Genomic DNA, 57671 nt, shown 5'->3' with positions numbered 1-57671 from the left:
ACTTATGACTGTGATTCTTTACCCATCTTGGTCTCATAAAGGATGGTGGGATGATATTTTATCATTGATGCCAAACCTACTTGGATTTTCGTTAGGTGGTTTTGCTATGTGGATAGCAATTGGTGATGAGGCATTTAAAAAAATAATAACTGGTGATGAGATAAATGAGAAAGGAGAAGTGGAAAGCTCTCCGTATATGTCAGTAAATGCAACTTTTGTACATTTTATATTATTACAGTTGTTAACCATAATTACTGCGCTTATTACAAAAGCATATAGTTCAATTCTTATTGATAATGCATTTATGTATTATTATATTGGGATTAGTTATAAGTACATCTTGTTGGGTTTTAGCTTTTTTGCCTACTTTATATTTATATACTCTGTTTTCTCTGCATTAGCTGCTGTCTTGGCTATTTTCAGAGTTTCAAGCTGGTATGATAAATTTATGACACTACGAAATATACAGGAGGAATCTAAGAAAAAAAACGGCGATACTATCACAGAGAAATCTAGCTAAATAGAAAGATAAGGAAACCAAATATAAATCCAATTAAAAATTAAAGGCAATTGGGGGGAATACCCCCCAGAATTACTTTACTATAGCGCACCATCTAATTAAAATAAATTATTCCCTTACTCCAAATTGCTGCAGAAATGCTGTTTTTGATAGTTTCTTTCCAGTTTCCACTGCATCTGAAATCACACCTAAAAAGGCATGTTCATCAGCCGGAGTATTAGCATCTAATAGACCATTAGCTAAAGTTAGAATGGTTTCTTTATTTTCCTGAGAAGTTCCTCCATAGTTTGCGTATTTATATGCAAATCTTAATAAACCACATTTTTCTATTGTTTTTCTACCTTTATCTGTTCGTGGTATATAATAACCCGCAACCTCAATTACTTTAATATGCTCATCATAATCGTCAAAATGAGGATGGACAATAATGTAATCCCCACTTCTAATAGGAAGTGTTCTCCTGTTGTTATTCTCTAATACAGTCTTATCCCTTTTTTCATTATTACAATCCTTGCATGAAACACATAAATTTAAAGGCTCAAAAACAAAGCCTGGGTGACTACTTTTAGGTATTATATGTTCGGCATCCCAAGCTCCATTATGATCAACCTCAATCCTTTGTTTACAATAAGGACATGTGTAATCCTGAGCAATAATATAATAGTCTTTAATTGATTTTTTTATTCTACAAATGTTACGCTCTTCCGAATCCCATATTCTTCCATCTTTATTATCGTTAGGCAGCGCATTATAATCTCTATATGTTTCAAGATCCTCACCTTCATACACAATGCAATTCAGAGGCATTACGATATCTCCGCAATTACTTTACGAGCCAATTCAATCAACTTAAATACAGGATCATCTTTATCAATATTATCCCTCAAAGAGATAATTTTTATTATTTCTGCACAGCCTTTATCTTCATAGTATTCTTGCGGAGACGTGAGAAATGTTATTAGCTCCCTTGTTAAATATTCATTTTTATAACCAGGAGCTAGAAATAGGTTGGCTAATTGGAAGTCTGAAGATCTTTTCACATACTCAGAAGCACTTACTAGTTCATCATTTTTAATGGTGTAAATATATGATCTATAGGCATCAAGCTTAGATACTATTTGCGGAGAATGAGTAGCAATGATAAAAAGACATGAATTATATCTCTCAAAAATCCTCATCAGAAGTGATATATATCTCTCTTGCCACTCAGGATGGAGACTGATCTCAGGCTCATCTATAAGAATTAAAGAGTTATCAGTGATATTTGTAGCAATGCCTAGCATCGATAATAGAATACATTGTTCCCCTGAACTTGCAAGCCTCAACGACATCCAACCAAACTCTTTTTTTTCTATTCTAAAGTCAATTAACTTTATGAGATCATGATCAAGTAATGTTAAAAGCTTGCTATTAAGATTATCAATGAAAACATCTTTAGTTTTTATGTAACCTTCACTACCAATCTTCAATCTAACTTTGAAGTTTTTATTGCTATCAACTAAGTACGTTAATAAGTCTATAGCTTTATTAATGTTATAAAGTTCATTGTCAGAAAAATGCAAGTCTTTTCCAAAAAATCCATTATGATGATAATGATGGATATCTGGACCATTTTTATCATCTGAGTAATTTTGCTTTTGAAATATTTTCTGATTAACTTTAAAAACATATTCAACTTCAGAAGAAGCACCTAAAAAAGACAGAATTCGTTCTACATAAATACCATTAAATTTATTTTGATTCAATAACCCCAATGATGCCGAACCGATCAAAGACAATATAGAGTTACCTGTCGCACCTCCTTTCACACCGACATAGCTGTAATCTATACCACTAAACTTTTTCCTTATCGGAAATTTATCAAAGGGGCTCGTAGATACAGCTATGACATTGGTATAGTTGTTATCTTTGGCATACCCTATTATATCAACGAGCAACCTACTTTTCCCTTCTCCATTTTGACCAAGAATTACAACTGAAGTGTTATAATGAGCTTGTTTAACCCTTCCTAGAAAATACCTAGCATTAATTTCTTTTTCAAAAATCATCAAATATCCCCATCTGTCACATAGTCACTATAACATTGCATCATATGGCGTCTTTTCTCTAAATATTGAGCATGATTGTAAGTCCCACGTATACTATTTTTATCAACATGAGCTAATTGAATTTCTATACATGGTGAATCAAAACCTTCTTCATGTAAAATCGTTGATAGCATATGTCTAAACCCATGTCCCGTAACTTTTCCCCCAAACCCAATTCGCTTGATAACCTGATTTATACTCGCCTCACTCATAGGCTTATTCGGATCGTTCCGCCCCGGAAAAACATAACGATAGTTCCCTGTCATTATCTTGAGTTCATTGAGTAAATCTAACGCTTGAGTCGACAAAGGTACAAGGTGTGACCTGCGCATTTTCATCCTTTCAGCAGGAATTTCCCAAATAGCGTTATCTAGATCAAATTCCGACCACAGTGCAGCACGTAATTCGATGGTTCTTACGCCTGTAATCATCAGTAATTTAGTAGCAATCTGGACAAGCCTGCTCCCTGTATAACTGTCTAAAGCACGCAGAAAATCAGGTATCTCATCAGCTTTTAGGAACGGGAAATGACTGGATTGATGTACTTCGAGGGCGCTAGAGAGATCCGCAGCAGGATTATACTCAGCTCTTCCGGTAGCTATGGCATAGCGAAAAACTTCTGAACAACGTTGCCGCACTTTACGCATTTTCTCTAACGCGCCACGTTTCTCAATTTTGCGCAGCACATTCAGCAGTTCTAGCGGTTTTATTTCGCCAATTGGTCTTGCCCCGACATAAGGGAAAATGTCGTTCTTAAACGCTTCCATGATGTCTGAAGCATATCCCGCTGACCATTTAGCAGATTTAAGTTGATGCCACTCTTTGGCTATCTTTTCGAAGGCGTTCTCTGACTCTGTTTGCAGAGCCAGCTTTTGCTCTTTTCGAACCTCACTAGGGTTCTTTCCTTCTGCAACAAGTTTTCGAGCTTCATCACGACGGGAACGAGCATCGGCAAGGGTGATCGTTGGGTAAACGCCAAGCGAGATCATCTTGGGTTTACCGGCAAAACGATAGCGGAACCGCCAGCTCTTGCTTCCATTAGGTTCTATAAGCAATGACAAGCCTTGCCCATCCCCAAGCGTATAGGGTTTATCTTCAGGCTTAGCGCGGCGAATCTGCATATCGTTTAAAGGCATGTGTATAGGAATCCATGACCGAACAGGAACATATACACAATCCTATACACATTCTGTATCGGATTCTACTGGATGGTTACGGACAATGATGGACTAAAAAGCAGTAAAATCGTTATAAATCAGGGTGTTTATGGATGAATACGGACGTTTGAGGAAGTTGAGATGGTGCCGATAATAGGAGTCGAACCTACGACCTTCGCATTACGAATGCGCTGCTCTACCAACTGAGCTATATCGGCCCTGAAAGGACACGTCCACGAGCGTGAACACGGGGTAGAAGGTTAAAACTAACCGAGTGGTGCGTCAATAGCCTTGCGAATCAAATGGCTGATTTTGCACCACTCGATTTCAATTAAGCACGAATGGTATCGTCACCAAAGCCGATCCACTTGTAGGTAGTTAGTGCTTCCAGCCCCATCGGGCCGCGCGCGTGCAGTTTTTGCGTGCTGACGGCGACTTCCGCTCCCAGACCAAACTGTCCACCGTCGGTAAAACGGGTGGAAGCATTCACGTACACGGCAGAAGAATCAACTTCATTCACGAAACGGTTGGCGTTGCTGAGCGTGCGCGTCAGGATAGCGTCAGAATGCTGGGTGCCGTGTTCGCGAATGTGCGCGATAGCGCCATCCATATTTTCGACCACCACAACGTTCAGATCCAGAGACAGAAACTCGTTATCCAGCTCTTCCGGTTTCAGCGGTACCAGTTTGACAGGTCCATGCAGTACCTGCATCACGGTTTCGTCACCGTGCAGCGTAACACCGCTTTCCGCCATCTTTTGGCTTAATGCAGGCAGGAAACGCTCAGCAATATCCTGATGCACCAGCAGCGTCTCCACCGTGTTACAGGTGCTCGGACGCTGTGTTTTTGCATTGACGATAATGTTTAATGCCGGCGCGATCTCAGCACTGTCGTCAACATAGATATGGCAAACGCCAATCCCGCCGGTGATCACCGGAATCGTCGACTGCTCACGGCACAGTTTATGTAAACCAGCGCCGCCGCGCGGGATGAGCATGTCGATATATTTATCCATGCGCAGCATCTCGCTCACCAGCGCACGATCGGGACTGTCGATCGCCTGAACGGCGGCTTCCGGTAAACCGCTGGCTTTCAGCGCCTGTTGAATAACGCGCACCGTTGCTGCGTTAGTGCGGTACGTCTCTTTACCGCCACGCAGAATCGCTGCATTGCCTGTTTTCAGGCACAGGGAGGCAACGTCTACGGTCACATTTGGACGCGCTTCATAAATCACGCCAATGACCCCAAGCGGTACGCGACGACGCTCCAGACGCAGCCCGCTGTCCAGCAGACCGCCATCAATCACCTGCCCTACCGGGTCAGCCAGATTACAGACCTGACGCACGTCGTCAGCCATTGCTTTCAAACGCGCAGGGGTTAACGCCAGGCGATCCAACAGTGCGTCACTTAAGCCGTTTTTACGCGCTTCTTCGACGTCAAGCGCATTCGCACTCAGGATAGCATCGGTTTGCGCTTCCAGTTCGTCAGCAATTTTTTCCAGCACGCGGTTCTTTTCGCGGCTGGAAAGCAGCGCCAATTTGTAAGACGCGGCTTTGGCAGCAATGCCCATTTGTTCCAGCATCTCTCTGCTCCTTAACGAATAATCATGTCATCGCGATGAACGGCAACCGGACCATATTCGTAGCCCAGAATCGCGTCAATCTGCTGTGAGTGGTGCCCGGCAATACGGCGCAGGGCGTCGCTGTTATAGCGCGTCACGCCGTGAGCAATATCGCGCCCCTCAAGGTTACAGATGCGGATCACTTCACCACGTGAGAAATTGCCTGTCACGGTTTTTATCCCTTTTGGCAATAAAGAGCTACCACGTTCAAGAATGGCCGCCGTGGCACCTTCGTCGACGGTGATTTCACCCGCAGGAGGCGCACCGAAGATCCAGCGTTTGCGATTCTCAAGCGGTGACGCCTGAGCGTGGAAGCGAGTCCCCACGGAGAGGCCCTCCATCACGTCGCCAATGACGCCCGGTTTGCTGCCTGCTGCAATAATGGTGTCGATTCCGGCGCGGCAGGCTACGTCAGCCGCCTGCAATTTGGTACCCATTCCCCCCGTCCCCAGGCCAGAGACGCTGTCACCTGCAATAGCGCGTAGTGCGTCGTCTATCCCATGAACGTCTTTAATCAGCTCGGCCTGTGGATTAGTGCGAGGATCGGCAGTGAATAGCCCCTGCTGATCGGTCAACAGCAGCAGCTTATCAGCCCCCGCCAGGATCGCCGCCAGCGCGGAGAGATTGTCGTTATCGCCCACTTTAATCTCAGCGGTGGCGACCGCGTCGTTCTCGTTGATAACCGGTACGATGTTGTTGTCCAGCAGCGCGCGCAGCGTGTCACGCGCGTTGAGGAAACGCTCTCTGTCTTCCATATCTGCACGTGTCAGCAGCATCTGCCCGACGTGAATACCGTAGATTGAAAACAGCTGTTCCCACAGTTGAATCAGTCGACTCTGCCCTACCGCCGCCAGCAGCTGTTTGCTCGCAATGGTCGCCGGAAGCTCCGGGTAACCTAAATGCTCGCGCCCGGCCGCAATCGCGCCAGACGTTACAATAACAATACGATGCCCTGCGGCATGAAGCTGTGCGCACTGACGAACGAGTTCTACGATGTGGGCACGGTTCAGGCGGCGCGATCCGCCCGTTAGCACACTGGTGCCAAGTTTTACCACCAGCGTCTGGCTGTCACTCATGATTCTCTGCCGTTCAATATAGAAAAAATATTATCAAACGAACGTTTTAGCAGGACTGGTCCCGGTTGCCAATAAGCAGCGCACAAAGCGTGGGATTTTGTTGCGCAGGATCAGACAGCGTAGCGTCAATTTTTGACGTTTTTATTACCACCATACAAAAACCAGGATTTTTAAAATAATTCTTACTTTGTCATATAACGTTCACAACAGAACGTTAAAAACCTTCCTGTCTTTAAACGGGGATCATACCCAGTAATTTTAGCGCGTACTTTAAATCAGGAATGAAAATGAAAAAGAGCACTCTGGCATTAGTGGTGATGGGGATTGTTGCATCGGCATCCGTGCAGGCAGCTGAAGTGTTTAACAAAGACGGCAACAAGCTGGATTTGTACGGTAAAGTCAAAGCGATGCACTATTTCAGCGATGATGAGGGCAAAGACGGCGACCAGACGTATGTCCGTCTGGGCTTTAAAGGTGAAACCCAGATTAACGATCGGTTGACAGGCTATGGCCGCTGGGAAGAGGAATTCGCAGGCAACAAACCGGAAAGCGACAGCAGCCAGAAAACACGACTGGCATTCGCAGGGCTTAAATTCGGTGAGTTTGGCTCGTTTGATTACGGTCGTAACCTCGGGGCGCTGTACGATGTAGCCGCCTGGACCGATATGTTCCCGGAGTTCGGCGGTGATGGTCTGGCGCAAACGGATAACTTCATGACCAAACGCGCCAGCGGTCTGGCGACATACCGCAACACCGACTTCTTCGGCGTGATCGATGGTCTGAACCTGACGTTGCAGTATCAGGGCAAAAACGAAAACCGTGACGTGAAAAAACAAAACGGCGACGGCTTTGGGACTTCACTGAGCTACGATTTTGGCGGTAGCGATTTCTCCATTATTGGTGCATACGCGAACTCCGATCGTACCGACGAGCAGAATCTGCAGGCGCGTGGTCATGGTGATAATGCCGAAGGATGGGCATCAGGTCTGAAATACGATGGCAATAATATCTATCTGGCGACCATTTATTCTGAAACCCGCAATATGGCACCGATTTCCGGTGGTTTTGCCAATAAAGCGCAGAACTTTGAAGCCGTGGCGCAATATCAGTTTGACTTCGGCCTGCGCCCGTCAGTGGGTTATGTTCAGTCCAAAGGCAAAGATATTGAAGGGGTGGGTGATGAAGATATCGTGAAATATATCGATGTCGGTGCGACTTACTACTTCAATAAAAATATGTCAGCGTTTGTGGATTATAAAATCAACCAGATTGATGACGACAATCAGCTGGGCGTCAGCAGCGACGACATCGTTGCGCTGGGTATGACCTATCAGTTCTGATTAAGTAAGCATGCCGGGTGGCGCTGCGCTTACCCGGCAAACTTAACTTATGCGCTTAACTTCACCGGTTCATCAGTAAAATCGTCAGCGGGCTCCAGCGACAGCTGCAATGAACTCAAGAGCACACGCAATTTCTCATGAAACTCGCGCAGGGTGTATTCCAGACGATCGATCACTTCCTGATCTTTGATATTTGTCGTCTGCCAGTTTCCGTCTTTATTAAACAGACCGAACTTGTAGCTGTAGGTAAAGCGTTTTTCTTCTGCTTCAAGTTCCATCCACCAGCCCCAGAATTCACGCAACTCAGGCGCGGGCTTCACGTTGACGCAAACTGCCAGGCAATCGAAAAAGAATCGTGTATCTTCACACTTGCCTTCCCGAATATATGGGCCAAGTGCGGTGAATTTCTTGATCAATCTGCTCTTCGGGTGTCCACTCGGTAACGTCATTGCGATCTCCTGTTGTGAAGCAACTGTTTTACCAAAAAAGTAGAATTTAGCAAATTTTTAACACAATCTCTTTTCTATCCATTGGGTGATTTCCTGTAACGCCTTGTCAAAATTGCGGTACACCGGGTTAAACGGAATCTCCATTAATTTACCGTCGGAAGATGAAGAAGTGATTAAACGAGACTCCTCTTCCGGACTGAACGGATCGTTCTTCCAGAAGCCCGAGAGCATTGGCGTCGGGCAGCGTCTGCCCAGCAGTCCCTGCACCTTCAGCGAGTAGCGATTAAGCTCCACGCGCAGCGCTTCGTCAGAGGCGTCATGCATCCCTAAACGACTCGCAAGAACGTCAAGATACATTTCCGGTACCCCCGCCTGACGTTGCGGATCGCTCAGCAACGCATGGACAACCGGGCCAAGACAAGCCACCGCTTTCAGGCGTGGCGATTCGAGATAAGCAAGACGTACCGCAACGTTCGCACCAAAGCGAAAACCAAACGCCGCCACGCGAGTGTGGTCCACCCAAGGCACATTGGGCAGCGACTTCAGCACGTGCTGGTGCAGCAGGCTGGAATCCTGAGAGAGCTTCCATTTTGAGGAGAAGCCTACCGAAGGCATATCCAGCGTCAGCATGGCGATCCCCCGGGGTGCAAAATAGCGCTCATACAAGGAATAGTAATCGGTTTGCATCGAATCCAGACCGCCACACATCAGCACCGTCGGAAACGGGCCGTCGCCTTTTGGCATATGTAAAAAGCCGGTCACGGGCGCGCCGCCTGGCACGGTGAATTCCATTTCGCTCAAGGTGCCGGGCAGTCGCTGCGCGGCCTCTTCATAAGCGCGATTCGATAATGCCTGCGCCTGCTCCGCCAGTTCGTCGCCTTTCAGATGCGGATAGGCGGCAATATTGTACAAACTGGACGCATGAAGCCAGTAACGACCGCTGCGCTCGGGGTCCGTTTCCTGACACGCTTTCTGCTGCCACTCCATCGCTTGCTTCGCCCATTCGTAGATCCAGTTTCCGCCACGGTAACCCACCACCGTGTCGTAGAGATCATCGTCCGTACGTTCAGCATTGCTCATGACAATTCGCGCCTGCACATCGAGGATTTCACGCGGATCGACGCCGCGCCAGATCCACATCAGGCGGTTAATCATGCGATACCAGTGAGGAATATTTTTACCGTCCAGGGCCGATTGCACAGGACGTTGCGTTCCGGCGTTGAAGCGACGGACCAGCGTGGACGTCTCGGGATGTTTAAAGCGGGGTTTGAACAGGATTTCGCTGAGGTTCGCCTGTGACATTCGTGCAGCCTCCAAAAATACTTACTGAGGCACATTGTAACCTGTCATGGGCGAAATAAAACAACGCCCGGCAGTGCCAGGCGTCGAAAGTGCAGGGATTAGCGGCCGGAAATCGGCGGAACAAAGGTCACGCCCATGTCCCAGGGTTGCTCAATCCAGGTGTCCTGCGGAATATCAATGACATAGTCATCAACCAGCGGGCGACCCGCCGGTTTGGCGAAAATGGTAACAAAGTGCGCTTTCGGATACATTTCGCGGATAGCCACTGCGGTACCGCCGGTATCAACCAGGTCATCAATAACGATGAAGCCTTCACCGTCGCCTTCTGCGCGCTTCAGTACTTTCAGTTCGCGCTGGTTGTCGTGATCGTAGCTGGAAATGCAAACGGTATCGACATGACGAATACCCAGTTCACGCGCCAGCAGCGCACCCGGTACCAGACCGCCACGGCTAACGGCGATAATGCCTTTCCACTGTTCTGAAGGCATCAGGCGACTTGCCAGCTTGCGTGCGTGAATCTGCAACATGTCCCAGGTGACGACGTATTTTTCGCTCATGTGAAGTGTCCCAGCCTGTTTATCTACGGCTTAAAAAGTGTTCGAGGGGGAAATAGGTTGCGCGAGATTATAGAGATCTGACGCGGCAAAAACCAGTGTTTCACCGAATCCGTCCCTCTTTTTACGTGCTTTATACTAGCAGTCGGCCTGGAAAGTGATATTCTCAACCTCATCTCGCAAGCCTGACTTGTGATAATTATTAACCTGCTAACCCTGTGACCTGCAAGATTGTTTGCTGAGTACTGACCAGGAGAATTAACGTGTCTGAACTATCTCAATTATCACCACAGCCGCTGTGGGATATTTTTGCCAAAATCTGTTCTATTCCTCATCCGTCCTACCATGAAGAACAACTCGCTGAGCATATTATCGGCTGGGCGACTGAGAAAGGTTTCCACGTTGAGCGCGACCAGGTGGGTAATATCCTGATTCGCAAACCGGCAACCGCCGGAATGGAAAACCGCAAGCCGGTCGTACTCCAGGCGCACCTTGATATGGTACCGCAGAAAAACAACGACACGGTTCACGACTTCACTAAAGATCCCATCCAGCCTTTCATTGACGGTGAATGGGTGAAAGCGCGCGGTACAACGCTGGGTGCGGATAACGGCATCGGTATGGCCTCCGCGCTGGCGGTTCTGGTAGATGACAGCGTTGCTCACGGGCCGCTGGAAGTCCTGCTGACCATGACAGAAGAAGCCGGTATGGATGGCGCGTTCGGCCTGCAGCCGAACTGGTTACAGGCAGATATTTTAATCAACACCGACTCCGAAGAAGAAGGTGAGATTTATATGGGCTGTGCGGGAGGGATCGACTTCACCTCTAACCTGCCGCTGACCCGTGAAGCCATTCCTGCGGGCTTCCAGAGCTTTAAGTTGACCCTGAAAGGTCTGAAAGGCGGCCATTCCGGCGGTGAAATTCACGTCGGCCTGGGTAATGCCAACAAACTGCTGGTGCGTTTCCTGGCAGGACATGCCGAAGAACTGGATCTGCGTCTGGTCGATTTCAACGGCGGTACGCTGCGTAACGCCATCCCGCGTGAAGCGTTTGCTACCGTTGCAGTCGCCGCTGATAAAGCCGATGCGCTGAAAGCGCTGGTGAATACTTATCAGGACATCCTGAAAAACGAACTGGCCGAGAAAGAGAAGAATCTGCTCGTATCGCTGGAAAGCACCACTAACGATAAAGCCGCGCTGACTGCACAGTCTCGTGACAGCTTTATCCGCCTGCTGAACGCAACGCCTAACGGCGTGATCCGCAATTCCGACGTTGCTAAAGGCGTGGTGGAAACTTCTCTGAACGTGGGCGTGGTGACCATGACTGACGACAACGTCGAAATCCACTGCCTGATCCGTTCTCTGATCGACAGCGGTAAAGACTATGTGGTCAGCATGCTGGATTCACTGGGTAAACTGGCTGGTGCAAAAACTGAAGCCAAAGGCGGATATCCTGGATGGCAGCCGGATGCGAACTCGCCGGTTATGCACCTGGTGCGTGAAACCTATCAGCGCCTGTTCAACAAGACGCCGAACATTCAGATTATCCACGCGGGTCTGGAATGCGGTCTGTTCAAAAAACCGTATCCGGATATGGATATGGTTTCCATTGGGCCAACCATTACCGGTCCGCACTCGCCGGATGAGCAGGTTCACATTGAAAGCGTAGGTCATTACTGGACGCTGCTGACGGAACTGCTGAAAGCCATTCCGGCGAAGTAAAATAAATTGCCGGATGGCGCTACGCTTATCCGGCCTACGGTTCTTCGTGTAGGCCGGAAAGACGTAAAGCCGTTATCCGGCACTTTTCCTCGTATTACCGTTCTGTAAACGCCATCTCGTTAAACGTCCACACCGGGTTTCGACGAATATTTACAACCCCAACAATAATTGCCGTTCGAGTTGAGGGTCAAGAAGCGTAACGTGTAAGCCCACCAGCCTGACCCCTCGCCCGCCGCGACGTTCGTCCCAGGTTTTACGCGCAGTAGAAATTAAATCTTCTTTATTCAGACGCGGCCAGACGTGTTCCTGAGTGGTCTGCTGAAAATCGTTAAACTTTAATTTCACTCCCTGACGGGCAATTAATAAATCCGGTTTCACTTTCGCCAGGCGGCGTTCCAGTTCTGGATAGAGCCGTTCGATAATTGCTTCGCATTCGGACCAGTGGTGAATATCTTCTGCCATTGTACGTTCAACGCCAACCGATTTACGCAGCCGCTCGTTATTAACATCACGTTCATCGATACCCTGACTGCGCTCCCATAATACCCGACCAAATTTACCGAAGCGCTTGAGCAGCATCGCGAGATCGAACTGCTGTACATCGCCGCAGGTCCGCAGCCCCATACTTTCGAGTTTTGCAGCTGAAACCTTGCCGACGCCGGGAATTTTGCCCAGCGGCAGCGTTTTTAAAAACGCCGGTACATCGGCTGGGGTAATGACATACTGCCCGTTGGGCTTATTGAGGTCGGAAGCGATCTTTGCGAGAAACTTAACCGGCGCGACCCCGGCCGAAGCGGTTAACTGCAGCTCATTAAAAATGGTCTGGCGGATCTCCTGAGCGATCAGTGTCGCAGAACCGTGGCAGTGCACGCTGTCGGTGACGTCCAGATAGGCCTCATCGAGGGATAAAGGCTCAATTAACGAGGTATAGCGGGAAAATATCGCCTGGATCTGATGGGAGGCTTCTTTATAAGCTTCATAGCGACCGGGTAGCAAAGTAAGATGCGGGCACAGCTTCAGCGCCATTCCGGTTGGCATCGCGCTACGGACGCCAAATTTACGCGCGGGATAGTTGGCGGTGCTGATTACCCCACGACGCTCACGACTTCCACCAATAGCAATCGGGATATCGCGCAGAGCCGGGTTGTCACGCATCTCAACCGCTGCAAAAAAACAGTCCATATCAACATGTATGATTTTGCGCATTAGCCACCTCCCGAACACTGTTTAAGTATACAGTATACTTAGCCAAAGAGAAGCCAGTAATATGCGACTTAAATCAAACGACACCAGGCGCAATAAAAGAAATGTCTGAATTCGGTTTAGTATAAATTGTAAACACCACACGAGGGGCTTGCGAAAAACTCCCGGGGTGATAATGTGAGCGCACTAAATCCGGATTTATCTGATTTGGGATCTTATTTTGCCTTTCTGGCGTGGGTAATCGTTTTATCAAGGAACAAGTAGTATGCGTAAAATCGCATTATTTATTGCGATGCTTTTGATCCCGTGCGTCTCATTCGCCGGTTTGCTGAGTAGCAACAGCTCCGCCACGCCGATCGGTAAAGAGTATAAGCAGCAGTTAATGGGGTCTCCTGTCTATATTCAGATCTTTAAAGAAGAGCGCACGCTTGATCTTTACGTCAAGATGGGCGAGCAGTACCAATTGCTCGACAGCTATAAGATTTGTAATTATTCCGGTGGGTTAGGCCCTAAACAACGCCAGGGCGATTTCAAAAGCCCGGAGGGCTTTTACAGCGTTCAGCGCAATCAGCTAAAACCCGATAGCCGCTTTTATAAAGCCATCAATATTGGCTTCCCGAATGCCTATGACCGTGCTCATGGCTATGATGGCAAATATTTAATGATCCACGGTGCCTGTGTGTCCGTTGGCTGCTATGCCATGACTGACAACGGTATCGATGAAATCTTCCAGTTTGTAACCGGCGCGCTGGTCTTTGGTCAGTCGAGCGTTCAGGTTAGCATCTACCCGTTTCGTATGACCGATGCCAACATGCAACGCCATAAATATTCGTATTACAAAGATTTCTGGGCGCAGTTAAAACCCGGATACGACTATTTTGAACAGACCCGTAAGCCACCCGCAATTTCTGTTGTTGATGGCCGATACGTGGTCAGCAAACCGTTGAGCCATGAAGTGGTTCAACCCCAACTGGCGTCAAACTATTCGCTCACCGAGACAAAATAAGCGCCATTCGCCTGGCATAATCTTTTGCCAGGTTTCATTCCCCGTCAGCGGTTGCGTGGCAATGACTGTAACCACATCGTCCGGTGTGGTTTCTGAACTGAAATCAATTTCAACGTCCTGATCTAACAACGTCGCCACGCCAAATGGCGCACGGCGGGTGATCCAGAACAGATTGGTAGAGCAGAATGCCATAACGTAGCGCCCATCCGACAACAGCATATTGAATACCCCTTTCTGCCGTAATTCGGCAGCCAGAGTCGCGATATACTTAAAGACCGCGGTCATATTGCCTGGCGTTCGCGGGTAGCGCTGAGTCAGTTTATAGAGCAGCCAGCAAAAGGCTTTTTCGCTGTCGGTTTCACCGACTGGCCGAAAATTGCCGGTTTCCAGCGTTTTATATCCGGTGAGCTGTCCATTGTGGGCGTATGTCCAGTTGCGCCCCCAAAGCTCGCGGGTGAACGGATGAGTATTCTCCAGCGCCACTTCCCCACGATTCGCCTGGCGAATATGCGCCACGACAGAGCAGGACTTGATCGGATAGTCCTGAACCAGTTTCGCGATGGGAGAATTAAAGCTCGGCTGTGGATCCTTAAATGTGCGACAGCCTTTGCCTTCATAGAAAGTGATACCCCAGCCGTCTTTATGCGGCCCGGTACCTCCCCCGCGCTGCACCAGCCCGGTGAAACTAAAGCAAATATCGGTCGGCACATTGGCGCTCATCCCGAGCAGTTCGCACATACATCACCTACCTTGAACGATTATCTGCCTGATGGCGCTACGCTTATCAGGCCTACGAAAAACTATAGTAGGCCGGATAAGACGCCCGGCGTCGCCATCCGGCAAAGCACAGGAAAGAATCGACTTACTTAACCATCTCTTTTTCGATTAATTGAATCAAGATATGAATAACTTTGATGTGAATTTCCTGAATACGGTCAGCATAGCCGAAATGCGGAACGCGAATTTCGATATCCGCAGTCCCTGCCATTTTGCCACCGTCTTTCCCGGTCAGGGTAATGACCTTCATCCCCTTCTCACGCGCAGCAGCAATGGCTTTGATCACGTTGCCAGAGTTACCGGACGTAGAGATCCCCAGCAGGACATCACCTTCACGGCCAACCGCTTCAACGTAACGAGAAAAAACATAGTCGTAGCCAAAATCGTTACTGACGCAGGAGATATGGCTGACGTCAGAAATCGCAATCGCCGGATAGCCCGGACGGTTTTCGCGGTAGCGCCCCGTCAACTCTTCGGCAAAGTGCATGGCGTCGCAGTGAGAGCCGCCGTTACCGCAGGAAAGTACCTTACCGCCCGCTTTAAAACTGTCTGCCAGCAGGACCGCCGCGCGCTGAATAGCGTGGATGTTGGCATCATCTTTTAAAAAATTAGCCAGCGTTTCCGCCGCTTCGTTCAGTTCGTTACGAATAAGATCCTGGTACATGAGGATATCCTTCAGCATGAATGTAAATGACAGGATGCAGTGTACCGGATAGCGCTGGCAGCGAGAAGCACCAGCCATAGCAAAGACCGCCGCTTTTTGTTTTTTTGTATCGCTTAAAGCGGCAACAATGTGAGCTTTGTTGTAATTATTTTGTAAACACATTGATAAAAGAATTCACATCCACTACAACCATATCATCACAAGTGGTCAGACCTCCTACAAGCAAGGGAGCTTTTCGTTATGATGATTTTGAGTATTCTCGCTACCGTTGTTCTGCTCGGCGCGCTGTTTTATCACCGCGTGAGCTTATTACTCAGCAGTCTGGTTCTGCTCGTATGGACGGCTGCGCTTGGCGCTGCTGGATTATGGTCAACCTGGATTCTGGTGCCTCTGGCCATTATTCTCGTGCCATTTAACATTACGCCAATGCGTAAATCGTTGATTTCTGCTCCGGTGTTCCGTGGCTTCCGTAAAGTGATGCCTCCCATGTCACGCACCGAGAAAGAAGCCATTGATGCAGGCACCACCTGGTGGGAAGGCGATCTTTTCCAGGGCAAACCTGACTGGAAAAAATTGCACAACTATCCGCAGCCACGTTTGACTGCCGAAGAACAAGCCTTTATCGATGGTCCGGTCGAAGAAGCCTGCCGCATGGCTAACGACTTCCAGATCACCCATGAGCTGGCCGATCTTCCGCCTGAGCTGTGGGCATTCCTGAAAGAGCATCGCTTCTTTGCCATGATCATCAAAAAAGAGTATGGCGGGCTGGAATTCTCGGCTTATGCACAGTCCCGCGTGCTGCAAAAACTCTCCGGTGTCTCCGGGATCCTGGCGATTACCGTTGGCGTACCAAACTCTTTAGGCCCGGGTGAATTGCTGCAGCACTACGGAACGGAAGAGCAAAAAGATCACTATCTGCCACGTCTGGCTCGCGGTCAGGAGATCCCATGCTTCGCTCTGACCAGCCCGGAAGCCGGTTCCGATGCCGGCGCGATTCCGGATACCGGTATCGTCTGTATGGGCGAATGGCAAGGCGAGCAGGTGTTGGGTATGCGCCTCACCTGGAACAAACGCTATATCACCCTGGCCCCTATCGCGACTGTACTGGGTCTGGCGTTTAAACTTTCTGATCCTGAGAAGCTGCTCGGTGGAGATGAAGAGTTAGGTATCACCTGTGCATTGATTCCGACCTCCACCCCTGGCGTAGAAATTGGCCGTCGCCACTTCCCGCTTAACGTGCCGTTCCAGAACGGTCCGACTCGCGGTAAAGATGTGTTCGTGCCGATCGACTACATCATCGGGGGGCCGAAAATGGCCGGTCAGGGCTGGCGTATGCTGGTGGAATGTCTGTCGGTGGGACGTGGCATTACTCTGCCGTCTAACTCAACCGGCGGCGTGAAATCCGTCGCGATGGCGACCGGTGCCTATGCCCATATTCGCCGCCAGTTCAAAATCTCCATCGGTAAAATGGAAGGGATTGAAGAGCCGTTAGCACGCATCGCAGGCAACGCCTATGTCATGGATGCGGCAGCTTCTCTGATTACCTACGGCATCATGCTCGGTGAAAAACCAGCAGTACTGTCGGCTATCGTTAAATACCACTGTACCCATCGCGGTCAACAGTCGATTATCGATGCAATGGATATTACCGGCGGTAAAGGTATTATGCTGGGCGAAAGTAACTTCCTGGCGCGTGCTTACCAGGGTGCCCCCATCGCTATCACGGTTGAAGGCGCAAACATTCTGACCCGTAGCATGATGATCTTCGGTCAGGGGGCAATTCGTTGCCATCCGTATGTCCTTGAAGAGATGGCTGCGGCGCAGAACAACGATGTGGACGTGTTCGATAAACTGCTGTTCCGCCATATCGGCCATGTGGGTTCAAATAAAGTGCGCAGCTTCTGGCTGGGTCTGACTCGCGGCCTGACCAGCGCGTCGCCGACTCGCGACGCGACGAAACGCTACTATCAGCACCTTAACCGCGTGAGTGCAAACCTGGCGTTGCTGTCTGATGTCTCGATGGCGGTTCTGGGCGGTAGCCTGAAACGTCGCGAACGCATCTCCGCGCGTTTGGGCGACGTGTTGAGCCAGCTGTATCTGGCCTCTGCGGTGCTGAAGCGCTATGACGATGAAGGGCGCAACGAAGCCGATCTGCCGCTGGTTCACTGGGGCGTACAGGATGCGCTGTATCAGGCGGAGCAAGCAATGGCGGACCTGTTACAGAACTTCCCGAACCGTCTGGTTGCTGGTCTCCTGAGTGTGGTGATTTTCCCGACTGGTCGTCATTATCAGGCGCCTTCAGACAAGCTGGATCATAAAGTCGCGAAGATTTTGCAGGTTCCGAGTGCAACCCGTTCCCGTATCGGTCGCGGACAGTATTTAACACCGAGCGAGTTCAACCCGGTTGGTTTGTTGGAAGAAGCGCTGCTGGACGTTATGGCGGCTGACCCAATCCACCAGCGGATTTGCAAAGAAATCGGCAAAAACCTGTCCTTTACCCGTCTGGATGAACTGGCACATAACGCACTGGCAAAAGGCTTAATTGATAAAGATGAAGCCGCCATCCTGATCAAAGCAGAAGAGAGCCGTCTGCGCAGTATCAATGTCGATGATTTTGAAGCAGAAGCGCTGGCGACTCAGCCGGTAAAGCTGCCAGAGAAACAACGTAAAGTCGAAGCCGCATAACCTTCAGACTTCACTTTTAACCCCGCTTCGGCGGGGTTCTTTATTCCCCGCGCTTCACGAAAGCTCGTGCTACAGTGTGAAAATGCTGTCCAACGAGGAGTTCCGATCGTGTCTGGTTTGAAAATTACCTTGCTGCAACAACCGCTGGTATGGATGGATAGCCCAGCCAATTTACGTCATTTTGACCATCAACTGGAACGCATTACCGGACGCGATCTTATTGTCTTACCGGAGATGTTCACGACCGGTTTCTCAATGGAGGCGGCAAACCAATCGCTTTCTCAGGAGGAGATTATCGCCTGGATGCGTAGCAAAGCGCAGCAAACCCAGGCGCTGATCGCCGGCAGTGCTGCCCTGCTCTGTGAGCGCGGCCCGGTAAATCGTTTTTTACTTGTCGAGCCGGAAGGTACGGTTCACTTTTATGACAAGCGCCATCTGTTCCGCATGGCCGACGAACATCACCACTTCGTAGCTGGAAATACTCGCGTCGTGGTTGAATGGCGTGGCTGGCGCATCCTTCCGCTGATTTGTTATGACCTGCGTTTTCCGGTGTGGTCGCGCAACAGGAATGATTATGACCTGGCACTGTATGTCGCCAACTGGCCAGCGCCACGGTCGCTACACTGGCAGACATTGCTTGCAGCGCGAGCCATTGAAAACCAGGCCTACGTTGCCGGATGCAATCGGGTAGGTACCGATGGCAACGGGCACCATTATCGCGGAGATAGCCGGGTCATTAATCCACAGGGAGAAGTGATCGCCACCGCAGAGGCGCATCAGGCCACTCACATTGACGCAGAAATATCCTTAAGTGTGTTAAAGGAGTGTCGCGAGAAATTTCCTTCATGGCAGGACGCCGATTCATTTTTGCTTCGTTAAGGATCTTCTGTGGCCTTAAAACGACGAAAGCCTGAATCATTTCTGATTCAGGCTTTCTGAATAGTGGCGGAACGGACGGGACTCGAACCCGCGACCCCCTGCGTGACAGGCAGGTATTCTAACCAACTGAACTACCGCTCCGCGTTGTGTTCCTTTTGGGAACGAAGCGAATATTACGGATTGCCTCGCACCTCGTCAACGCTTTTTCTCACGTTTTTAATCGTTTGCTGTAAAAATCGCCCGAGCGGCTATTTATACATCATTACCCGCACTGTCAGGCACGCCAGAGGCAACTTCCGCCTTTTTTTTCCACCAGGTCGAGGCGCGACTCATGGGCAGCAACTTCTTCATCAGTAGCGAAAACGACGCGTAGCTTACTTGCCTGGCGCACAAGTCGCTGGATCCCGGTATTATTCTGCTGCTGTGTTTCCCCTTCCATCGAAAATGCCATCGTCGTTTGACCACCGGTCATCATCAGATAAACATCAGCCAGGATCTGGGCATCGAGCAATGCGCCGTGTAGCGTTCGTTTGCTGTTGTCTATCTCATAGCGAGAACACAAGGCATCCAGGCTGTTACGCTTGCCCGGGAACATTTTCCTCGCCAGCGCCAGGCTATCGGTGACTTTACAGAACGTGTTGGTTTTCGGAATGTCGCGATTGAGCTTACCGAACTCATAGTCCATAAAGCCGATATCAAACGATGCGTTGTGAATGACCAGTTCAGCGCCCCGGATGTAGTCGAGAAACTCATCCGCCACCTCTGCAAAGGTGGGTTTATCCAACAGGAATTCATCAGCAATACCGTGAACGCCGAAGGCTTCCGGATCCACCAGCCGATCGGGCTTCAGGTACACATGGAAGTTATTGCCCGTTAAACGGCGATTCACCACTTCCACGGCACCGATCTCAATGATCTTATGCCCTTCATAGTGTGCGCCGATCTGGTTCATACCGGTGGTTTCGGTATCAAGAACGATCTGTCGTGTAATTGCTGTGCTCATAGCGGTCATTTATGTCAGACTTGTCGTTTACGGTTCGATTCAATTACAGGAAGTCTACCAGAGATGCTTAAACAGGTAGAAATTTTCACCGACGGTTCGTGCCTGGGAAATCCAGGTCCGGGTGGTTACGGTGCGATTTTACGCTATCGCGGACGCGAAAAAACCTTTAGTGAAGGCTATAACCTCACCACCAATAACCGCATGGAACTGATGGCGGCCATCGTTGCCCTGGAAGCCTTAAAAGAACACTGTGAAGTTATTCTAAGCACCGATAGTCAGTATGTCCGCCAGGGGATCACCCAGTGGATCCACAACTGGAAAAAGCGTGGCTGGAAAACCGCTGAGAAAAAACCGGTAAAAAACGTCGATCTCTGGCAACGTCTTGATGCGGCACTCGGTCAACATCAGATCAAATGGGAGTGGGTAAAAGGCCATGCCGGCCATCCGGAAAACGAGCGCTGCGATGAGCTTGCCCGCGCGGCTGCAATGAACCCCACCCAGGAAGATATTGGCTATCAGCCCGAAGCCTAAACGTCTGGCTTGCGATACTGCCGGGTAGCTCCGACCGCCTGAGGGATCCGCGCCTGCTTCTTGTTTTGTTTCATGGGATTGAGCGTAAGCGGGATCGTTCGCTTACGCGCCACAATAAGTTGCAGGCAACCCAGTGCGGGAAGATGTGCGCTTAGCATTGTCCCACCCAGCTTTTTCCATGGCAACACGTGGAAGCGGCTGTGGTGTACCACTTCAAAATTGAGTAATGACAGCCAGTCCAGTTGGCGCATTAGGGTGAACATCCGGCTGTTATAGGGTGACGATTTCCGCAGAACGGGCACCAGCTTTCGCAGCCCCATCAGGCTTATCGGATTAAAGCCACTTAAGACCAGCCAGCCATCATCGATAAGCACACGATCGGCTTCCCGAAGTAAACGGTGTGGATCAGCGCACCAGGGTAATGTATGCGCCAGCAAACAGACATCGACTGATTTATCCGCAAAAGGAAGATGTAACGGATCGGCCTGCACCTGGACGGGTGAACCTTTGACTGAAACATTGACCTGATGAGAAACCGCGCACGCTTCGGAGTTGATTTCTGCGCTTAAATTACCCACCTTGAGCAGGTGAAAACCGTACATTTTGGCAAACCACGGGTTAAGCTGTTGTTCCAGCGCCTCTCGATAGTATTCGCCCCAGGGCAGATCGCCCCAGCGTTCGGGTGCTACTACGATTTGAGGGTTCCTTGCCGGCTTCATCACAACCATCCGTCACACATTGAGAGGTAATCTATGAATCTTAACAGTATTCCTGCATTTCAGGACAATTACATCTGGGTTCTGAGTAATAATGAAGGGCGATGCCTGATAGTGGATCCCGGTGAAGCTGCTCCGGTGTTAAAAGCCATTGCCGAGCATCACTGGCACCCAGAGGCGATTTTACTCACACACCATCATCAGGATCACGTCGGCGGCGTGAAAGAATTGCTTCGGAATTTTCCGGATTTAGTGGTTTACGGACCGGCAGAAACACAAGATAAGGGAACGACCCATATAGTCGAAGATGGCGATTCTGCCCTCATTTTAGGGCATGAATTTAGCGTAATTGCCACTCCCGGTCACACTTTAGGACATCTCTGTTACTTTAGCCACCCTTACCTTTTTTGCGGTGATACACTTTTCTCTGGCGGCTGTGGCCGTTTATTTGAAGGTTCACCATCTCAAATGTATCAATCACTTAAGAGATTATCTTCTCTTCCTGACGATACGCTTGTCTGCTGTGCCCATGAGTATACTTTAGCAAACATTAAGTTTGCATTGAGTATTCTTCCGCACGATTCGTTCATAAATGATTATTACCGTAAAGTTAATGAGTTACGGCTAAAAAAACAAATAACACTACCCGTAATTCTGAAAAATGAGCGACTAAATAATATTTTTTTAAGAACGGAAGATATTGATTTAATTAATGTAATTAATAAAGAAACAATATTGCAACACCCTGAAGAACGTTTTGCATGGTTAAGGTCAAAGAAAGACACGTTCTGAGAATTGCAGGTTGCCTTTTGAAAACTTCGCCGTTATGATCGGTCGTCTTTTAAGCAACTATTGACACACACATGAAGGCAAAAGCGATCTTACTCGCCTCTGTCCTGCTCGTGGGGTGCCAGGCGTCTCAAAACGCAGGCAACGTCCAACAGCACGCACAGAGCCTTTCTGCAGCTGGTCAAGGGGAAGCAGGAAAGTTTTCAAGTCAGGCACGCTGGATGGACGATGGGACATCTTTCGCGTCGGATCAAGACTTGTGGGCTTTCATTGGCGACGAGCTAAAGATGGGAATTCCGGAAAATGACCGGATTCGCGAACAAAAACAGAAGTATTTACGCAATAAGAGCTATCTCCACGATGTAACTTTACGGGCAGAGCCGTATATGTACTGGATAGCAGGGCAAGTTAAAAAACGTAACATGCCCATGGAACTGGTACTACTACCCATAGTGGAGAGCGCTTTTGATCCTCACGCGACGTCTGGCGCCAATGCCGCAGGCATTTGGCAGATCATTCCGAGCACGGGGCGCAATTATGGTTTAAAACAGACCCGCAATTATGACGCGCGTCGCGATGTTGTGGCCTCCACAACGGCAGCGCTGGACATGATGCAACGTCTGAACAAAATGTTTGATGGCGACTGGCTGTTGACCGTTGCGGCTTATAATAGCGGCGAAGGTCGGGTCATGAAGGCAATAAAAACGAACAAAGCGCGTGGTAAATCCACCGATTTCTGGTCGTTGCCATTGCCTCAGGAAACGAAGTTGTACGTGCCTAAGATGCTGGCATTGAGTGATATTCTCAAAAACAGCAAGCGTTATGGTGTACGTTTGCCAACGCCGGACGAAAGTCGCGCACTGGCACGAGTTCGTTTAAGCAGCCCAGTAGAAATGGCGCAGGTTGCCGATATGGCGGGAATTTCCGTCAGCAAGCTGAAAACATATAATGCTGGTGTTAAAGGCTCCACGTTGGGCGCAAGCGGTCCGCAATACGTGTTGATACCAAAGAAGCATGCAGAACAACTGCGTGAATCTCTGGCCTCAGGCGAAATTGCTGCCGTACAACCAACCCTGGTAGCTGATAACACGCCGCTGAACAGTCGTAGTTATACCGTTCGCTCTGGCGATACGCTTTCCGGAATTGCATCACGTCTTGGCGTGAGCACGAAAGATTTGCAGCAGTGGAATAAACTGCGCGGATCGACGGTGAAAGTGGGACAAAGTCTGACGGTGGGTGCGGGTAACAGCGCACAGCGACTGGCGAATAACAGCGACAGTATTACTTATCGCGTCCGTAAAGGTGATTCGCTTTCGAGCATTGCCAAACGGCATGGCGTTAACATCAAAGATGTGATGCGCTGGAATAGCGATACAGCAAATCTGCAGCCAGGCGATCAGCTAACGTTGTTTGTGAAAAACAACAGTACGCCAGACTCCTGACAACGCTTAAGAAAATAAAGGCACTGGTTTCCCCCCAGTGCCTTTTTTATTTATCCCATCTTATGGGCTTCTACCAGGATGGTATCGCTGGTAAATGAGCCATCGTCCTGCAACGCAAAATACGCTTTCACTTCCGCAGAGGCGCTTTCCTGATAGAGCCGAATGGCATTTATCAGCGCTTCCGGCGTGCGCATTCTCGTCACCCATGAGCTGAATTCCAGCGGCAGGCGGTCGGTTAACAACGAATCGGCAATTAAGTTCGCGTCATTGATCAAGGCCAGCCACTCTCCACTGGAATAGTTGCGAACGTGCGAAGTATCACGCAATGCTTCTACGGTCTGTAACCAGACATCCCGCACGACGTGTCCTGGCGACATAACGTCCATGATAATCATCACACCGCCTGGCTTTAATACCCGACTCACTTCGCGCAACGCTCGTCCCACGTCATGCCAGTGGTGCGCAGAATAGCGACTAATGACGACATCAAAAGTCTCGTCTTCAAACGGCAGACTTTCGGCATATCCCTGACGGGTAGTGATGTTGTCCAGACCTTTCTCTTGTGCGGCCTGCGCCACTACCTCGAGCATTTGCGAAGACAAATCGTAAGCCACCACCTGTTTTACGTTCTGCGCGGCGATAAAGCTGGCATGTCCGGCACCACAGCCCATATCCAGAACCCGAGCCTGTGGGAGAGATGACAGACGCTCTGCCAGGCGCTGTAAGTCTCGCCCGGATGCATGTACGGCACTGGTTAAGTAGGCATTCGCTTGTGATCCAAACTGCTTTTCGACGTTATCGTGGTGGGAATGTGTTGTCATTGTGCTTTCCTTTGTTGTTTGTAAGATAAAGGGCAGCACCACTACAGGCCTGCCCCAACGGCAGACCTGACACACCTTATTGCTCAGGTTTGCCGGGACTGAATTCAACGAGTAGTGGATTGTGATCGGATGCGCGCGTGACCAGTACAGAAGCCTCGCTGACGTTCAAACCGCGATAGAAGACAAAATCCAGAGGGCGACCAAACGCACGGCGACGCTGATCGTCTGTAAAACGGACCTGGCGCAGCGACATTTCACGCGCAAAGCGATACAGCGCGTTCATACGACGTCGGCTCCAGGCGTTAAAATCACCGGCCATAATTACCGGCCCGCTGTGATGGGCTATCTGGTCGCCGATTGGAAGTAACTGCTTACTATACACATCGACCCCCAGACTAAAGTTAACCGCATGAATGTTCACGACCATCAGTAATCGCGTATCGGGTAACGGATATACAGTTACCAGCGCAGATTTAGCCAGTCGCAGAATTGGCTCACGTTCACGAAGCGGACAGCAGTAAACGGGATGCGCCGCTGAAAGTGTCATAACGCCAGAGGGATGCTGCGGCAGAACAAACGCAGGCACCTGATCGGCTGCCAGATAGTTGGCCGTTGCAAACCGTACCAGTTCCGGCGTCGTTTGTGCCTCCTGCAATAATACCAGGTGCGCATCCTTCCCATAATTTTTCAGCACCGATAACCATTCGGCTCGTTGCTGCTTAAAAATATTCCACACCAGAATACGAATACGATCTTCACTGCTTAACGGTGCCCCGGCGGGTAAAGCCTGCCCAATGCTCGAAAACGACCCGGGCGGTAAAATCCGCTCTGCGGGTTGTCCGGCAACATAGCGCATCGCATAGGTGTTTTTTCTCACTTTTAACTTTCAAACCTCTGTAACGTCAACCAGTCCGCTACCGGACTGTCCTTCAGTTATAGGGATTTTAGCAGGTACTTTCAACGACCAATTCCAGATTGTTTTGTAAGCAAGCGCTTACATCGGGTTCTTTTCCTGGTACGGCAACGAAAGCGGTCTGGTTCACCGCTATTCATCATTATCAGATGACATCCAGGAGGCGTGATGGTTTAATCACAAATATATTCAAAATCTCAGTATAATTTTGCTTCAGGTGCAAATATGAAAGCTACTTCAGAAGAACTCGCCATATTTGTTTCAGTGGTTGAAAGCGGCAGCTTTAGTCGCGCAGCAGAGCAACTTGGTCAGGCCAACTCAGCGGTGAGTCGGGCAGTGAAAAAGCTGGAAATGAAGCTCGGCGTAAGTTTACTCAACCGTACAACGCGGCAACTTAGTCTGACGGAAGAAGGCGAGCGTTATTTTCGCCGCGTGCAGTTGCTCTTGCAGGAAATGGCAGCGGCTGAAACCGAAATTATGGAGACGCGTAATATGCCTCGCGGCATGTTGCGTATTGATGCCGCCACTCCGGTGGTTTTGCATTTTCTGATGCCATTGATTAAACCCTTCCGTGAACGCTATCCCGAAATTTCACTTTCTCTTGTCTCATCTGAAACCTTTATTAATTTGATCGAGCGAAAAGTGGATGTGGCAATACGCGCTGGCACATTGACTGACTCAAGTCTTCGTGCCAGACCGCTTTTTAATAGTTATCGGAAGATAATTGCCTCACCGGACTACATCGCGCGGTTTGGTAAGCCGGAAACAGTCGAAGATCTCAAGAAGCATTTGTGTCTGGGCTTCACCGAACCTGTCTCTTTGAATACCTGGCCCATTGCCTGTAGTGATGGTCAACTTCACGAAATTACATGCGGAATTTCATCGAATAGCGGCGAAACGCTTAAACAACTTTGCCTTAGCGGAAACGGTATTGCCTGTCTGTCTGATTATATGATTGACCGGGAAATCGCACGGGGGGAATTGGTTGAACTGATGGCGGATAAACGTCTGCCTGTTGAGATGCCATTCAGCGCGGTGTATTACAGCGATCGTGCCGTCAGCACGCGCATCAGAGCATTTATTGATTTTTTAAGCGAGCATATAAAAGCCGCCCCTAAAGGAGCGGCTGGTGAGGGTTAAGCAATTAATCCCACTGAGGAGCCAGACCTTCCGGGCTAACAAGGCGATCGTCGCAATCCAGAGCGGCGATCGCTTTTTTGTCTTCGGCATCCAGCTTCAGATCCAACGCCAGCAGGTTACTTGCCAGGTTTTCACGCTTGGTGGAGGACGGAATAACAGAGTAGCCTTCACCCATCGCCCACGCCAGAATCACCTGAGCAGGCGTTGCATTATGCTTAGCCGCGATGCGGGCAATCACTTGATCTTTCAGTGCCTTACCATAAGCCAGTGTCATGTAAGACGTCACATGGATGCCGTGCTGTTTAGCCCAGTCAACCACTTTGCGACTCTGCAGATACGGAGATAATTCAATCTGGTTCGTGGCGATATTTTCCGCACCCACCGCAGCAATGGCTTTTTCCATCAGCGGGATAGTAAAGTTAGAGATACCAATTTCGCGCGTCAGTCCCTGCTCTTTGGCTTCCAGCAGCGCCTGCATAAACTCTTCAACCGATACAGCATCATTCGGGGATGGCCAGTGGATCAGCGTCAGATCAACATAGTCTGTACGCAGTTTCTTCAGGCTTTCTTTCAGGCTTGGGATGAGTTTATCTTTGCTCAGATTCTCAATCCAGATCTTGGTAGTAATGTACAACTCGCTGCGTGGAACACCGCTTTCGGCGATGGCCTGGCCTACTGCAGCTTCATTATCATATATTTGCGCAGTATCGACAGCACGGTAACCCAGTTCAAGCGCTGTTTTTACAGATGCAATAACAACGTCATCTTTCAGACGAAAAGTACCTAAACCGAATGCAGGGATAGTCATAATATGCCTCTTTTTTATGCAAAGTTTCGTTAACTGAGAGGGATTATGGCCTTATATGCTGTACAGAAAAAGGGCGTAAAAAGCAGAGGATTTTTGCGATTAGAGCAATAATGGTTTTTCAGATGAAAAAAAACCCTGAGCTAATGCTCAGGGCTCTTAATAAGTGGCGGAACGGACGGGACTCGAACCCGCGACCCCCTGCGTGACAGGCAGGTATTCTAACCAACTGAACTACCGCTCCACCGAATTTTTCTACAACCACTGATTTTTACATCAGTTTACTGCTTAATTTGATGCCTGGCAGTTCCCTACTCTCACATGGGGAGACCCCACACTACCATCGGCGCTACGGCGTTTCACTTCTGAGTTCGGCATGGGGTCAGGTGGGACCACCGCGCTAAAGCCGCCAGGCAAATTCTGTTGCTCTGTCCTGTGTCTTTTGCGCTCATACTGCGTTGGCTGCTCTTGCGAACGTCAGTCACATACCTGTGTATGCTCCTTCCGTCGCCGCGTTTGCCGCCTTGTCTCAGCGCAAAATCCTTCGGACTCTGAATCTAAGCTGAAAATCTTCTCTCAATCCGCCAAAACATCTTCGGCGTTGTAAGGTTAAGCCTCACGGTTCATTAGTACCGGTTAGCTCAACGCATCGCTGCGCTTACACACCCGGCCTATCAACGTCGTCGTCTTCAACGTTCCTTCAGGAGACTTATAGTCTCAGGGAGAACTCATCTCGGGGCAAGTTTCGTGCTTAGATGCTTTCAGCACTTATCTCTTCCGCATTTAGCTACCGGGCAGTGCCATTGGCATGACAACCCGAACACCAGTGATGCGTCCACTCCGGTCCTCTCGTACTAGGAGCAGCCCCCCTCAATTCTCCAGCGCCCACGGCAGATAGGGACCGAACTGTCTCACGACGTTCTAAACCCAGCTCGCGTACCACTTTAAATGGCGAACAGCCATACCCTTGGGACCTACTTCAGCCCCAGGATGTGATGAGCCGACATCGAGGTGCCAAACACCGCCGTCGATATGAACTCTTGGGCGGTATCAGCCTGTTATCCCCGGAGTACCTTTTATCCGTTGAGCGATGGCCCTTCCATTCAGAACCACCGGATCACTAAGACCTGCTTTCGCACCTGCTCGCGCCGTCACGCTCGCAGTCAAGCTAGCTTATGCCTTTGCACTAACCTCCTGATGTCCGACCAGGATTAGCTAACCTTCGTGCTCCTCCGTTACTCTTTAGGAGGAGACCGCCCCAGTCAAACTACCCACCAGACACTGTCCGCAACCCGGATCACGGGCCTACGTTAGAACACCAGCCATTAAAGGGTGGTATTTCAAGGGCGGCTCCACGCAGACTGGCGTCCACGCTTCAAAGCCTCCCACCTATCCTACACATCAAGGACCAGTGTTCAGTGTCAAGCTATAGTAAAGGTTCACGGGGTCTTTCCGTCTTGCCGCGGGTACACTGCATCTTCACAGCGAGTTCAATTTCACTGAGTCTCGGGTGGAGACAGCCTGGCCATCATTACGCCATTCGTGCAGGTCGGAACTTACCCGACAAGGAATTTCGCTACCTTAGGACCGTTATAGTTACGGCCGCCGTTTACCGGGGCTTCGATCAAGAGCTTCTCCTTACGGATAACCCCATCAATTAACCTTCCGGCACCGGGCAGGCGTCACACCGTATACGTCCACTTTCGTGTTTGCACAGTGCTGTGTTTTTAATAAACAGTTGCAGCCAGCTGGTATCTTCGACTGATTTCAGCTCCACGAGCACGTCGCTTCACCTACATATCAGCGTGCCTTCTCCCGAAGTTACGGCACCATTTTGCCTAGTTCCTTCACCCGAGTTCTCTCAAGCGCCTTGGTATTCTCTACCTGACCACCTGTGTCGGTTTGGGGTACGATCTGATGTTACCTGATGCTTAGAGGCTTTTCCTGGAAGCAGGGCATTTGTCACTTCAGCACCGTAGTGCCTCGTCATCACGCCTCAGTGTTAAAGTGAACCGGATTTACCTGGTACACACACCTACACGCTTAAACCGGGACAACCGTCGCCCGGCCAACATAGCCTTCTCCGTCCCCCCTTCGCAGTAACACCAGGTACAGGAATATTAACCTGTTTCCCATCGACTACGCCTTTCGGCCTCGCCTTAGGGGTCGACTCACCCTGCCCCGATTAACGTTGGACAGGAACCCTTGGTCTTCCGGCGAGCGGGCTTTTCACCCGCTTTATCGTTACTTATGTCAGCATTCGCACTTCTGATACCTCCAGCATACCTCACAGTACACCTTCACAGGCTTACAGAACGCTCCCCTACCCAACAACACATAGTGTCGCTGCCGCAGCTTCGGTGCATGGTTTAGCCCCGTTACATCTTCCGCGCAGGCCGACTCGACCAGTGAGCTATTACGCTTTCTTTAAATGATGGCTGCTTCTAAGCCAACATCCTGGCTGTCTGAGCCTTCCCACATCGTTTCCCACTTAACCATGACTTTGGGACCTTAGCTGGCGGTCTGGGTTGTTTCCCTCTTCACGACGGACGTTAGCACCCGCCGTGTGTCTCCCGTGATAACATTCTTCGGTATTCGTAGTTTGCATCGGGTTGGTAAGTCGGGATGACCCCCTAGCCGAAACAGTGCTCTACCCCCGAAGATGAATTCACGAGGCGCTACCTAAATAGCTTTCGGGGAGAACCAGCTATCTCCCGGTTTGATTGGCCTTTCACCCCCAGCCACAAGTCATCCGCTAATTTTTCAACATTAGTCGGTTCGGTCCTCCAGTTAGTGTTACCCAACCTTCAACCTGCCCATGGCTAGATCACCGGGTTTCGGGTCTATACCCTGCAACTTAACGCCCAGTTAAGACTCGGTTTCCCTTCGGCTCCCCTATTCGGTTAACCTTGCTACAGAATATAAGTCGCTGACCCATTATACAAAAGGTACGCAGTCACCCCATAAAAGAGGCTCCCACTGCTTGTACGTACACGGTTTCAGGTTCTTTTTCACTCCCCTCGCCGGGGTTCTTTTCGCCTTTCCCTCACGGTACTGGTTCACTATCGGTCAGTCAGGAGTATTTAGCCTTGGAGGATGGTCCCCCCATATTCAGACAGGATACCACGTGTCCCGCCCTACTCATCGAGCTCACAACATGTGTGATTTTGTGTACGGGGCTGTCACCCTGTATCGCCGGCCTTTCCAGACCGTTCCACTACCACATATGCTGATTCAGGCTCTGGGCTGCTCCCCGTTCGCTCGCCGCTACTGGGGGAATCTCGGTTGATTTCTTTTCCTCGGGGTACTTAGATGTTTCAGTTCCCCCGGTTCGCCTCGTTAACCTATGTATTCAGTTAACGATAGTGCAACGAATTGCACTGGGTTTCCCCATTCGGACATCGCCGGCTATAACGGTTCATATCACCTTACCGACGCTTTTCGCAGATTAGCACGTCCTTCATCGCCTCTGACTGCCAGGGCATCCACCGTGTACGCTTAGTCGCTTAACCTCACAACCCGAAGATGTCTTGTTCTGTCCGGTTTGTTGCGCGTTGTGAATACTGCGTTGTTCCGTACTCGCGATGCTCATGGACATTAAGTCCACTGCGCTCGCTGCGTGCGGTACGCCTTGTCTTCACTTCGCTCACTTCACCTTTTACAGGTTATCTTCTGATTGCGAAAATTTGAGAGACTCGAACACACATTGACTGTGTGTCGTTTCAATTTTCAGCTTGATCCAGATTTTTAAAGAGCAAATATCTCAAACATGACTCGTAAGTCAGTTTTGAGATATGACGGCCGGTGACTTTCACTCACAAACCAGCAAGTGGCGTCCCCTAGGGGATTCGAACCCCTGTTACCGCCGTGAAAGGGCGGTGTCCTGGGCCTCTAGACGAAGGGGACGTAAAGTCTCAATCGCAAGACGCCTTGCTATTTACTTTTCATCAGACAATCTGTGTGGACACTACAAAGGCAGGTTCTTTAAGGTAAGGAGGTGATCCAACCGCAGGTTCCCCTACGGTTACCTTGTTACGACTTCACCCCAGTCATGAATCACAAAGTGGTAAGCGCCCTCCCGAAGGTTAAGCTACCTACTTCTTTTGCAACCCACTCCCATGGTGTGACGGGCGGTGTGTACAAGGCCCGGGAACGTATTCACCGTGGCATTCTGATCCACGATTACTAGCGATTCCGACTTCATGGAGTCGAGTTGCAGACTCCAATCCGGACTACGACATACTTTATGAGGTCCGCTTGCTCTCGCGAGGTCGCTTCTCTTTGTATATGCCATTGTAGCACGTGTGTAGCCCTGGTCGTAAGGGCCATGATGACTTGACGTCATCCCCACCTTCCTCCAGTTTATCACTGGCAGTCTCCTTTGAGTTCCCGGCCGGACCGCTGGCAACAAAGGATAAGGGTTGCGCTCGTTGCGGGACTTAACCCAACATTTCACAACACGAGCTGACGACAGCCATGCAGCACCTGTCTCACAGTTCCCGAAGGCACAAATCCATCTCTGGATTCTTCTGTGGATGTCAAGACCAGGTAAGGTTCTTCGCGTTGCATCGAATTAAACCACATGCTCCACCGCTTGTGCGGGCCCCCGTCAATTCATTTGAGTTTTAACCTTGCGGCCGTACTCCCCAGGCGGTCGACTTAACGCGTTAGCTCCGGAAGCCACGCCTCAAGGGCACAACCTCCAAGTCGACATCGTTTACGGCGTGGACTACCAGGGTATCTAATCCTGTTTGCTCCCCACGCTTTCGCACCTGAGCGTCAGTCTTTGTCCAGGGGGCCGCCTTCGCCACCGGTATTCCTCCAGATCTCTACGCATTTCACCGCTACACCTGGAATTCTACCCCCCTCTACAAGACTCTAGCCTGCCAGTTTCGAATGCAGTTCCCAGGTTGAGCCCGGGGATTTCACATCCGACTTGACAGACCGCCTGCGTGCGCTTTACGCCCAGTAATTCCGATTAACGCTTGCACCCTCCGTATTACCGCGGCTGCTGGCACGGAGTTAGCCGGTGCTTCTTCTGCGGGTAACGTCAATTGCTGAGGTTATTAACCTCAACACCTTCCTCCCCGCTGAAAGTACTTTACAACCCGAAGGCCTTCTTCATACACGCGGCATGGCTGCATCAGGCTTGCGCCCATTGTGCAATATTCCCCACTGCTGCCTCCCGTAGGAGTCTGGACCGTGTCTCAGTTCCAGTGTGGCTGGTCATCCTCTCAGACCAGCTAGGGATCGTCGCCTTGGTGAGCCGTTACCTCACCAACAAGCTAATCCCATCTGGGCACATCCGATGGCAAGAGGCCCGAAGGTCCCCCTCTTTGGTCTTGCGACGTTATGCGGTATTAGCTACCGTTTCCAGTAGTTATCCCCCTCCATCGGGCAGTTTCCCAGACATTACTCACCCGTCCGCCACTCGTCAGCAAAGCAGCAAGCTGCTTCCTGTTACCGTTCGACTTGCATGTGTTAGGCCTGCCGCCAGCGTTCAATCTGAGCCATGATCAAACTCTTCAATTTAAGTTTGATGCTCGTAGAATTAAACTTCGTAATGAATTACGTGTTCACTCTTTGAGACTTGGTATTCATTTAGTGTCCGAGGACATTAAGAATCCATGTCACTTTGAGTGCCCACACAGATTGTCTGATAAATTGTTAAAGAGCAGTTGCGACGCGCTTCAGCGCTCTGTCGCGAGGTGGCGTATATTACGCTTTCCTCTTTCAGAGTCAACCCTGAATTTCAGGATTTTTCTCTTCATCGCCACTGGCGTTTTTCTGTGAAGTGATTCACATCCGCCGTGTCGATGGAGGCGCATTATAGGGGGTCGACTCAGGAAGACAAGCGGAAAAATGCAGATTTATTTCAACCGCTCATCTTTTGACCGCAACGCTTATTTTTGCTGCTTTTTTATCGCCGATGGCAGGTCTGCCAGACTATTTAATACCCAATCCGCCGCATTTTCAGCTTCCGGCGTAATCGGCTTGCCCGTACGCACTAACACTTTTGTTCCAACTTCTGCTGCAGCGGCTGCCTGCATATCTTCGAGTTTGTCACCGACCATAAAAGAAGAAGCCATATCGATGTGCAGAAAATCGCGCGCCGAGATCAGCATACCGGGATGGGGTTTACGGCAGTCGCAAACCTGGCGGTACTCTTCTACCGTGCCCTGCGGGTGATGCGGGCAATAATAGATGCCATCCAGATCAACATCGCGGTCGGCTAGCGACCAGTCCATCCATTCAGTTAATGTCTCAAACTGCGCTTCAGAAAACTTACCGCGTGCAATCCCGGACTGATTAGTCACAACCACCAGCGCATAGCCCATACTTTTAAGCTCGCGCATGGCATCAATAACGCCGTCAATAAATTCGAAGTTGTCGATTTCATGTACATAGCCGTGATCGACATTAATAGTCCCGTCACGGTCGAGAAAAATTGCGGGTACGGACTTAGCCACCTTTTATAGCTCCTGAATAAGGCATGTGGCATTAGTATCGCATGTTTCGACAGGCAAGAAAGTGCTCATCGCATAAACCCCGATTGATTTAGACGTCTGGATGCCTTAACATCCATTTCATTGACGGCTTTGTCCGTATCAGGCAGACAAACCTGCCACGGCTAACTTTATTACGATAAAAATAATCAATGATTAAACTTTCGAATATCACCAAGGTGTTCCAACAGGGGACCCGCAGCATTCAGGCGCTAAACAACGTTAGCCTGCATGTCCCTGCCGGACAAATTTATGGCGTTATCGGTGCCTCAGGTGCCGGTAAAAGCACGCTTATCCGTTGCGTTAATCTTCTGGAACGTCCGACTGAAGGAAGCGTGCAGGTCGGTGGTCAGGAACTGACGACGCTTTCTGAATCTGAGCTGACCAAGGCACGTCGCCAGATTGGCATGATCTTCCAGCACTTTAACCTGCTGGCATCCCGTACCGTTTTTGGCAACGTCGCCTTACCGCTGGAACTCGACAACACGCCAAAGGAAGAGATCAAGCGCCGCGTTACGGAGCTGTTAGATCTGGTTGGTCTGGGTGATAAGCACGACAGCTATCCAGCAAACCTCTCTGGCGGACAGAAGCAGCGTGTGGCCATCGCTCGTGCGCTGGCGAGCCAGCCTAAAGTGCTGTTGTGCGATGAAGCCACCAGCGCGTTAGATCCGGCAACTACCCGTTCTATTCTGGAACTATTAAAAGATATTAACCGTCGTCTGGGCCTGACGATTTTGTTGATCACTCATGAAATGGATGTGGTTAAGCGTATTTGTGACTGCGTCGCCGTCATCAGCGACGGTGAACTGATTGAACAAGACACTGTCAGCGAAGTGTTCTCTCATCCAAAAACGCCACTGGCACAGAAGTTTATTCAGTCCACGCTGCATCTGGATATTCCGGAAGATTATCTGGAGCGCATGAAAGCAGAGCCAGAAGTCAACAGTGTCCCCATGTTGCGCATGGAATTCACCGGCCAGTCCGTCGATGCCCCGTTGCTGTCTGAAACGGCACGCCGCTTTAACGTCAATAACAACATTATTAGCGCGCAGATGGATTATGCCGGTGGGGTGAAGTTCGGCATTATGCTGACCGAAATGCACGGCACTCAAGAAGAAACGCAAGCCGCCATCGCCTGGCTGCAGGAACACCATGTAAAAGTAGAGGTACTGGGTTATGTCTGAGCCGATGATGTGGCTGCTGGTTCGTGGCGTTTGGGAAACGCTGGCGATGACCTTCGTATCGGGTTTCTTTGGCTTTGTGATCGGACTGCCGGTTGGCGTACTGCTGTACGTAACCCGTCCCGGGCAAATTATCGAAAACGCGAAGCTCTATCGCACCCTTTCTGCGCTCGTTAATATCTTCCGTTCCATTCCGTTCATTATTTTGCTGGTATGGATGATTCCCTTTACCCGCATCATTGTGGGAACCTCAATCGGGCTGCAGGCGGCGATTGTCCCGCTCACCGTTGGCGCGGCGCCGTTTATCGCCCGTATGGTTGAGAACGCGCTGCTGGAAATCCCGACGGGTCTTATTGAAGCTTCGCGCGCAATGGGTGCTACCCCGCTACAGATTGTACGCAAAGTACTGCTACCAGAAGCCCTGCCTGGCCTGGTAAACGCGGCAACCATTACGCTGATTACGCTGGTTGGCTACTCCGCGATGGGCGGTGCCGTAGGTGCCGGTGGTCTTGGACAGATTGGCTACCAGTACGGCTATATTGGCTACAATGCTACTGTTATGAATACGGTGCTGGTATTACTCGTCGTTCTGGTTTATTTAATTCAGTTCGCAGGCGATCGTATCGTCCGGGCTGTGACGCACAAGTAACGTTAAACACAACACAAAAAACTCATTAATTAAAAGGAAATAAGTATGGCGTTCAAATTCAAAACCTTTGCGGCAGTTGGAGCCCTGATTGGATCTCTGGCACTGGCTGGCTGCGGCCAGGATGAAAAAGATCCGAACCACATCAAAGTGGGCGTCATTAATGGTGCTGAGCAGCAGGTCGCCGAAGTCGCGCAAAAAGTGGCAAAAGAGAAATATGGTCTGGACGTCGAGCTGGTGACATTCAACGATTATGTGCTGCCGAACGAAGCGCTGAGCAAAGGCGACATCGATGCGAACGCCTTCCAGCATAAGCCGTACCTGGATCAGCAGATTAAAGATCGTGGTTACAAGCTTGTTGCTGCGGGCAACACCTTCGTATACCCGATTGCAGGCTATTCTAAAAAAATCAAATCACTGGAAGAGCTTCAGGATGGCGCGCAGGTTGCCGTTCCTAACGATCCAACCAACCTTGGACGTTCCCTGCTGCTGCTGCAAAAAGTGGGCCTGATCAAACTGAAAGATGGCGTCGGTCTGCTGCCAACCTCTCTGGACATTGTTGAGAACACGAAAAATCTGAAAATTGTTGAACTAGAAGCGCCACAGTTGCCGCGCTCGCTGGACGACGCGCAAATTGCCCTGGCAGTGATCAACACCACTTATGCCAGCCAGATTGGCCTGACGCCAGCAAAAGATGGCATCTTTGTTGAAGATAAAGACTCCCCCTACGTAAACCTGATTGTCACTCGTGAAGACAATAAAGATGCGGAGAATGTGAAGAAGTTCGTTCAGGCCTATCAGTCTGACGAAGTTTACGAAGCGGCAAACAAAGTCTTTAATGGCGGTGCTGTTAAGGGCTGGTAATTTTAGGCGCTTTTCACAAACTGTAATATTATTCAGGACGGGCACTTGCCCGTCTTGTCATTTATGCAAGCTCCTGATTCAATATCTGACAGTTAGATCATTCATTGAGGAAATATTATGCGTGCTTTACCGATCTGTTTATTGGCACTCATGCTGAGCGGCTGTTCCATGCTAAGCAGATCCCCTGTTGAACCCGTTCAAAGCACCGCAACGCCGCCAAAAGTGGAGCCGGAAAAGCCAAAAGCGCCGCGTGCAGTCCCCGTCAGAATTTATACCAAAGCGGAAGACCTTGTCGGCAAACCGTTCCGCGATCTGGGCGAAGTTAGCGGTGAATCCTGCCAGGCTTCTAACCAGGACTCTCCACCGAGCATCCCAACGGCGCGTAAGCGTATGCAGATTAACGCCTCGAAAATGAAAGCGAATGCCGTTTTACAGCATAGCTGCGAAGTCACCAGCGGTACGCCAGGCTGCTACCGTCAAGCTGTTTGTATCGGTTCTGCGCTCAACATCTCGGCTAAATGAGTCAGTTTCACTTTGAGCAAATCGCAGTCATTCGCTCGCCATACAAAGAAAAGTTCGCCGTACCTCGCCAGCCTGGGCTGGTAAAAAGCGTAGACGGCGAACTGCATCTGTTGCCGCCTTATAACCAGGCCGACGCGGTACGCGGCCTGGAGGCATTCAGCCACCTCTGGGTGATCTTTGTTTTCCATCAGACAATGGAGGGCGGATGGCGCCCAACGGTGCGCCCACCTCGTCTTGGCGGCAACGCACGTATGGGCGTGTTCGCGACGCGCTCCACCTTTCGCCCGAACCCCGTGGGTATGTCGCTGGTAGAGCTGAAAGGCATTGTCTGCCAGAAAGAGAAGGTCATTCTCAGGTTGGGTAGTCTGGACCTGGTGGACGGTACGCCAGTTATTGATATTAAACCCTATCTGCCCTTTGCCGAGTCACTCCCAGACGCAACCGCAAGCTATGCCCAGCATGCCCCACAGGCAGAAATGCAGGTCAGTTTTACCAATGAGATCGAAGCACTGTTTCCCTCACTCGAAAATCGCTATCCGCAGTTGAAAACGTTTATTCGTGAGGTACTGGCGCAGGACCCGCGTCCAGCCTATCGTAAGGGAGAAGAAACGGGGAAAACGTATGCCGTCTGGCTGCATGATTTCAACGTGCGCTGGCGGGTAACCGAGGTGGGTTTTGAAGTCTTTGCGCTCGAACCCCGCTAATTTCGCGCCCTTCTCTTTTGACATCCCTTTCTCGCTGGTAAACTAAGATACTTTTTTGTGTCAGGCTCACATTGAGCCTGTTCAATCGTTCAACTGGAACCGTAACAACATGCGTACTAGCCAATACCTGCTCTCCACCCTGAAGGAGACACCTGCCGACGCCGAGGTTATCAGCCACCAGCTGATGCTGCGCGCCGGGATGATCCGCAAGCTCGCCTCCGGGTTATACACCTGGCTGCCGACCGGCCTGCGCGTCCTGAAAAAAGTCGAAAACATCGTGCGTGAAGAGATGAATAACGCTGGTGCGATCGAGGTGTCTATGCCCGTGGTTCAGCCTGCTGACCTGTGGCAAGAGAGTGGTCGTTGGGAACAGTATGGCCCGGAACTGCTGCGTTTTGTTGACCGTGGCGAGCGTCCGTTCGTACTCGGCCCAACGCACGAAGAAGTCATCACTGATCTGATCCGTAACGAGCTGAGCTCGTACAAACAGCTGCCGCTGAACTTCTTCCAGATCCAGACGAAATTCCGTGACGAAGTGCGCCCGCGTTTCGGTGTAATGCGTTCCCGCGAATTTCTGATGAAAGATGCTTATTCTTTCCATACGTCTCAGGAGTCCTTGCAGGAAACCTACGACGCCATGTATGCCGCTTATAGCAAGATCTTTAGCCGTATGGGTCTGGATTTCCGCGCAGTACAGGCAGATACCGGTTCTATCGGCGGTAGCGCATCGCATGAATTCCAGGTACTGGCGCAGAGCGGTGAAGACGACGTGATCTTCTCTGACACCTCTGACTACGCGGCCAATATTGAATTTGCCGAAGCGTTAGCGCCAAAAGAACCGCGCGCAGCCGCTACCCAGGAGATGACCCTGGTCGATACGCCGAATGCGAAAACCATCGCCGAGTTGGTTGAGCAGTTCAATCTGCCGGTAGAGAAAACGGTGAAAACCCTGCTGGTAAAAGCCGTGGAAGGCAGCAAATCACCGCTGGTTGCCCTGCTGGTCCGCGGCGATCACGAGCTGAATGAAGTTAAAGCGGAAAAACTGCCTCAGGTCGCCAGCCCACTGACGTTCGCCACGGAAGAAGAAATTCGCGCGCTGGTGAAAGCCGGCCCGGGCTCACTTGGCCCGGTAAATATGCCAGTTCCGGTGGTTATCGACCGTACCGTTGCAGCAATGAGCGATTTCGCTGCTGGCGCCAACGTTGATGGCAAACACTACTTTGGCATTAACTGGGATCGCGACGTAGTAACGCCGGAAGTTGCAGACATTCGTAACGTGGTGGCAGGCGATCCGAGCCCGGACGGTCAGGGTACGCTGCTGATCAAACGCGGTATCGAAGTTGGTCACATCTTCCAGTTAGGCACCAAATACTCTGAAGCGTTGAAAGCTGCCGTTCAGGGTGAAGATGGCCGTAACCAAATCCTGACGATGGGTTGCTACGGTATCGGTGTAACGCGCGTGGTGGCTGCGGCCATTGAGCAAAACTACGACGAGCGTGGCATCGTCTGGCCTGAGGCCATCGCACCGTTCCAGGTAGCGATTTTGCCGATGAACATGCACAAGTCTTATCGCGTGCAGGAACTGGCTGAAAAGCTGTACGCTGAACTGCGTGCACAGGGCATCGAAGTGCTGATGGACGACCGTAAAGAACGTCCAGGCGTGATGTTCGCCGATATGGAACTGATCGGCATTCCGCACACTATCGTACTGGGTGACCGCAACCTCGACAACGACGATATCGAATATAAATACCGTCGCAGTGGCGAGAAACAACTCATCAAAACCGGCGATATCGTCAATTATCTGATAAAACAGATTAAAGGCTGATGCCAGAAGAGGTCCTGATTTTTCAGGGCCTCTTTTTTTACATGGAATGTATAAAATGGCTAAACAAACGGCGAATTATCGCCTGCTTCTCCCCTGCTTTCTTTTTCTTTCAGCGTGTACTGTTGATGTCAGCCAGCCAGACTCATCGGCATCCGCCGTTGATACTCAGGCAAAAAAATGGGCGGTCAAATTCCAGCAACAGAGTTCATTTACCGATAAAATTCTGCGTGAAATCACCGTTGCCGACCTGAAGCCTGGCGATCTGCTGTTCTCTTCCAGCCTGGGGGTTACTTCATTAGGCATTCGCGCCTTCAGTAGCGCTTCCGTCAGCCACGTGGCCATCTACCTGGGAGATGAGGAGGTGGCAGAAGCCACTGGCGCGGGTGTGCAAATTGTTTCGCTGCAACAGGCAATGAAGCATAGCGATAAAATTTTTGCCCTCCGCGCGCCGGATCTCACGCCGCAGCAGGCAAATGAAATTGAAGCGTTCGCTTATAAAATCAAAGACAGCGGTTACAACTATCGCGGTATTGTCGAATTTATCCCGTTTATGTTGACCCGCCAGATGTGCTCGCTGAACCCCTTCTCCGCGGATTTCCGCCAGCAGTGCGTTAACGGGCTGGCAAAAGCGCAGTTGAGCGATGTTAGTGAGGCGGATAAGAAAGTATGGTTTTGTTCAGAGTTCGTCACTGATGCGTTTGCCAGAGCCGGTCATCCGCTCACGCTGGCGCAGTCTGGCTGGATAAGCCCTGCGGACTTAATGCATATGCGGGAAGGTGACGTTTCGTCCTTTAAAGCAGAAACACAGCTCCGCTATGTCGGCCATTTGAAGCTCGGGATTTATATCAAAACGGGACGTTTTGTAGGGCTGAATCCGTAAGAACGAGCCGGAACAGGGCTTCCGGCTCCGAACGTTTACTGTGGGCTGTGACAATCCTGGTCTGGGTAAAATTGTCCATCAGAGTCTGGCGTTAAGACTCTGGTCGGCAAACCGGTATCCGGGTTCTCTTCCACGGTGAAATGCCCTTCTACCGAAAGCAGGACGGGTTTGTCACTGGCCTTCCGCGCCGCAAGATAGCCCCGCTCCAGCGTCGCGTTGTTTGCCACCGACACCCGCTTTCCGGTGGCACAATCAGTAAAGGTGGCTGCATCTGCCCTATAGAAATACATCCCACGCATCGCCATCGGGGTGGCAGGCAGGCTCGATTTTACCGGCTCCAGCACATAGTTAAATTGCGATTCAATCGGATTACCTTCCCTGTCGAGCATTTCCAGAGATTCCCCCTTCGCGCGAAAATAGGCCTTTTCACCATTGCTGTCCGTTAGCACCAGCTTATCGGCAGTGCGGGCCCAGCTTCCCCAGGAGGCAAAAGAAGACGGTTCATCACGCGCCCCCTGATAATGCTCGTTCATTACCCAGGTACCGTCTTTTTCAAGATACAAGGAAGTCTCGATGCCTTCGCAATCTGCACACGGCAATACCCCGCGCCAGCTTTGCTGCATCGGTTTTAGTTCTGCTGACGATGAGGGATGAAAAATATCTCCGTCTGAGCGGTTGTTACAGCCAATCAGGGCGAAGAGAGTAAATACTGCCACTGTTGCAACGATGAGTTTTTTCACTCAGGCATCCTTTTTCATTGTTATTTCTGTCGTTAGTCACCTGACCGGACTTTTCCTCGCAGTGCTTTCACGGAAGATTTTTGCGCCTTCGAGGTTAATCTGCGTTCCTTTGACGCTCGCGTAGGTCGCGTTGCCCGCCGACTTTTTTGCACTGTCGTGAGTTCTTTAATGACGGCCACCAGCCTGGCTAGCGCGGCTTCGCGATTCAGCGTCTGGCTGCGATACTCCTGTGCCTTAATAATAATGACGCCGTCCGGGGTTATCAGGTGATGACTGGCGGAAAGCAAACGTTCCTTGTAATACTCTGGCAGGCCAGAGGCCCGAATGTCAAAACGCAAATGTATCGCTGTTGAAGTTTTGTTGACGTGCTGTCCCCCCGCGCCCTGCGCACGAATGGCGGTTATCTCCACTTCATCATCAGGGATCGCGACATTTTGCGAAATAACGATCATGCTCGCTGTTGCCATGGAGTGAGATGAATTTCCAGATTATTCTCAGAATCGGATAACCAGATAGCACCATCCTGAATAGTTGCCTGAAGTGTCATTGTGCGGCCGGCAAAGGCACTGAGCTGCGCCAACTGCTCGTCATCCAGATACCAGACAGACAAATTCGAAAACTGCGCACATTTACTTTGGTTCTGCTGCCACCAGATTTGAGCTGCGCGACTGTTGTAGGTGAACAGCCCTACTTCCCCAGCCTGCGTACACGCTTTCTTGATTCTTCGCTCATCGGGTAATCCCAGCTCAATCCATAGATCGATACCCAGATGATCGTTACGCAGCCACGCCTCTGGCTCATCTTCAGCGCTCAGGCCACGAGTGAACTGAAGCCGCTCATCAGCATATTTAATCCACGCCAGTAAACGCAGCATCATGCGTTCCTGGGTTTCGGAGGGGTGACGCGCCAGCGTTAATGTCGCATCCAGGAACTGGTTACGGTCGAGGTCCGCCACATTGACGACGGCTTTATAAATTGTCGCTTTTAGCGCCATGAAATACTCCTTGGGTTTCAGGCGGTCATTGTAGCGAAAACGGAGCCAAAAGGCTGTCTGAGGATCAACTATCAAGGCGCTGATATTGCTTGAATGGCTGTGGTATAGTCACCTTGCTAAACAGAGTTTATCTTCGTAGGCTTAAACTTGCATCCACGGTTAAGTCAGACCACTGACAGGAGGGCATGTGGACAAATATTGTGAGTTGATACGCAAGCGGTATGCGGAAATCGCCAGCGGAGACTTAGGGTATATCCCGGACGCGCTGGGTTGCGTATTAAAGGTGCTTAATGAAATGGCCGCAGATAGCGCCCTTTCAGAGTCGGTCAGGGAAAAGGCGGCCTATGCGGCTGCGAACTTACTGGTGAGCGATTATGTCAATGAATGAAACATATCAACCCATCAACTGTGATGACTACGACAACCTTGAGCTCGCCTGCCAGCATCATTTATTACTGACGCTGGAATTGAAAGACGGTGAAGTTCTGCAGGCGAAGGCCAATGATTTGGTTTCGCGAAAAAATGTGGAATACCTGGTTACTGAGGTGGCAGGCGAAACGCGCGAGCTCCGTCTCGATAAAATCGCCAGCTTTAGTCACCCGGAAATTGGTACTGTGGTGGTCAGCGAATCATAAATTTAGGTGCCGGATGGCGCTGTAAGCACCTTATCAGATCTACTATCGGATGGAGAGTAGGCCTGATAAGCGCAGCGCCATCAGGCATTCCATTCCAGCCTCACGCCTTCTTCACCTTCTGCAACCCCTTCATGCGTCACAAAAACACCCGCCGCCGCAATCAGCGTGTCGCCATAGAACAGTAAAGGTGTAGTGTCGCGTCGCCAGGGCGGAATGCCCTGCTCCTGCCAGATTTTCTTAAGCTTACGTCCGCCATTACGCCCCACGATGTGCAGCAACCCGGAAGCTTTGAAGCGAATGCTTACAGGCTCATCGGCACGGGGAAGGCGCAATTCACCTGCCGGAATGAGCCGTATGTTGCCAAGTCCGGCAGGTAATGTGAGTGGCGTTTGCCAGTCGCACCATGACAACACCGTCTCACTTTGTCCTGTTACCGCTTTAACCCACCACAACTGCCCCTGAAAGCGGCGTACCTCATGCTCGCCAAAACGTAGGCATGGAGAAGCATCTTCGCGTGCCAGCACCACTTCCTGCCAGATCCGCTCCAGCCCATCGCGTGAGGGCATCGGCGCATTGTGCGTTGCCAGCCAGCGGCGAAGCAGAGCTGCGCGTCGCATATCGCTCATCACCATTAATGGCGCAAGCTGGAGAGTGCCCTGCGCCGTCATACACTCTGACAGTTCCTCGGCCAGCAGTTCGTCGAGCAGACTCTCCTGTCCGGCGCAAAGTGCGGCACTGCGCGCGGTAGCTTCAGCAAAGTGCGGCCAGCGCTGTTGTAGGAGCGGAATGATGCGCAGACGCAGAAAGTTGCGGTCATACGTATCATCCTGGTTACTTTCATCATTAATCCATTGAAGCTGGTGCTCTCGCGCCCACAACGCCAGCGACTCGCGCGACTGCGTCAACAGAGGGCGGATAAGCTGCGTGTCGGCAAAGGGAGAGACTTCTGCCATTGCCGAAAGCCCCGCCGGACCGCTACCGCGTTTAAGTGCCAGCAGAAAGGTTTCGCACTGATCGTCAAGGTGTTGGGCGGTTACCAGAACTTCACCGGGTTGTAGTGCGCCGGCAAACGCTTTATATCGCGCCCGCCGCGCGTGGGCTTCAATTCCCAGTCCTTCATCGGCAAGCGTCACGCGTTCAACCACCAGTGGTACCTGCCACTGTGCGCAAACGGCTTCGCAATGCTTCACCCACTCATCAGCATGGGGACTTAACCCATGATGAATATGAATAGCACGCAGAGAGAGCTCTGGGCGTTGCTGCCGCCATTGGACCAGCTGGTGCAACAGAACCGTCGAGTCCAGTCCGCCGCTAAAAGCGACAAGGATCGATGGCGAGGTGAAAAGCGACGTGTTCAGGGTGAGTGTGGTCATAGTGGTTACTTACAGTGACGTTGCCCGGCACGTTACCGGGCTATCGCCGTAATAACAAGTCTTACTGCTCATAGAGTTCTAACGGCAGACCATCCGGATCGTTGAAAAAGGTAAAGCGCTTATTGGTATACGGATCAATGCGAATCGCTTCGCATTTGACCTGATTCGCCTCGAGGTGTGCAATCGCTTTTTCTACATCATCAACGCTGAAGGCCAGATGACGCAAGCCGCACGCTTCCGGGCGGCTTGGACGCTCGGGTGGGAACGGGAACGAAAACAGCTCAACCACATATTGCCCGTTCAACGCCAGATCGCCCTTCCAGGAATCACGCTCTTCCCGGTAGACCTCACTCTGGAGTGTGAATCCCAGAATATCGCAATAGAACGCCTTACTCACCGCGTAGTCAGTCGCGATAATCGCAATATGATGAACCTGTTTTAATCCCAACATAGCGTCTTCGTCTCCTTAGTGTTTTACAGCACGTTACTCGCCCGAGGACACTCAGCGCAAGTTGTCATACCGTTTTTAAGACTCGTACACGGTATACGCCATCTTCATCCTGTCTGGCGCCATGAATATCCGTCTCGAAGCCAGGATAATGATGGCCAACCGAACAGAGCATTAACAAGAAATCGAGCACCGCCCGGCTCTGTTCGGTGATCATCTCGCCCGGCATGAGCAGCGGTACACCCGGCGGATAAGGCAATATCATATTGGCCGAAACGCGCCCAACCAGTTGCTCCAGCGTCACCGTTTCAACGTCACCTTTGATCTGCCGCTGCCAGGCCTGGTGCGGCGTCATGATCATTTCCGGCAAAGTATCGAATGCGCGCAGCATTAGCCCGGAAAGATCGTGCTGACGGATGAGCGTATGGATCCCCTGCGCCAGCTCCTGAATACGCATATTACGATAGAAATCAGGATCTTCAGCATAGAGATCCGGCAGCATATTTTTTACGCGAAGATTAAGATCGTAAGCGCGTTTAAACTCCGTCAGGCCACGTAACAGCCCCATCGCGCGGGTTTTATCTATCCCGATACTGAACAGAAACAGCAAGTTGTACGGACCTGTTTTTTCGACCACCACACCGCGCTCATCGAGGAATTTCGCCACCAGTGCGGCAGGTATTCCCTCCTCGCTCATGTTCCCCTGTTCGTCCATGCCGGGCGTCAGAATCGTGACTTTTACCGGATCGAGGAACATATGATCCTTGTCCGCGTCGGTAAAACCATGCCAGTCCTCGCCGGGAGCGACAGGCCAGCACTCGGCTTCCTCAACGTTCTCCGGCTGCCAGATATCAAAGAACCAGCCTTCTGCTTCTTCCCGCAGTCGCTGGATTTCTTTGCGGAAATGCAACGCGCGTTCTACGGAACGATTAATTAACCGCTTGCCCGGATTACCGCGCAGCATCGCCGCCGCGGTTTCGATAGAGGCCACAATGGGGTAGCTGGGCGACGTTGAGGTATGCATCATAAACGCTTCGTTGAAGGTGTCCTCATCGTAATCGCCTTTAATATGAATCAACGACGCCTGCGACAACGCCGCCAGCATTTTATGGGTAGATTGCGTTTCGAAGATCACCTTGCCGGGAACTCGCTCGCCGCTCATCCCGCTTTTTCCATCATAGATCGGGTGAAAATGGGTGTACGGCACCCAGGCGGAATCGAAATGGATCGAAGGCACGTCCAGCGTCTGCTTGATCCAGTTGGTGTTATACAACAAACCATCGTAGGTCGAGTTAGTGATAACCGCGTGAACCGGCCACTGCGCCTGTGACGTTTCGGCCACCTTGCGTTCAATACTCTCACGCATAAATTCACGACGAGGGATCCCGCCCAGAATGCCTAATGCATTACGCGTCGGCTTCAGCCAGATCGGTACAACGTCACTCATCATCAGCAGATGGGCCAGTGATTTATGGCAGTTACGATCAATCAGCAGCGTACTGCCCGTCGGTGCGGCATACATGCCTACAATTTTATTCGACGTAGAAGTGCCGTTAGTGACCATGTAGCTTTGTTCTGCGCCAAAGGTACGCGCAATGTACTCCTCGGCTTCCAGATGCGGCCCGGTATGATCGAGGAGTGAACCCAGTTCGGTCACCGATATCGACACATCTGATTTCAGCGTGTTGCCACCAAAGAAATCATAGAACAGGCAGCCGACCGGGCTTTTCTGATAGGCCGTTCCTGCCATATGCCCCGGTGTACAAAAGGTGTATTTGCCCTCTTTAACATAGGTAAACAGCGCTCTGGTGAAGGGGGGCGTGATATTGTCGAGATACTCATTGGTGTACTGCCGAATTCGTGTGGCGATATCTTCCGCCTGTCCTAACGCGTACTCAAAAAACCAGAGCGCCATGCGCATATCATGAACGCTGACGTCCATCGTCGAATGCGTGTTGATAAACGCATACAGTGGCAAATATTCATTAAGCTGGTTGATATCGCTACACAAGTCGAGACTGTACTCGTCCCAGTCAAAAATCACGCCGCAAATGCGCGGGTTATGTTCAATAAACTTCAGTAGGTCGACGCTGTTTTGCGGCCAGATAATCTGGAATCCCTGCGATTGCAGTGCACGTTCCAGTTCCTTGATGGGTTCATCTTTATAAAAGACACCGTGCGGTCCCATGATGGCGATGATATTCATGCGTTCCTCCTGGAAATCCTTAGCTAATCATAGCTTGTCTAAACCGCAGATAAAAAAAAGGGCCACTTAAAGTGGCCCTTTTCGGAATGGTCAACGTTTACGCGTAGCCGTAGCTCATCAGACGCTGATAGCGACGGTTTTTCAAATCTTCCGGGCCCAGCACATCGAGATCGGCAAGGTCAGCCAGCAACTGTGCCTTCAGTGACGCCGCCATGGCTTCCGGGTTACGGTGCGCACCACCCAGCGGTTCCGGGATGATGGAGTCGATCAGCTTCAGCTCTTTCAGACGCGGGGCGATAATGCCCATCGCTTCGGCAGCCAGCGGCGCTTTATCTGCGCTTTTCCACAGAATAGACGCACAACCTTCCGGAGAAATAACGGAATACGTACTGTATTGCAGCATATTCACTTTATCACCCACGCCAATCGCCAGTGCGCCACCGGATCCACCTTCACCGATAACGGTACAAATGACCGGAACGCTCAGACGTGACATTTCACGCAGGTTACGGGCAATCGCTTCAGACTGACCGCGCTCTTCAGCGCCCACGCCAGGGTAAGCACCTGGGGTGTCGATGAAGGTGATGATCGGCATCTTGAAGCGTTCTGCCATTTCCATCAGACGCAGCGCTTTACGATAGCCTTCCGGTGCCGGCATACCAAAGTTACGACGAATTTTCTCTTTGGTTTCACGCCCTTTCTGATGACCAATGATCATCACCGGACGCCCATCCAGACGCGCGATACCGCCGACGATAGCTTTATCATCAGCATAAGCGCGATCGCCTGCCAGTTCGTCAAATTCATCAAACGCCAGGCGAACATAATCCAGGGTGTAAGGACGCTGCGGATGGCGAGCCAGTTGGGCAACCTGCCATGCGCCAAGATCGGCGAAGATTTTACGCGTCAGCTCTACGCTTTTTTCACGCAGACGATGCACTTCTTCATCGATGTTAATATCCAGTTTCTCGTCCTGACGGCTCACCGCAGTCAGAGAATCGATTTTTGCTTCCAGCTCGGCAATCGGCTGTTCAAAATCAAGGAAATTCAGACTCATAGTATTCCTGTATTAGTCAAACTCCAGTTCCACCTGCTCCGAACCAATGAGGCCACGGAGATCGTTTAGCAAACGATCGCTCGGAGAGACACGCCACGTCGCGCCAAAACGCAACCGCGCACGTGCATCCGCCCTCTGATAGTAGAGATGTACTGGAATTGTCCCCGAGCGGTGGGGTTCCAGAGACTGACGGAGTCGGTTTAAAAGCTGGTCATCAATTTGCCTGTCCGTCAGCGAGATAGCAAGCCCGCGAGCATATTTTTCCCGGGCTTCGTCAATATCCATCACTTCGCGGGCGGTCATTTTAAGCCCCCCGCTGAAGTCATCAAAGCTGACCTGTCCGCTGACGATGAGTATGCGGTCTTTTTCCAGCAAATGCTGGTATTTATCCAGGGCGTCGGTAAATAGCATTACCTCCAGACGCCCGGAACGGTCATCCAGCGTACAGATGCCGATACGATTGCCGCGCTTGGTGACCATAACCCTCGCGGCAATGACGAGCCCCGCAGCCGTAGTAACTTTACCACGTTCTGTCGGATGCATGTCTTTCAGCCGATAGCCTCCGACATAGCGCTCAATTTCTTTTAAATACTGGTTGATAGGATGCCCCGTCAGGTACAACCCCAACGTTTCGCGTTCCCCATCTAAAACCACCTGCTCTGGCCATGGCTGGCAGCTGGCATAGGATTGTTCAATTTGCTCTGGCTCTTCCGCCAGCACGCCGAACATATCGGCCTGACCTATCGCTTCCGCTTTCGCGTGCTGATCGGCGGCTTTCAGCGCATCGCCCAGCGAGTTCATCAACGCGGCGCGGTGGGGCCCCAGGCGATCAAACGCCCCGGACATGATCAGTTTTTCCAGCACCCGACGGTTGAGCTTTTTGGTATCAGTACGCGCACAGAGATCAAACAGTTCGCGGAAATACCCGCCGTTGTTACGCGCTTCGATGATCGCCTCGATCGGCCCTTCGCCCACGCCTTTGATCGCGCCGATCCCGTACACGATCTCCCCGTGTTCGTTAACGTGGAAATGGTACAGTCCGGAGTTAATGTCCGGCGGCAGGATCTTCAGCCCCATGCGCCAGCATTCGTCGACCAGTCCAACGACCTTCTCGGTGTTGTCCATATCGGCGGTCATGACCGCCGCCATAAACTCAGCGGGATAGTGCGCTTTTAACCACAGCGTCTGATAGGAAACCAGCGCATAGGCCGCAGAGTGCGATTTGTTAAACCCGTACCCGGCGAACTTTTCCACCAGGTCGAAAATTTTCATCGCCAGTTCGCCGTCAATGCCATTCTGCTTTGCCCCTTCTTCGAAGGTGCCACGCTGCTTGGCCATCTCTTCCGGCTTTTTCTTACCCATCGCACGACGCAGCATGTCCGCGCCGCCAAGGGTGTAGCCAGAGAGCACCTGGGCAATCTGCATAACCTGTTCCTGATACAGGATAATGCCGTAGGTCGGCTCCAGTACGGGTTTCAGGCTTTCGTGCTGCCACTGAACGTCCGGGTAGGAAATCTCTTCGCGTCCGTGTTTACGGTCTATAAAGTTATCCACCATGCCCGACTGCAACGGCCCGGGACGGAACAGCGCCACCAGCGCGATCATATCTTCGAAGCAGTCAGGCTGTAGGCGTTTGATCAGATCCTTCATGCCGCGGGATTCAAGCTGGAACACCGCAGTGGTTTCCGAGCGTTGCAGCATGTCGAAGCTTTTCTTGTCATCCAGCGGAATGGCTGCGATATCCAGCGGCGGTTCGCCGTTCTTTTCGCGGCGCTTGTTGATCATCTCCAGCGCCCAGTTGATGATCGTCAGCGTTCGCAGGCCAAGGAAGTCGAACTTCACCAGCCCGGCGTATTCTACGTCGTTTTTATCAAACTGAGTGACCGGATGCAGCCCCTGTTCATCACAGTACAGCGGCGCAAAATCGGTGATTTTGGTTGGCGCGATAACCACGCCCCCGGCGTGTTTACCGGCGTTACGCGTTACCCCTTCCAGCTTACGCGCCATATCGATCAGCGCCCTAACCTCTTCGTCCGCCTCATAGATTTCCGGCAACTGAGGTTCTGCTTCGAAGGCTTTCGCCAGCGTCATGCCCGGATCGGGCGGCACCAGCTTAGAAATACGATCGACGAAACCGTAAGGATGCCCCAGTACGCGGCCCACGTCGCGAATAACCGCTTTCGCCGCCATCGTACCGAAGGTGATAATCTGCGATACCGCGTCGCGCCCGTACATTTCCGCAACGTGCTCGATGACCTGATCGCGTTTCTCCATACAGAAATCAACGTCGAAGTCGGGCATGGAGACACGTTCCGGGTTAAGGAAACGTTCGAACAGCAGGTCGAATTCCAGCGGATCGAGGTCGGTGATTTTGAGCGCATAGGCCACCAGTGAACCTGCACCAGAGCCTCGCCCCGGCCCTACCGGCACACCGTTATCTTTCGACCACTGGATAAATTCCATAACGATCAGGAAGTAGCCCGGGAAGCCCATCTGGTTGATCACCTGGAGTTCGATATCCAGACGCTCATCGTAAGGCGGGCGCTTCTCTTTGCGTACCGCTTCATCCGGGAATAAAAATGCCAGACGCTCTTCCAGACCTTCTTTCGATTTCACGACCAGGAAATCTTCCGTGGTCATGTCACCCGTCGGGAACTGGGGCAGGAAGTACTCGCCCAGACGCACGGTGACGTTACAGCGTTTCGCTATTTCGACGCTGTTTTCCAGCGCTTCCGGAATGTCGGAGAACAGCTCGCACATCTCCTCTTCCGTACGCATATACTGCTGCGGCGAGTAGTTACGCGGGCGTTTAGGATCGTCGAGAGTAAAGCCATCATGAATGGCTACGCGGATCTCATGCGCGTCAAAGTCATCGCTATTGATAAAGCGCACATCGTTAGTGGCAACAACCGGCAATCCGCGTTCTTCCGCCAGTTTAACGGCAGCGTGCAGATACGACTCTTCATCCGGCCTGCCGGTACGAATGAGTTCAAGGAAGTAGCAGTCCGGGAAGTGCTCTTCATAAAAAGAAACGCACTCATCAACCAGCGCGCTATTCCCGCGCAACAGGCTGCGACCCACGTCACCCATTCGACCACCGGAGAGCAGAATCAAACCTTCTTTGAGTTCGATCAGCCAGTCCCGGTCGATAACCGGCCCCGCTGCGCCGTAGCCGCGCTGATAGGCTTTAGAGATGAGCAACGTCAGGTTTTGATAGCCGGTATTATTCGCGGCCAGCACCGTCAAATGGGTAAGTTCATCCCCCATCTGCTCGCTCTGGACGTGAAAATCGGCACCGACAATGGGCTTCAGTCCTGCGCCATGTCCCGCTCCGTAGAACTTCACCAGACCGCAGAGGTTTGTAAAATCGGTGATCGCCAGCGCGGGCATGCCTAACGCGGCCGCCTTTTTCACCAGCGGCCCGGTTTTCGCCAGTCCATCGATCATAGAGTAGTCGCTGTGCACCCGCAGGTGAACGAAACGTGGTTCAGACATCTTTAGATTCCTTTAAACCCAAGAATCAGGACGCGAGGCCCAGTGCGCGTTTGACGGGAGCAAAACTACGTCGGTGATGCTCCGTTGCACCATGTTCAGCCAGCTTTTCCAGATGAAAAGCGGTTGGATAGCCTTTGTGCTGGGCAAAACCATACTGTGGGAAAACGATATCCAGTGCAGCCATTTCGGCATCGCGCGTCACTTTCGCGAGAATGGACGCGGCGCTAATCTCAGCCACCCGGCTATCGCCTTTTACCACCGCTAATGAGGGAACCGGCAACGCGGGGCAGCGATTTCCGTCAATCAGCACATATTCCGGCGCGATATGCAGACCCGCCACCGCACGCTGCATTGCCAGCATGGTGGCGTGAAGAATATTCAGTTTATCAATCTCGTGCGGCTCTGCGCGCCCAAGGCTCCAGCTAAGTGCTTTTTCTTTAATTTCTTCATACAACGCCAGACGGCGTTTTTCAGATAATTTTTTGGAGTCGTTAAGGCCCACGATCGGCCGGGCCGGATCGAGGATCACTGCAGCAGTGACTACCGCCCCCACCAGCGGACCGCGTCCGACTTCATCCACACCGGCCACTAAATGCGTATGTGGATAAACAAATTCGATCATTGTGCTAACTCCAGGACCGCATCCGCCGCCTGCTCGTCGGCGTTACAGCGGATCTGCTGATGCAGTTCGCGGAAAGTGTCATGCATCGCATGGCTGGTTTTGCCATTTGCTAACAAAGGACGTAATGCCTCGGCAAGCGCCTGCGGCTCGCACTCTTCCTGCAACAGCTCTTTCACTAATTCTCTCCCCGCCAGCAGGTTTGGCAACGAAACATAGTCCGTTTTAACCAGACGCTTTGCCAGCCAGAAGGTAAAGGGCTTCATTCTGTATCCCACGACCATCGGGCATTTCGCCAACATGCACTCCAGTGCGGCGGTACCGGATGCAAGAAGCGCTGCGTCACTGGCTACCATGGCTTCACGCCCCATGCCATCAAGCAGATGCACCTTCAGTTCGGGGGCGATTTCCGCTTTAATTTTCTCGAACTGTTCGCGTCGTTTGGCATTCACCAACGGCACGACTACTTCGAGATCGGGCCAGGTCTGGCGCAACAACTGCGCGGTTTTCAGGAAATCCGCACTGAGCATTTCCACTTCAGCACCGCGGCTACCGGGCAACAATGCCAGACAATGCGCCTCGTGTGGGATCCCCAGAGTATCGCGCGCAGCGTTTTTATCCGGGTCCAGCGGCATCGCATCGGCCATTGTATGCCCGATGAAACGGCACGGCACATTAAACTTATCGTAAAACGCTTTTTCGAAAGGCAGAAAAGCCAGGACCATATTGGTGGATCTGCCTATTTTGAAAACGCGTTTCTGACGCCACGCCCAGACGGACGGGCTGACGTAATGAATGGTTTTAATCCCCTGCTTTTTCAGATTCCCCTCGAGGGTAATATTAAAATCGGGGGCATCAATACCAACGAACACATCAGGCTGTAGTTCGGTAAAGCGACGGGTCAAATCAGCGCGGATATGCAACAGACGGCGAAGTCGTCCCAGCACTTCCACGACGCCCATAACCGCCAGCTCTTCCATTTCGTACCAGGCTTCGCAGCCTTCGGCCTGCATCCGCGGGCCAGCCACGCCAACAAAACGGGCGTTCGGTACACGCGCCTTCAGTGCACGAATGAGACCGGCACCAAGAATATCGCCGGAGGTTTCTCCGGCGACCAGGGCAATCGTTAAAGGGCGCTGTTCAGCCATTAACGTATCAGACCGCGCGTTGAGCGAGCAAAGAAATCGCTGAATAGCTGCACTTCCGGATGCTGCTTCGCCAGTTCGGCGATATCCGGTTTTGCTTCGTCCAGCGTTTTGCCACTGCGGTATAATGCCTTATAAGCATTGCGAATCGCGGTGATCGCTTCGCGAGAGAAACCGCGACGCTTCAACCCTTCGATGTTGACGCCAAACGGCGTCGCGTGGTTGCCCTGTGCAATAACATATGGCGGAACGTCCTGAGCAACGCCAGAACAACCGCCCACCATCACATGCGCACCGATAATGCAGAACTGATGCACAGCGGTCATCCCACCGATGATGACAAAGTCATCCAGCGAAACATGGCCTGCAAGGGTGGCGTTATTGGCCAGAATACAGCGATCGCCAATTGTACAATCGTGCGCCACATGGGCGTTGATCATCAGTAAGTTATCGCTGCCCACCTTCGTCAATCCACCGCCCTGCACCGTGCCACGATGAATGGTGACGCTTTCGCGAATGCGGTTACGATCGCCAATTTCCACACGGGTCGGTTCACCAGCGTATTTCAGATCCTGGTTTGCTTCGCCGATGGAGGCGAACTGATAAATCTCGTTGTCGCGACCAATTTTAGTATGGCCATTCACGACAATGTGAGACTTCAGTACGGTACCCTCACCAATTTCAACATGGGGTCCAACAAGGCAAAAAGGACCAATGTAGACGTTAGCGCCAAGTGAGGCGCCCTCTTCCACAATGGCGGTTGGATGAATAAAGGCGGATTTATCAATCACGTATCAGGCCTCCCGGCTACGAGCACACATCATCGTTGCTTCGCAAACTACTTTACCGTCAACCAGCGCAACCCCTTTGAAGCGGGTCAGGCCACGGCGCGTTTTCTCGAAAGTGACTTCCATGATCATTTGATCGCCCGGCACGACAGGACGCTTGAAGCGCGCTTCGTCGATACCCGCGAAATAATACAGCTCCCCTGGCTCCAGTTTACCTACGCTTTTAAACGCAAGGATACCGGTAGCTTGTGCCATTGCTTCCAGAATCAGCACACCTGGGAAAATCGGTTTGCCCGGGAAATGGCCCTGGAAAAACGGCTCGTTAACGGAGACATTCTTCACTGCGCGCAGAAAACGACCTTCTTCAAAATCCAGCACGCGGTCTACCAGTAAAAACGGGAACCGGTGCGGCAGAAGTTCTAAAATCTCTTCAATGTGCAGAGTATGAGTGTTAGTAGTCAAAATACTCTTCCTGTCCAAATATACAAAAAGCCAATAATAACACGGCCTGCCGCAATCGTATGAATGCCGACAGGCCGTAAAGTATGTGTGACCGGGTGAGAAGTTTAGTCTTGTTGATTAACCTTGCGCTCAATAGCTTTGAGGCGCTTGCTCATATCATCAATGCTCATCACCAGTGCGGCTGTTTTACGCCATACTTTGTTAGGTTGCAGCGGTATCCCTGAGGAATAGACGCCAGGCTCTGTGATGGGGCGCATAACCATACCCATACCAGTTACCGTAACCTTGTCACATATTTCCATATGGCCATTGATTACGCTTGCGCCGCCAATCATACAGTAGCGGCCAATCTTCAGGCTACCTGCCATGATGACGCCACCGGCAACTGCCGTATTGTCGCCAATCACAACGTTATGTGCAATCTGACACTGATTATCAATGATAACGCCATTGCCGATCACGGTATCATCCAGTGCGCCACGGTCAATGGTGGTGCAGGCGCCAATCTCAACGCGGTCGCCAATAATGACGCGACCCAGCTGTGGGATCTTCACCCAGTTGCCGCGATCGTTGGCATAGCCAAAACCGTCAGCACCAATCACCGTACTGGACTGGATCAGGCAATTCTCACCGATCTCAATGTCGTGGTAAACCGTAACATTCGCCCACAAGCGCGAACCGGCCCCAATTTTCGTCTTTTTCCCGACAAAGCAGCCCGCGCCGATAACCACGTTATCGCCAAGCTCTACGCCGGATTCAATCACCGCATTGGCGCCAATTGAAACGTTGCTACCCAGCTTTGCCGTGGCATCCACCACTGCGCTGGGCGCAATGTTTTGTGCCGGCTGCGGCGTGGTATCCAGAATTTGCGCCATTCGCGCATACGTCAGGTAGGGATTCTTCACTACCAGCGCGGCACTCTTAGCAAAAGGAAGATCGTCCTGCGTCATGACAACAGCGGAAGCCTGGCATGCGCCTAAGTGTTCACGATACTTAGGATTCACCATGAACGTGATGTGACCCGTTTGCGCAGATTGCATGGACGCAACGCCGGTGATGACGATATCGCCATCACCGTGTAATTCTGCATCCAACTGCTCTGCTAAATCAGACAGTCGAATTGAAGGCATTACTTATTTAACCTGTTTCAGTACGTCAGCGGTGATATCTTTTACATCGCTGCTGTTGTAAGCAACGGTGTTTGCGTCAACCACCAGGTCGATGCTCTCGCTGCTGGCAACAGATTTCACAGCAGCCTGGATACGAGTAACCAGTTTGCCGCGTTCTTCGTTGGAACGACGTGCACGATCCTGCTCAAAAGACTGCGCTTTCTGAGAGAAAGTCTGGCGCTGAGCCATGATGTCTTTTTCCAGCTTGGTACGATCGTTACCCGCTTTCATTGATTGCAGACGCTGCATTTTAGATTGCAGATCGGATTCCATACGCTGCAGTTCGCTAGCGCGGCCTTTGAACTCATTTTCCAGGGTGCTGGAAACACCGGTCTTCTGTGCAACCTGTTGGAACAGGCTACCCATGTTGACGATCGCAATTTTGTCAGCAGCCTGTGCAGACGTAACCATTGCTAAACCCAGACCTGCCGCTAATAACCACTTTTTCACAATAAACTCCTTACCATCCCATTTGCACCCGAAGGCACAGCTCTTTGCGTGGCCTGGCGATCCCCGAAGCGATCGCCAAAAGTCATCGCTACACTACCATTACATTCCTTTGTGAAGAACAATTACCAGGTTTTACCAATGTTAAACTGGAACTGTTCCGCTTTGTCTCCATCGTACTTTTTAAACGGCTGGGCGTAGGAGAAGACCAACGGCCCCAATGGGGACATCCATTGTAATGCGATACCAGCGGACATACGGATATTGCTCGGATCGCTGTAGTCAGGATAACCGGAATACGCGCTTGAATCCCAGTTGGTATCCCACACGGTACCCATATCCCAGAAGAAGGAGGTACGTACCGAGTTTGCGTACTTATCGCTGATAAACGGCGTCGGAGTAATGAACTCAAGGCTGGCGACAGCCATGGCGTTACCGCCCACTGCATCATCCGATTCACACGGCGCGGATTCAGTGCTCTTACATTCGTTATCATAGTCGTCATCATCGTCATGACGGCTGCTGGCCGGGAAGTAGACCGCTTTTGGACCAATGGTATTAGACTGGAAACCACGTACGGTGCTGGAGCCACCCGCATAGAAGTTTTCATAGAACGGCATCTCTTTACCGCTCAGGCCATCGCCATAACCCCAACGGGTACGACCCAATACCACCCATTTGTGATCGTCATCGATCGGCACGTAGGTCGCGGTGTCGAGCGTCGCTTTGTAGTATTCGTTATCAGAACCTGGAATGGTCACTTTACCGTTCAGGTTGATACGCGTACCTTCCGTTGGGAAGAAGCCACGGTCCAGCTTGTTGTAGGTCCAGCCGTAGTTGAAGGTGAAATCATCTGCGGCAAAGCTGTTGCGGTCGTTCGTTGAATCCGGATTTTCGCCCATCGAATCCAGGTAACGCCACATCGCAACCTGCGGCTGCATGTTGGACAGCTTGTTATGAACATAGCCCAGACCTGCACGCAGCGTGTTGTATTCGTTAATCGGGAAGCCCAGCGTCACGTCTGTACCATAACTCTTGTTGGTATAGTCAGACAGATCCGCGTCATCTGCTTCGAAGTCGTTATAGAACACGCGACCACCCAGACTTACACCGTCAACGGTAAAGTAGGGGTTGGTGACCGACAATTCAGTATAGGTCTGGTAATCGTTTTTGGTACCGTTAATGCCAACGGCATAGCCCGTACCTAACCAGTTATCCTGCTGAACGCCCGCCTGGAAGCTCACGCCACTTTCCGTACCGTAACCGATACCGAAGTTGAAGCTACCGGTGTTACGCTCTTTGACCTTGTAAACCACATCTACCTGATCCGGACTGCCAGGAACGCGTTGTGTATCGGTATCGACGGTTTCAAAGTAGCCCAGACGGTTCAGACGCTCTTTACCCTGATCGACCAGATCGCTGCCCAACCATGCCCCTTCCATCTGGCGCATTTCGCGACGCAGAACGGCATCTTTGGATGTGTCGTTGCCTTCAAAGCGGATCTTACGCACGTAGAAACGGTTACCCGCATCAACGTTGACGCGCAGCTTGACGGTTTTGTCAGCATCGTTAATTTCAGGCTGTGACTGAACGCGCGGATAGGCATAGCCATAGCGACCCAGAAGCTTTTTAATGTCGTCTTCCATTTTGGTCACTTTGGTGCCGTTATACAGCTCGCCCGGCTCAATTTTAGTCAGGCTTTCAATCTCGGCAGAGTGTCCGGCCAGGTTACCCGTCACCTGAACGCCAGAAAGCTTATAC

General features: G+C 51.2%; 51 protein-coding genes, 4 tRNA genes and 3 rRNA genes (2 of these 58 cut by a window edge). 19 read left to right on the top strand and 39 right to left on the bottom strand.

The genetic code is table 11. The features are described 5' to 3' along the window. Positions 1–520: the 3' portion of a hypothetical protein gene (locus tag HVY19_RS04880; RefSeq protein WP_137379241.1), read on the top strand. It extends 101 nt beyond the left edge of the window; only the last 520 of its 621 coding nucleotides appear in the window; its start codon lies off the left edge, out of view; it ends in the stop codon at positions 518–520. Between the two features lie 108 nt (positions 521–628). On the opposite strand, the gene HVY19_RS04875 is transcribed toward HVY19_RS04880, so the two are convergent. The 6 genes from HVY19_RS04875 to proB form a co-directional block, all read right to left on the bottom strand. Next, positions 629–1327 (bottom strand): HNH endonuclease, encoded by a 699-nt coding sequence (locus HVY19_RS04875; RefSeq protein WP_137379242.1) that lies wholly within the window; start codon positions 1325–1327, stop codon positions 629–631. Next, on the bottom strand, positions 1327–2568 hold the full coding sequence (locus HVY19_RS04870; RefSeq protein WP_137379243.1) for an AAA family ATPase: 1242 nt from the start codon (positions 2566–2568) through the stop codon (positions 1327–1329). The genes HVY19_RS04875 and HVY19_RS04870 overlap by 1 nt, the downstream gene beginning before the upstream one ends. Further along, the gene (locus HVY19_RS04865) at positions 2568–3743 is read right to left on the bottom strand and encodes an integrase arm-type DNA-binding domain-containing protein (protein WP_181683241.1); all 1176 of its coding nucleotides are present in this window, start codon (positions 3741–3743) and stop codon (positions 2568–2570) included. The genes HVY19_RS04870 and HVY19_RS04865 overlap by 1 nt, the downstream gene beginning before the upstream one ends. 163 nt (positions 3744–3906) lie before the next feature. Next, positions 3907–3982 (bottom strand) — tRNA-Thr (locus tag HVY19_RS04860). A gap of 113 nt (positions 3983–4095) precedes the next feature. After that, complete coding sequence (gene proA, locus HVY19_RS04855) at positions 4096–5346, bottom strand: glutamate-5-semialdehyde dehydrogenase (protein ID WP_181683240.1); 1251 nt, start codon at positions 5344–5346, stop codon at positions 4096–4098. An 11-nt stretch (positions 5347–5357) separates the two neighbouring features. Next, positions 5358–6461, bottom strand: a complete 1104-nt coding sequence (gene proB / locus HVY19_RS04850) for a glutamate 5-kinase (RefSeq protein WP_181683239.1) — start codon at positions 6459–6461, stop codon at positions 5358–5360. 287 nt (positions 6462–6748) lie between these two features. On the opposite strand from proB, the gene phoE reads away from it, so the two are divergent. Next, positions 6749–7801, top strand: a complete 1053-nt coding sequence (phoE, locus tag HVY19_RS04845; RefSeq protein ID WP_181683238.1) for a phosphoporin PhoE — start codon at positions 6749–6751, stop codon at positions 7799–7801. Between the two features lie 47 nt (positions 7802–7848). Here phoE and crl read toward each other — a convergent pair whose 3' ends face one another. The 3 genes from crl to gpt form a co-directional block, all read right to left on the bottom strand. Then, positions 7849–8250, bottom strand: coding sequence for a sigma factor-binding protein Crl (gene crl / locus HVY19_RS04840; RefSeq protein ID WP_181683237.1), 402 nt, complete (start codon positions 8248–8250; stop codon positions 7849–7851). A gap of 57 nt (positions 8251–8307) precedes the next feature. Further along, positions 8308–9552: an esterase FrsA gene (frsA, locus tag HVY19_RS04835; protein ID WP_181683236.1), complete on the bottom strand. Its 1245-nt coding sequence runs from the start codon at positions 9550–9552 to the stop codon at positions 8308–8310. Positions 9553–9650: 98 nt separating this feature from the next. Further along, positions 9651–10109 carry a xanthine phosphoribosyltransferase gene (gene gpt, locus HVY19_RS04830; RefSeq protein ID WP_181683235.1) on the bottom strand — a complete coding sequence of 153 codons (459 nt, stop codon included), beginning with the start codon at positions 10107–10109 and terminating at the stop codon, positions 9651–9653. 260 nt (positions 10110–10369) lie between these two features. On the opposite strand from gpt, the gene pepD reads away from it, so the two are divergent. Next, positions 10370–11827 carry a cytosol nonspecific dipeptidase gene (pepD, locus tag HVY19_RS04825; protein WP_181683234.1) on the top strand — a complete coding sequence of 486 codons (1458 nt, stop codon included), beginning with the start codon at positions 10370–10372 and terminating at the stop codon, positions 11825–11827. Positions 11828–11977: 150 nt separating this feature from the next. Here pepD and dinB read toward each other — a convergent pair whose 3' ends face one another. Beyond that, a complete protein-coding gene (gene dinB / locus HVY19_RS04820; protein WP_181683233.1) occupies positions 11978–13033 on the bottom strand; it encodes a DNA polymerase IV in 1056 nt (351 codons plus the stop codon). Between the two features lie 262 nt (positions 13034–13295). Here dinB and dpaA point away from each other — a divergent pair, with 262 nt between their 5' ends. Further along, entirely contained in the window at positions 13296–14036 is a 741-nt protein-coding gene (dpaA, locus tag HVY19_RS04815) for a peptidoglycan meso-diaminopimelic acid protein amidase (RefSeq protein WP_181683232.1), read from the top strand. On the opposite strand, the gene HVY19_RS04810 is transcribed toward dpaA, so the two are convergent. Together HVY19_RS04810 and lpcA are read right to left on the bottom strand one after the other, a co-directional pair. Next, positions 14007–14774 (bottom strand): class II glutamine amidotransferase, encoded by a 768-nt coding sequence (locus tag HVY19_RS04810; RefSeq protein WP_181683231.1) that lies wholly within the window; start codon positions 14772–14774, stop codon positions 14007–14009. The genes dpaA and HVY19_RS04810 overlap by 30 nt on opposite strands. A gap of 124 nt (positions 14775–14898) precedes the next feature. Continuing rightward, entirely contained in the window at positions 14899–15477 is a 579-nt protein-coding gene (lpcA, locus tag HVY19_RS04805) for a D-sedoheptulose 7-phosphate isomerase (RefSeq protein ID WP_028017728.1), read from the bottom strand. A gap of 240 nt (positions 15478–15717) precedes the next feature. Here lpcA and fadE point away from each other — a divergent pair, with 240 nt between their 5' ends. Next, the gene (gene fadE, locus HVY19_RS04800; RefSeq protein ID WP_181683230.1) at positions 15718–18162 is read left to right on the top strand and encodes an acyl-CoA dehydrogenase FadE; all 2445 of its coding nucleotides are present in this window, start codon (positions 15718–15720) and stop codon (positions 18160–18162) included. Between the two features lie 108 nt (positions 18163–18270). Further along, entirely contained in the window at positions 18271–19041 is a 771-nt protein-coding gene (locus tag HVY19_RS04795; RefSeq protein WP_181683229.1) for an amidohydrolase, read from the top strand. 64 nt (positions 19042–19105) lie between these two features. Here HVY19_RS04795 and HVY19_RS04790 read toward each other — a convergent pair. Both HVY19_RS04790 and dnaQ read right to left on the bottom strand, forming a co-directional pair. Beyond that, positions 19106–19182, bottom strand: a tRNA-Asp gene (locus tag HVY19_RS04790). 133 nt (positions 19183–19315) lie between these two features. After that, the gene (gene dnaQ / locus HVY19_RS04785; RefSeq protein ID WP_181683228.1) at positions 19316–20044 is read right to left on the bottom strand and encodes a DNA polymerase III subunit epsilon; all 729 of its coding nucleotides are present in this window, start codon (positions 20042–20044) and stop codon (positions 19316–19318) included. Positions 20045–20107: 63 nt separating this feature from the next. Here dnaQ and rnhA point away from each other — a divergent pair, with 63 nt between their 5' ends. Continuing rightward, the gene (gene rnhA / locus HVY19_RS04780) at positions 20108–20575 is read left to right on the top strand and encodes a ribonuclease HI (RefSeq protein WP_181683227.1); all 468 of its coding nucleotides are present in this window, start codon (positions 20108–20110) and stop codon (positions 20573–20575) included. On the opposite strand, the gene HVY19_RS04775 is transcribed toward rnhA, so the two are convergent. Further along, positions 20572–21294, bottom strand: a complete 723-nt coding sequence (locus HVY19_RS04775) for a class I SAM-dependent methyltransferase (RefSeq protein ID WP_181683226.1) — start codon at positions 21292–21294, stop codon at positions 20572–20574. The genes rnhA and HVY19_RS04775 overlap by 4 nt on opposite strands. 33 nt (positions 21295–21327) lie before the next feature. Between HVY19_RS04775 and gloB the strand changes: the two genes are divergently transcribed. Next, entirely contained in the window at positions 21328–22083 is a 756-nt protein-coding gene (gene gloB / locus HVY19_RS04770) for a hydroxyacylglutathione hydrolase (RefSeq protein WP_181683225.1), read from the top strand. Positions 22084–22154: 71 nt separating this feature from the next. Further along, positions 22155–23522 (top strand): murein transglycosylase D, encoded by a 1368-nt coding sequence (gene mltD, locus HVY19_RS04765; RefSeq protein ID WP_181683224.1) that lies wholly within the window; start codon positions 22155–22157, stop codon positions 23520–23522. Positions 23523–23572: 50 nt separating this feature from the next. Here mltD and HVY19_RS04760 read toward each other — a convergent pair whose 3' ends face one another. Further along, positions 23573–24343, bottom strand: coding sequence for a class I SAM-dependent methyltransferase (locus HVY19_RS04760; protein WP_181683223.1), 771 nt, complete (start codon positions 24341–24343; stop codon positions 23573–23575). Positions 24344–24419: 76 nt separating this feature from the next. Continuing rightward, the gene (locus HVY19_RS04755) at positions 24420–25220 is read right to left on the bottom strand and encodes an endonuclease/exonuclease/phosphatase family protein (protein WP_181683222.1); all 801 of its coding nucleotides are present in this window, start codon (positions 25218–25220) and stop codon (positions 24420–24422) included. 261 nt (positions 25221–25481) lie between these two features. On the opposite strand from HVY19_RS04755, the gene yafC reads away from it, so the two are divergent. After that, positions 25482–26396, top strand: a complete 915-nt coding sequence (yafC, locus tag HVY19_RS04750; RefSeq protein ID WP_181683221.1) for a DNA-binding transcriptional regulator YafC — start codon at positions 25482–25484, stop codon at positions 26394–26396. A gap of 4 nt (positions 26397–26400) precedes the next feature. Here yafC and dkgB read toward each other — a convergent pair whose 3' ends face one another. From dkgB to gmhB, 7 genes are all read right to left on the bottom strand, one after another. Then, positions 26401–27204: a 2,5-didehydrogluconate reductase DkgB gene (gene dkgB / locus HVY19_RS04745; protein WP_181683220.1), complete on the bottom strand. Its 804-nt coding sequence runs from the start codon at positions 27202–27204 to the stop codon at positions 26401–26403. Positions 27205–27368: 164 nt separating this feature from the next. After that, positions 27369–27445, bottom strand: a tRNA-Asp gene (locus HVY19_RS04740). 54 nt (positions 27446–27499) lie between these two features. Beyond that, a 5S ribosomal RNA gene (gene rrf, locus HVY19_RS04735) occupies positions 27500–27615 on the bottom strand. 191 nt (positions 27616–27806) lie between these two features. Continuing rightward, a 23S ribosomal RNA gene (locus HVY19_RS04730) occupies positions 27807–30713 on the bottom strand. Between the two features lie 318 nt (positions 30714–31031). After that, positions 31032–31107: transfer RNA gene (locus HVY19_RS04725), tRNA-Glu, on the bottom strand. 84 nt (positions 31108–31191) lie between these two features. Then, positions 31192–32733: ribosomal RNA gene (locus HVY19_RS04720) — 16S ribosomal RNA — on the bottom strand. Together the 16S, 23S and 5S rRNA genes with 2 tRNA genes alongside form the textbook arrangement of a ribosomal RNA operon. 371 nt (positions 32734–33104) lie before the next feature. After that, positions 33105–33671: a D-glycero-beta-D-manno-heptose 1,7-bisphosphate 7-phosphatase gene (gene gmhB, locus HVY19_RS04715; RefSeq protein WP_181683219.1), complete on the bottom strand. Its 567-nt coding sequence runs from the start codon at positions 33669–33671 to the stop codon at positions 33105–33107. 188 nt (positions 33672–33859) lie between these two features. On the opposite strand from gmhB, the gene metN reads away from it, so the two are divergent. From metN to HVY19_RS04680, 7 genes are all read left to right on the top strand, one after another. Then, positions 33860–34891, top strand: a complete 1032-nt coding sequence (metN, locus tag HVY19_RS04710; RefSeq protein WP_181683218.1) for a methionine ABC transporter ATP-binding protein MetN — start codon at positions 33860–33862, stop codon at positions 34889–34891. Beyond that, entirely contained in the window at positions 34884–35537 is a 654-nt protein-coding gene (locus tag HVY19_RS04705; RefSeq protein ID WP_181683217.1) for a methionine ABC transporter permease MetI, read from the top strand. Before metN ends, HVY19_RS04705 begins: the two co-directional genes overlap by 8 nt. 45 nt (positions 35538–35582) lie before the next feature. Beyond that, a complete protein-coding gene (gene metQ, locus HVY19_RS04700) occupies positions 35583–36398 on the top strand; it encodes a methionine ABC transporter substrate-binding lipoprotein MetQ (RefSeq protein ID WP_181683216.1) in 816 nt (271 codons plus the stop codon). A 117-nt stretch (positions 36399–36515) separates the two neighbouring features. Further along, positions 36516–36920, top strand: coding sequence for an Rcs stress response system protein RcsF (rcsF, locus tag HVY19_RS04695; protein ID WP_181683215.1), 405 nt, complete (start codon positions 36516–36518; stop codon positions 36918–36920). Further along, the gene (tsaA, locus tag HVY19_RS04690) at positions 36917–37624 is read left to right on the top strand and encodes a tRNA (N6-threonylcarbamoyladenosine(37)-N6)-methyltransferase TrmO (protein WP_181683214.1); all 708 of its coding nucleotides are present in this window, start codon (positions 36917–36919) and stop codon (positions 37622–37624) included. The genes rcsF and tsaA overlap by 4 nt, the downstream gene beginning before the upstream one ends. Positions 37625–37733: 109 nt before the next feature. Then, entirely contained in the window at positions 37734–39452 is a 1719-nt protein-coding gene (proS, locus tag HVY19_RS04685; RefSeq protein WP_181683213.1) for a proline--tRNA ligase, read from the top strand. A 55-nt stretch (positions 39453–39507) separates the two neighbouring features. After that, complete coding sequence (locus HVY19_RS04680) at positions 39508–40332, top strand: YaeF family permuted papain-like enzyme (RefSeq protein ID WP_181683212.1); 825 nt, start codon at positions 39508–39510, stop codon at positions 40330–40332. A 35-nt stretch (positions 40333–40367) separates the two neighbouring features. On the opposite strand, the gene nlpE is transcribed toward HVY19_RS04680, so the two are convergent. Genes nlpE through HVY19_RS04665 form a run of 3 tightly spaced genes read right to left on the bottom strand, consistent with a single transcriptional unit; the run spans position 40368 to position 42066 of the window. Next, complete coding sequence (gene nlpE / locus HVY19_RS04675; RefSeq protein WP_181683211.1) at positions 40368–41072, bottom strand: envelope stress response activation lipoprotein NlpE; 705 nt, start codon at positions 41070–41072, stop codon at positions 40368–40370. A gap of 32 nt (positions 41073–41104) precedes the next feature. After that, complete coding sequence (arfB, locus tag HVY19_RS04670; protein ID WP_181683210.1) at positions 41105–41524, bottom strand: alternative ribosome rescue aminoacyl-tRNA hydrolase ArfB; 420 nt, start codon at positions 41522–41524, stop codon at positions 41105–41107. Further along, complete coding sequence (locus HVY19_RS04665; protein ID WP_181683209.1) at positions 41521–42066, bottom strand: YaeQ family protein; 546 nt, start codon at positions 42064–42066, stop codon at positions 41521–41523. The genes arfB and HVY19_RS04665 overlap by 4 nt, the downstream gene beginning before the upstream one ends. 187 nt (positions 42067–42253) lie before the next feature. On the opposite strand from HVY19_RS04665, the gene HVY19_RS04660 reads away from it, so the two are divergent. Together HVY19_RS04660 and rof are read left to right on the top strand one after the other, a co-directional pair. After that, positions 42254–42454, top strand: coding sequence for a YaeP family protein (locus HVY19_RS04660; RefSeq protein WP_181683208.1), 201 nt, complete (start codon positions 42254–42256; stop codon positions 42452–42454). Continuing rightward, the gene (rof, locus tag HVY19_RS04655) at positions 42441–42701 is read left to right on the top strand and encodes a Rho-binding antiterminator (RefSeq protein WP_181683207.1); all 261 of its coding nucleotides are present in this window, start codon (positions 42441–42443) and stop codon (positions 42699–42701) included. Before HVY19_RS04660 ends, rof begins: the two co-directional genes overlap by 14 nt. Positions 42702–42781: 80 nt before the next feature. Here rof and tilS read toward each other — a convergent pair whose 3' ends face one another. The 12 genes from tilS to bamA form a co-directional block, all read right to left on the bottom strand. Beyond that, on the bottom strand, positions 42782–44074 hold the full coding sequence (gene tilS / locus HVY19_RS04650) for a tRNA lysidine(34) synthetase TilS (RefSeq protein ID WP_181683206.1): 1293 nt from the start codon (positions 44072–44074) through the stop codon (positions 42782–42784). A gap of 61 nt (positions 44075–44135) precedes the next feature. Beyond that, positions 44136–44525 (bottom strand): VOC family protein, encoded by a 390-nt coding sequence (locus tag HVY19_RS04645; protein ID WP_181683205.1) that lies wholly within the window; start codon positions 44523–44525, stop codon positions 44136–44138. 64 nt (positions 44526–44589) lie between these two features. Further along, positions 44590–46728 (bottom strand): lysine decarboxylase LdcC, encoded by a 2139-nt coding sequence (gene ldcC / locus HVY19_RS04640; protein WP_181683204.1) that lies wholly within the window; start codon positions 46726–46728, stop codon positions 44590–44592. A gap of 97 nt (positions 46729–46825) precedes the next feature. After that, positions 46826–47785, bottom strand: coding sequence for an acetyl-CoA carboxylase carboxyl transferase subunit alpha (gene accA / locus HVY19_RS04635; protein WP_181683203.1), 960 nt, complete (start codon positions 47783–47785; stop codon positions 46826–46828). 12 nt (positions 47786–47797) lie between these two features. Then, a complete protein-coding gene (gene dnaE, locus HVY19_RS04630) occupies positions 47798–51280 on the bottom strand; it encodes a DNA polymerase III subunit alpha (protein ID WP_181683202.1) in 3483 nt (1160 codons plus the stop codon). A gap of 25 nt (positions 51281–51305) precedes the next feature. Continuing rightward, positions 51306–51902 carry a ribonuclease HII gene (gene rnhB, locus HVY19_RS04625; protein WP_181683201.1) on the bottom strand — a complete coding sequence of 199 codons (597 nt, stop codon included), beginning with the start codon at positions 51900–51902 and terminating at the stop codon, positions 51306–51308. Next, positions 51899–53047, bottom strand: coding sequence for a lipid-A-disaccharide synthase (lpxB, locus tag HVY19_RS04620; RefSeq protein WP_181683200.1), 1149 nt, complete (start codon positions 53045–53047; stop codon positions 51899–51901). Before lpxB ends, rnhB begins: the two co-directional genes overlap by 4 nt. After that, a complete protein-coding gene (gene lpxA / locus HVY19_RS04615; protein ID WP_181683199.1) occupies positions 53047–53835 on the bottom strand; it encodes an acyl-ACP--UDP-N-acetylglucosamine O-acyltransferase in 789 nt (262 codons plus the stop codon). The genes lpxB and lpxA overlap by 1 nt, the downstream gene beginning before the upstream one ends. A 3-nt stretch (positions 53836–53838) precedes the next feature. Then, positions 53839–54294: a 3-hydroxyacyl-ACP dehydratase FabZ gene (gene fabZ / locus HVY19_RS04610; protein WP_003018528.1), complete on the bottom strand. Its 456-nt coding sequence runs from the start codon at positions 54292–54294 to the stop codon at positions 53839–53841. Positions 54295–54398: 104 nt separating this feature from the next. Then, positions 54399–55424, bottom strand: coding sequence for a UDP-3-O-(3-hydroxymyristoyl)glucosamine N-acyltransferase (gene lpxD / locus HVY19_RS04605; protein WP_181683198.1), 1026 nt, complete (start codon positions 55422–55424; stop codon positions 54399–54401). Between the two features lie 3 nt (positions 55425–55427). After that, complete coding sequence (gene skp, locus HVY19_RS04600) at positions 55428–55913, bottom strand: molecular chaperone Skp (protein ID WP_181683197.1); 486 nt, start codon at positions 55911–55913, stop codon at positions 55428–55430. 122 nt (positions 55914–56035) lie between these two features. After that, a protein-coding gene (gene bamA, locus HVY19_RS04595) for an outer membrane protein assembly factor BamA (RefSeq protein ID WP_181683196.1) crosses the window boundary here: on the bottom strand, positions 56036–57671 show its 3' portion. Its footprint extends 794 nt past the window's final position; the window shows 1636 of its 2430 coding nt (coding positions 795–2430); the start codon falls outside the window, past its right edge — the gene reads right to left on this strand; its stop codon occupies positions 56036–56038.

Source organism: Citrobacter sp. RHB25-C09 (assembly GCF_013836145.1).
Taxonomy (GTDB): Bacteria; Pseudomonadota; Gammaproteobacteria; order Enterobacterales; family Enterobacteriaceae; genus Citrobacter_A.
Note: the sequence above shows the minus strand (reverse complement) of the source record. Positions and strands in the feature narration are given on the sequence as shown.

Coding starts and splice junctions, on each gene's coding strand:
- HVY19_RS04875 (WP_137379242.1), bottom strand. CDS start 1,327: ATGCCTCTGAATTGCATTGTGTATGAAGGTGAGGATCTTGAAACATAT.
- HVY19_RS04870 (WP_137379243.1), bottom strand. CDS start 2,568: ATGATTTTTGAAAAAGAAATTAATGCTAGGTATTTTCTAGGAAGGGTT.
- HVY19_RS04865 (WP_181683241.1), bottom strand. CDS start 3,743: ATGCCTTTAAACGATATGCAGATTCGCCGCGCTAAGCCTGAAGATAAA.
- proA (WP_181683240.1), bottom strand. CDS start 5,346: ATGCTGGAACAAATGGGCATTGCTGCCAAAGCCGCGTCTTACAAATTG.
- proB (WP_181683239.1), bottom strand. CDS start 6,461: ATGAGTGACAGCCAGACGCTGGTGGTAAAACTTGGCACCAGTGTGCTA.
- phoE (WP_181683238.1), top strand. CDS start 6,749: ATGAAAAAGAGCACTCTGGCATTAGTGGTGATGGGGATTGTTGCATCG.
- crl (WP_181683237.1), bottom strand. CDS start 8,250: ATGACGTTACCGAGTGGACACCCGAAGAGCAGATTGATCAAGAAATTC.
- frsA (WP_181683236.1), bottom strand. CDS start 9,552: ATGTCACAGGCGAACCTCAGCGAAATCCTGTTCAAACCCCGCTTTAAA.
- gpt (WP_181683235.1), bottom strand. CDS start 10,109: ATGAGCGAAAAATACGTCGTCACCTGGGACATGTTGCAGATTCACGCA.
- dinB (WP_181683233.1), bottom strand. CDS start 13,033: ATGCGCAAAATCATACATGTTGATATGGACTGTTTTTTTGCAGCGGTT.
- dpaA (WP_181683232.1), top strand. CDS start 13,296: ATGCGTAAAATCGCATTATTTATTGCGATGCTTTTGATCCCGTGCGTC.
- HVY19_RS04810 (WP_181683231.1), bottom strand. CDS start 14,774: ATGTGCGAACTGCTCGGGATGAGCGCCAATGTGCCGACCGATATTTGC.
- lpcA (WP_028017728.1), bottom strand. CDS start 15,477: ATGTACCAGGATCTTATTCGTAACGAACTGAACGAAGCGGCGGAAACG.
- fadE (WP_181683230.1), top strand. CDS start 15,718: ATGATGATTTTGAGTATTCTCGCTACCGTTGTTCTGCTCGGCGCGCTG.
- dnaQ (WP_181683228.1), bottom strand. CDS start 20,044: ATGAGCACAGCAATTACACGACAGATCGTTCTTGATACCGAAACCACC.
- rnhA (WP_181683227.1), top strand. CDS start 20,108: ATGCTTAAACAGGTAGAAATTTTCACCGACGGTTCGTGCCTGGGAAAT.
- HVY19_RS04775 (WP_181683226.1), bottom strand. CDS start 21,294: ATGAAGCCGGCAAGGAACCCTCAAATCGTAGTAGCACCCGAACGCTGG.
- gloB (WP_181683225.1), top strand. CDS start 21,328: ATGAATCTTAACAGTATTCCTGCATTTCAGGACAATTACATCTGGGTT.
- mltD (WP_181683224.1), top strand. CDS start 22,155: ATGAAGGCAAAAGCGATCTTACTCGCCTCTGTCCTGCTCGTGGGGTGC.
- HVY19_RS04760 (WP_181683223.1), bottom strand. CDS start 24,343: ATGACAACACATTCCCACCACGATAACGTCGAAAAGCAGTTTGGATCA.
- yafC (WP_181683221.1), top strand. CDS start 25,482: ATGAAAGCTACTTCAGAAGAACTCGCCATATTTGTTTCAGTGGTTGAA.
- dkgB (WP_181683220.1), bottom strand. CDS start 27,204: ATGACTATCCCTGCATTCGGTTTAGGTACTTTTCGTCTGAAAGATGAC.
- metN (WP_181683218.1), top strand. CDS start 33,860: ATGATTAAACTTTCGAATATCACCAAGGTGTTCCAACAGGGGACCCGC.
- HVY19_RS04705 (WP_181683217.1), top strand. CDS start 34,884: ATGTCTGAGCCGATGATGTGGCTGCTGGTTCGTGGCGTTTGGGAAACG.
- metQ (WP_181683216.1), top strand. CDS start 35,583: ATGGCGTTCAAATTCAAAACCTTTGCGGCAGTTGGAGCCCTGATTGGA.
- rcsF (WP_181683215.1), top strand. CDS start 36,516: ATGCGTGCTTTACCGATCTGTTTATTGGCACTCATGCTGAGCGGCTGT.
- tsaA (WP_181683214.1), top strand. CDS start 36,917: ATGAGTCAGTTTCACTTTGAGCAAATCGCAGTCATTCGCTCGCCATAC.
- proS (WP_181683213.1), top strand. CDS start 37,734: ATGCGTACTAGCCAATACCTGCTCTCCACCCTGAAGGAGACACCTGCC.
- HVY19_RS04680 (WP_181683212.1), top strand. CDS start 39,508: ATGGCTAAACAAACGGCGAATTATCGCCTGCTTCTCCCCTGCTTTCTT.
- arfB (WP_181683210.1), bottom strand. CDS start 41,524: ATGATCGTTATTTCGCAAAATGTCGCGATCCCTGATGATGAAGTGGAG.
- HVY19_RS04665 (WP_181683209.1), bottom strand. CDS start 42,066: ATGGCGCTAAAAGCGACAATTTATAAAGCCGTCGTCAATGTGGCGGAC.
- rof (WP_181683207.1), top strand. CDS start 42,441: ATGTCAATGAATGAAACATATCAACCCATCAACTGTGATGACTACGAC.
- tilS (WP_181683206.1), bottom strand. CDS start 44,074: ATGACCACACTCACCCTGAACACGTCGCTTTTCACCTCGCCATCGATC.
- HVY19_RS04645 (WP_181683205.1), bottom strand. CDS start 44,525: ATGTTGGGATTAAAACAGGTTCATCATATTGCGATTATCGCGACTGAC.
- ldcC (WP_181683204.1), bottom strand. CDS start 46,728: ATGAATATCATCGCCATCATGGGACCGCACGGTGTCTTTTATAAAGAT.
- accA (WP_181683203.1), bottom strand. CDS start 47,785: ATGAGTCTGAATTTCCTTGATTTTGAACAGCCGATTGCCGAGCTGGAA.
- dnaE (WP_181683202.1), bottom strand. CDS start 51,280: ATGTCTGAACCACGTTTCGTTCACCTGCGGGTGCACAGCGACTACTCT.
- rnhB (WP_181683201.1), bottom strand. CDS start 51,902: ATGATCGAATTTGTTTATCCACATACGCATTTAGTGGCCGGTGTGGAT.
- lpxB (WP_181683200.1), bottom strand. CDS start 53,047: ATGGCTGAACAGCGCCCTTTAACGATTGCCCTGGTCGCCGGAGAAACC.
- lpxD (WP_181683198.1), bottom strand. CDS start 55,424: ATGCCTTCAATTCGACTGTCTGATTTAGCAGAGCAGTTGGATGCAGAA.